Here is a 46,375-nt window from a genome sequence, read left to right as displayed (position 1 = left end):
AACCCGCACCTTTTCGGGTGGTGCCCCCCCGCGTTGTGTTGCCCCCCCGGGGGCCCCCCCCCCCCCGCCCCCGGGGGGGCCCCCCCCCGCGGGGGGGGGGCGGGCCCCCACTGCCATGTCGCCGCGCAATCGGACGCCACAGCATGCCTGCACCCACCGAACTCCAAAATCTGTCTTTGTCAGGGTAGACATTGCCCCTCATCGTGGTTAACCTTCTTCTCGTAGACATGGTCAGACAGAACCGAGGAAGGACGGAGGAGCAGACGCCATCAGGATCGCCCGGCCGGGAAGCTCTCGGTCCGGGTACCGCAAGACCCCGGATTGGATGGTGGTCCCCGGTCACGCAGCCGCGATCCCCGCACCCCTCCCGCAGTCGGGCCGGGTAGCGGAAACAGAAGGTCGGCACCGCATGAGGGCCGACAGATGGTGTTGAATTTCCTTCGGGGCCCTGGTGCCGTACGGCACCAGGGCCCCTCGACGCGTTGTACTACGAGGTGACATGCCAGCAGATACCCCGCTCAGCGATCGTCTGGACGACGACGACTACCCGGCCTACACCATGGGCCGGGCCGCAGAGATGCTCGGCACCACCCCCGGCTTCCTGCGGGCCATCGGTGAGGCCCGTCTGATCACGCCACTGCGGTCGGAGGGCGGGCACCGGCGGTACTCCCGCTATCAGCTCCGGATCGCCGCACGCGCCCGTGAACTCGTCGACCGGGGCACGCCGATCGAGGCCGCCTGCCGCATCGTCATCCTCGAGGACCAGCTCGAGGAGGCCCAGCGCATCAACGCCGAGTACCGCCGCGCGGCGCAGAAGGCGTCCGGCGCTTCCGAAGCCGGCCCGAGCTGATCACCCGTAGCCCCCGGCGGGACCCTCTCCCGTTCCTTGCACCCCAGGTCGACGACCTGGGGTTTGTCGTTGCGCCGCCCGGTGCGGGGCCCGGTCCGGCACGGGCTCCCGCCCCCGGCTGGAGCAGCCCTCCCCATCAGGTCAACCGTCCCGGACCCTTGACTCGTCACGCGGGAGTGGCGATTCTCGTCGCACGCTTTGCGAGGTCATGACAAGAGGGCCTCGCTGCTCCGCCGACCGAGGGACGTGGGCTGTGACCGGTTCCGGACGCCCGTACCACCGACGCACGAACGTCACCGTGGTGTCGCTCCTCCTGCTCGTGCTGTCGATCGCGCTCGGCCCCACCCCGAGCGCGGCGGCCGGCGACGACTGGTGGGAGCCCACCGCGCGACCCGCGCCGGACTCCCGGATCAACGTCACGGGTGAGCCCTTCACCGGCACGACCGCCGAGGGCGAGGTGCGCGGGTTCGTCGACGCGCACGACCACATCCTCGCCAACGAGGCCTTCGGCGGCCGCCTGATCTGCGGAAAGGCCTTCTCCGAGCAGGGCGTGGCCGACGCGCTCAAGGACTGCCCCGAGCACTACCCCGACGGCTCGCTCGCGATCTTCGACTTCATCACCAACGGCGGCGACGGCAAGCACGACCCGAACGGCTGGCCCACCTTCAAGGACTGGCCGCGGCACGACTCGCTGACCCACCAGCAGAACTACTACGCCTGGGTCGAGCGGGCCTGGCGCGGCGGCCAGCGGGTGCTGGTCAACGACCTGGTCACCAACGGCGTGATCTGCTCGGTGTACTTCTTCAAGGACCGCCCCTGCGACGAGATGACGTCCATCCGGCTGCAGGCCAGACTCACCTACGACATGCAGGCCTTCGTCGACCGGATGTACGGCGGGCCCGGCAAGGGCTGGTTCCGGGTCGTCACCGACAGCGCGCAGGCCCGCAAGGTCGTCGAGCAGGGCAAGCTGGCGGTGGTCATGGGGGTCGAGACCTCCGAACCCTTCGGCTGCAAGCAGGTCCTGGACATCGCGCAGTGCAGCAGGGCGGACATCGACAAGGGGCTCGACGAGCTTTACGCGCTCGGCGTGCGCAGCATGTTCCTGTGCCACAAGTTCGACAACGCCCTGTGCGGGGTGCGGTTCGACTCGGGCGCGCTCGGTACGGCCATCAACGTAGGACAGTTCCTGTCGACCGGCACGTACTGGAAGACGGAGAAGTGCACCGGCCCGCAAGCCGACAACCCCATCGGCAACGCGGCGGCGCCCGCGGCCGAGAAGAAGCTCCCGGCGGGCGAGGAGGTCCCCTCGTACAGCGCCGACGCGCAGTGCAACGTGCGCGGGCTCACCGACCTCGGCGAATACGCCGTGCGCGGCATGATGAAGCGCGGCATGATGCTGGAGATCGACCACATGAGCGTCAAGGCCACCGGCCGGGTGCTCGACATCCTCGAGTCGGAGTCCTACCCCGGCGTGCTCTCCTCGCACAGCTGGATGGACATGGACTGGACCGAGCGGGTCTACGGCCTGGGCGGCTTCATCGCCCAGTACATGCACGGCTCCGAGGACTTCGTCGCCGAGGCGAAGCGCACAAAGCCCCTGCGCGACAAGTACGGCGTGGGCTACGGCTACGGCACCGACATGAACGGCGTCGGCGGCTGGCCGGGACCGCGCGGGGCGGACGCGCCGAACAAGGTCGTCTACCCGTTCCGAAGCGTCGACGGCGGCTCGGTCATCGACCGGCAGACCACCGGTGAGCGCACCTGGGACCTGAACACCGACGGCGCCGCCCACTACGGCCTCGTCCCGGACTGGATCGAGGACATCCGGCGGGTCGGCGGCCAGGACACGGTCGACGACCTGTTCCGGGGCGCGGAGTCCTACCTCGGCACCTGGGGGGCCTCCGAGAACCACAAGGCCGCGGTCAACCTCGCGGCCGGGGCCGCCACTTCGGCAAGTTCCTCGGAGTGGAGCCTGTTCACGAGCCACCAGCCGCACCGGGCCGTCGACGGCGACCGCGGCACCCGCTGGGCCAGCGACTGGAGCGACGACCAGTGGTACCAGGTCGACCTCGGCTCGGCGCGGACCGTCGGGCGGGTCACCCTCGACTGGGAGCGCGCGTACGCGAAGTCGTACCGGATCGAGCTGTCCACCGACGGCGCGAACTGGCGGACCGCCTGGTCCACCACCGCCGGTGACGGAGGACTTGACACCGCGCGGTTCGACGGCACCCAGGCCCGCTACGTCCGCGTCCACGGCCTGGAGCGCGGCACCGGCTGGGGCTACTCCCTGCGCGAGGTCGGCGTCCACAGCGGCTGACGGCCACGAGAGGGGCTCCATGGCACGGTTGCCGTCCGCCGAGCGGCGGCGACAGCTCACCGAAGCGGCGATCAGGGCGATGGCCCGGGACGGCGTCCCCAGGACGACGACCCGGTCCATCGCCGCCGAGGCGGGCGTCTCGCTGAGCGTCTTCCACTACTGCTTCGACTCCAAGCAGCAGCTGATCGAGTCCGTCATCACCACCATCACCGGGCACTACGTGACGGTGGTGAAGGAGGCCATCCGGCCCAGGGCCACCCTCGAGGAGACGGTCCGGGCGGGTTTCCAGGCGTACTGGGACCACGTCCGCGCCCATCCCGACGAGCACATGCTCACCTACGAGCTCACGCAGTACGCCCTGCGCCAGCCCGGTTTCGAACACCTGGCACGCCGTCAGTACGAGCTGTACGCCGAGGCGTACACCGAACTCATCGACCAGGTGCGGGAGTCCATGGGGCTGCGCCTGCGGGTGCCCGGGCCGGTCCTGGCCCGCTACCTGGCCGCCATGACCGACGGCCTGACGCTCAACTACCTCGTCCTGGGCGACGACTCGGCCTGGACGGGCATCCTCGACACGGTCACCGCGCACGTCGCCGGGCTGGTGTACGAGAACTGACGCGAGCCTCTTCCGAATTGGTTGTCATGGGAACGCCACAGAGGGGCATTCGAACAAAACAAGTCGAAAAAGTGAGGAGAGTGCGGCCCGTTCGGTCCGTGCCATCGACAACTGGGCGTTTTCCATGGCGAGTTACGGCGGTTCCTCTGCCGCGTCCTCCGGTTCGCGCACCAACGGCCTGGCGATCGCGAGCCTGTGCTGCGGCATCATCGGCCTGTTCTTCCTGAACATCATCCTCGGCCCGCTGGCCATCGTCTTCGGTGCCGTCGCCCGGCGGCAGGCGTCGGTCAGGAACGGTGCCGGCATGGCGAAGGCCGGCATCATCCTCGGCATCGTCGACGTGGTCCTGTGGCTCATCCTCCTGGCCGTGGCCAGCAGCAACGGCGGCTTCAGCTGGTACGTGGGCGGCTGACGGCCGTCCGCACCGACGCGGGGCGTGCGGCGGGCCGGCCGGCCCCGGGCCGCCGGGTCAGTGGGCCGCGGTGGTCTTCTTGCGGGCGCGGTACGCCGCTGCCTTGATCTTGTTGCCGCAGGAGTCCATCCCGCACCACTGCCGTCGCATGCCCCGCGAGCGGTCGATGTACGTCCGCGTGCACTCCGGGTTCCCGCATTCCTTGAGCAGGGGCACGTCCGGTCCGCTCAGGAGCTCGACCGCGTGCCGCGCCACCAGGGAGAGCGCCTCGTCCGGCGTCGCCTGCGTCCAGCGCCCCGACGGGGTGAGCTGGGGCACGGCGGGCGGCGTGCGGGCAGCGTTGTTCAGGACGGTCAGCGCCGCCCCGTCGTACTCCTCCCCGAGCCGGCGGGCGGTGACGAGCCGGTAGACCGCCTCCCGTACGGCCCTCGCCCGCTCGACGTCGGCCTCCCGGCCGGGCGAGACCGCGTCGACCAGCCCGGACTCCACGTACCAGGCGGTCAGGCGGTCCGGCGTCACGAACATCTCGAAGCGCGCCGAACGGCGCGCCCGGAGCGTGGCGGCGAAGTCGAGTGCCGGGTTCCCGCAGACGAAGACATGGTCGAGATGCACGTCACCATTCTGACCAGTGACCCATCGGGCGGCAAGCCTCGGAGGCGGTCGGCGTCCGTGACGGCCCGCGCGAAGGGGGCGGGCGCCTCCTGCGGCACGTTGTGGCCGATTGCCGGCCGCCTCGGCGTTCGGGCTGAGAACCGCCGGGCAGTGCACCGTTCGAAACGGTGACGAACGGGAGAGCAGTCATGCCCCCGTCTCAGCGCGCGTCGGTCAGCGACCGGCCCCACTCCAGCTGCCGGATCAGGTCGTCGTCGCCGGGGCGGGGCGCCGGTGCGGCCGGGCGGGTGTGGGTGCCACGGGAGATGTGGCCGCTGACGCTGATGTTGTGTTCCACCCGGGGCCGGCGGAGGGTCTCGTAGGTGGTCAGGGCGGTGTCGCGGTCCGGCGCGTCGCGCAGGGACTTGGCGAGGACCACGGCGTCCTCCAGGGCCATCGAGGCCCCCTGGCCGGTGGCCGGGGAGGCCGCGTGGGCCGCGTCGCCGATGAGCAGGCAGCGGGCGGAACGCCAGCGCATACCCGCGGGCAGCTCCGTGGCGTTGGTGACCAGCAGGTCCCCTTCCGTGGCCGCGACGATGCCGGCGGCCGGGGTGGCGTCCTCGCGCAGCAACGTGAGGAGGAGGTCGCGGCGTCGGGCCGGTGTGCCGTCGGCGAACTCCTCCGGGGAGAGCGGGTCGCCGGCGACCCGGGCGAACCAGAACGTCTCGCCCGCGGGCGAGGCCGTGTGGCCGAAGGCGACGGTTCTGCCGCGGACGAAGGTGATGAGGCCGTCCGACGCCGGGCGGGGCGCGTCGGCGGTGCGGCCGTAGAAGACCTGCTCCCCCGCGTAGCCGGGGCGGGCGCCGGGGGCGATGGAGCGTCGCACGGTGGAGTTCAGGCCGTCGGCGCCGATGAGCAGGTCGCCGGTCGCGGCGGCGCCGTCGGCGAAGTGCGCGGTGACGGAGTCCGGGCCCTCGTGGACGGAGACGAGGCGGGCGCCGTGCCGGACCGGGATGCCTCTGCGGGCCGCCTCGGCCTGGAGCGCGACGTTGAGCTCGCCGCGCCGCAGGCACCGGTACCGCAGGAGCGGGTCCTGCGCGTCCCCGAGCGGCCTGGCCGCCCGCTCGGTGCCCGAGGCGTCGAGCATCCGCATCCCGGTCAGCGGGAAACCGAGCGCGGTGACCGCCGCCGCTGCGTCGATCTGCGCGAGGGCGCGCATGCCGTTGCTCGCCAGGGTGAGGAACGCCCCGATGTCCTCGGCCGCGTCGGGATGCGCCTCGAACACCGTGACCTCGAACCCGGCCTTGTGCAGGGCGAGCGCCGCCGCGGTACCGGCCGCTCCACCGCCGATGACGAGTAACCGTCCCACGTCCGAACCTCCTTCGGTTGGCGGCCCGGATCGAGGCCGTCAGGCGTCAGGAATCGTACGGTCCGTCGCCCGCCGCGGGGTCGGATCGGGCGCGTCCGGGGACCAGGCGGCGGTAGGCGGCGCGGGCGTGGACGAGACGGGCCAGGCCCGTGCCGATGAGGGCGGCGGTGAACAGGCAGGCCAGCCAGGTGGTGTCGCGGTGACCGGCCCAGGTGAGGACGCCCGCGGGCGGTATGGCGAAGCCGTTGAGGAACAGCCAGCACAGCAGCGCCGTGCCGGGCGCGGCGGTGAAGCGTGCGCACAGGCCCAGCAGGGCGGCCAGCACGGACAGGGCGGGCAGGGCCAGTTCGGGCCGGTCCGGCCCCACCGCGGTGTTGAGGAGCGCCACCAGCACCAGCGCGCCGGCCCCGGCCCCGGCCCAGACCAGGGGTGTGGCCACGGGCTGGGGTACGGGTCGGGCTCCGGTGCCCAGGGGCATCCACTCGATCATGCTGGCGCTTCCTTCCGGTCCTCCTGGACGGAATTCTCCCCTGGTTGCCGCTGCCGGCTCCCGGGGGTGCTCGTCAGAGTGCCAGCAAGCCCTGCCGGGGAGAACATCCGATCCGGACAGCCGCTCCCGGCTCAAGGGCGTGCGGCCGCGGGCGCCTTGGGCGTCTCGGTGACCGGGTCGGCGGTCGGTGCCCGGTGGGCGGGGCTGCGGGTGAAGCGGCGGGCGAGGGGCTCGGTCCAGCGGGCGGCGAGCGGGCCGAGGACGACCAGGATCAGCACGTAGGCGGTGGCCAGGGGGCCGATGCGCGGTTCGGTGCCGACGGCGAGTCCGGCGATGACGATGGAGAACTCGCCGCGGGCGACCAGCGTTCCGCCCGCGCGCCAGCGGCCCCGGGGCGAGATCCCGGCACGGCGGGCGGCCCACCAGCCGGTGGCGATCTTCGTCAGCGTGGTGACGAGGGCCAGGGCGAGCGCGGGCAGCAGCACCGGCGGGATGGCGGCGGGGTCGGTGTGCAGCCCGAAGAAGACGAAGAACACCGCGGCGAACAGGTCCCGCAGCGGGGTGAGGAGGCTGCTGGCGCCCTCGGCGACCTCGCCGGACAGGGCGATGCCGACCAGGAACGCGCCGACGGCGGCGGAGACGTGCAACTGCTGGGCGAGCCCGGCGACGAGGAGCGTCAGACCGAGGACGGCCAGCAGCAGCATCTCGGCGCTGTCCGAGGACACCGCGCGGCTGACCAGCCGGCCGTGCCGCAGCGCCACGTAGAGGACGGCGCCCACCGTGCCCAGCGAGATCAGCAGTGTGACCGCGCCGCCCGCGAGGCCCACCCCGGCCAGCAGCGCGGTGAGGATCGGCAGATAGACCGCCATGGCCAGGTCTTCGAGGACCAGCACGCCGAGGACGACCGGCGTCTCGCGGTTGCCGAGCCGGCGCAGGTCGCCCAGCACCTTGGCGATGACCCCGGACGAGGAGATCCAGGTGACACCGGCCAGGGCGACGGCGGCCACCGGCCCCCAGCCGAGCAGGAACGCCATCACGGCCCCGGGCACGGCGTTGAGGACGAAGTCGACGGCCCCGGACGGGTACTGGGTCTTCAGCGTGGTGACCAGTTCGGAGGCGCTGTACTCCAGCCCCAGCAGGAGCAGCAGGAGTATGACGCCTATCTCGGCGCCGGTGGCGACGAACTCCTCGCTGGCCCGCAGCGGCAGGATGCCGCCCTGGCCGAAGGCGAGCCCGGCCAGCAGGTACAGGGGTATCGGCGAGAAGCCCACGCGTCCGGCGAGGCGTCCCAGGAGCCCCAGGGCGAGGATGATCGCCCCGAGTTCGATGAGCATGGCGGTGGTGTCGTGCACGGGCGTCTGACCTCCGTTGATCGGGTCTGCGGCGTCTGTGCCAGGGGCGTGAGCGCCCGGGGGTACGGCTCGGTGGGCGGGGGGGTGGGAGGGGGAGGGGGTGTGACTTCGCGTGCCGGGCGACGGGGTCCGGGCCAGGCGGTGTGCGGCGTCGGCGGTCCGCTCCGCCCGGCCGTCATCGGCCGGGGGCAGGCGTGCCGTGCCACGTCACGCCGTGAAGACCGGGCGTCGGTGGCATGCAGCACGCGCGGACGTCACGCGTCACGCGAAGGGAGACCGCTATGCGGCGCGGCCGGTATCAGGAACGCCGTCACGGGCGGCGTTGTGGACGCGGACGGGCACCACTCGTCCCATGTCACGCCCCCTCACGCCGGCCCGGGGACCGGGCGGCCACTGTGTCGTCGTACCGAGCCGGCCGAACGACTGTGCGCGGCCACGCTCAACCGAGCGTAATGGCTCGGTAAAGAATCCTAGCGCACGCCAATACGCGTTGATCGCGCAGCAGTTCTGACGGTGACGACCGGCGTTTCCGGTGACGGGCCGCTGCGCCTCGCGCTCCCGCTGCCCCTCACGCCCCCGCCGCCCGCCGCACGGCCCGGGGTGACGCGCCGAGTTCCCTGCGGCAGGTCTTGTTGAAGGCCTGGAGGTCGGGGATGCCGACCGTCGCCGCGACGGCCGGGATCGCCAGCGTCGACGCGACGAGCAGGTGACGGGCGCGCTCCATGCGGCGGCGCCGCACGTAACCGACCACCGTGTGCCCGGTGTCCTCGCGGAACAGCCGGGTCAGGTGCGTGTGCGACACCCCCGCGGCCCGGGCGATCCCGGGAACGCTCAGCGGGTCGGCGAGGTGCTCCTCGATATGGGCCATGGCCGCCCGCAGGGCCGGGTGCCGGGCCTCGAAGGGCGCTGCGGCGGCCTCGGCCAGACCCGTCGCGCGCCACAGCACCGTCCACAGCTCGGCGGAGGCCCGGGCCGGGGACTGGGCGCTCGCCGCGATCGTCCGGCGCAGCAGGGCGCTCAGCACCGCCGCTTCCGCGCCGGCGTCCTGCATCGCCGGGAGCCTGCGCCGCTCCCCCTCGCCCGGCAGCCGGAAGTGGGCGTACAGGTGCTCGCAGCGCGGGGCGTCGTAGTGGAAGTGCACCTCCGTGCCGGGCGGTACGAGGCTGAGGTGGCCGGGACGGATCGGATGCCGGGCGTCGTGGAACTCCAGGGTGCCGGAGTAGCCGTAGAGGTGGAGCTGCCACAGGTGCGGGAGGCGGAAGACCTCGTGCGGGCCGGCCGAGCCGTGCACCCCCACGCCCGCGTGCGCGACGTCGGGCGGCAGGTCGAGGGGCAGTTCCACGAAGGCCGGCATGGTGGAAAATTACCAGTGGATGCCGATTACGCCCCACGACGGCGGGACCTCGCGCTTCTACGGTTGCGTCATGTCAACCACCACACAGCTGCTGAGCTCCGTCGAGGCGGCGCGGTTCACGGCCCACGGTTTCCTGCGCCTCGACGGTGTCGTGCCCCGGGAGATGAACGAGGAGGCGCTCGGGCTCTTCGCCTCCTGGACGCTGCCCGACGTGCCGTACGGCACTGCGGTGCCGGCGGCGTTTCCCGAGGGTTCCTTCACCCGCCGGCTCCTCTCACTGCCGGCGGTGGCAGGCGCGCTGGAGAGCCTGGTCGGGCCGGATCCGGAGATCGACCACCACTACGTCCACACCCGCATGCCCCGGGAGGGCAGTGCCCAGGCGTTGCACGCCGACGCCCTCATCGACGTGCGGCCCGACGCGTTCGACGTGCAACTCATGTACTACCCGCAGGAGGTGACCGCCGCCATGGGCGGCACGCTCGTCGTCCCGGGCAGCCACCTGCGCCGCATCAACGAGTCCGACACCGGCCGCTACCAGAACCTGCGCGGCCAGACCCGGCTGACCTGCCCGGCCGGAACCGTGCTGCTGCTGCACCACGGCATCTGGCACGGCGGACGGCGCAACGACAGCGACACCGTCCGCCACATGTACAAGATCCGCTTCAACCCGACGGTGCCGCAGGTGCGGCTGTGGGACACGCGGGACCTGGATTCCCCGGCCGTGCGCGAGGAGCTGGGGCGCTTCTTCCCCTGGTACGAGCAGGCCACCGGGCGGCTGGAGATCCACAACCGGGTCCTGCTGTGGCGCTCCCTGTCCGCCGACCCCGGCTTCGACATCGAGCACTGGGCCACCCGCATCGCCAACCGGCCCGGCGCGACCGCCGCGCCCACCGCAACCGCCGCGCCCACAACCGCCGCACTCGCGGCGCCCGCCGCGCCCGCCGCGCCCGCCGCACAGAGGAGCACCGCATGAGCACCACCCGGCAGCAGGTCCTCGTCCTCTACCTCGACAACTCAGCCCTCGACTCCCGGGTCGTCGGCTGGGCCCGCTACGACGGCACGGGCTCGACCCGCCCGACGACCGGCGACAGCGACGAACCCCCGTACGAGACGGGGGTCGGCGCGCTGGAGGACGGCTGGCGGCTCTTTCAGGCGTCCCCGCTCCTGCCGCCCTATCCGGGGGCGGAGCACGCGACGTCGTTCCTCAAGCACGAGTTCTTCTTCGAGAAGCTCGTGTCCCGGTAAGGCCGGCGCCGACCGTACGCAACTCCGCGTGCTCGGGCCACGCGATATCCGAGCCGGTCATGACGAAACCCCGGGTGGAGACCCGGGGTTGGTTCGTCCTCGTGTACGGGGTGCTCAGACGAAGGCGCTCTGGCCCGTGATCGACTTGCCGACGATCAGGGTGTTCATCTCGCGGGTGCCCTCGAAGGAGTAGATCGCCTCCGCGTCGGCGAAGAAGCGGGCGATGTCGTGCTCCAGCAGGATGCCGTTGCCGCCGAAGATCTCCCGGCTCCAGGCCACGACCTCGCGCATCCGGGAGGTGACGAACGCCTTGGCCAGCGAGGAGTGTTCGTCGCGGAAGATGCCCGCGTCCTGCAGCCGGGCGAGCTGCACCATCATGCCCCAGGAGGCGGTGATGTTGCCGAGGCTCTTGACCAGCAGGTCCTGCACCAGCTGGAAACCGCCGATCGGGCGGCCGAACTGCGTGCGTTCCCGGGCGTAGTCCAGGGCCAGTTCGTAGGCGCCGATCATGACACCGAGCGCCTGCCAGGCCACGCCCGCGCGGGTCGCGCGCAGGATCTCGGCGACGTCGCGGAAGGAGCCGATGTTCTGCAGGCGGTTGGCCTCCGGCACCCGGACGTCGGTCAGGGTGATCTCGGCGTTCTCGACGATGCGGAAGGCGATCTTGCCTTCGATCTTCACGGGGTCGAAGCCGGGCGTTCCCTTCTCGACGACGAAGCCCTTGACGTGGTTGTCGTCGAGGTCGCGCGCCCACACCACGACGTAGTCGGCGAAGGTGGCGTTGCCGATCCACTTCTTGGCGCCGTTCAGGACCCAGGAGTCGCCCTCGCGCCTGGCGGTGGTGCGCATGCCGCCCGCGACGTCGGAGCCGCCGAGCGGCTCGGTCATGGCGAACGCGCCGATCTTGTCCATCGCGGCCATCGCCGGGAGCCAGCGGTCGCGCTGCTCCTGGTCGCCGCCGGAGTGGATGGAGTACATGGCCAGGCCGTTGTGGACGCCGAAGAAGGTGGACACCGAGGCGTCGGTGCGGGCCATCTCCATGGCCATCGTGCCGCTGAGGAGGTTGCTGACGCCGGGACGGTGCTCGCCGTAGCCCTCGTAGGGGAGACCGGCGAGGCCGCTGTCGCGGAACAGGCCGATGAGCTCGGTCGGGAACCGGTCCCTGCCCCAGTTCTCGTTCACCAGCGGCTTGACCTCGTCGCGCATCAGGGCGCGGGCCTTGAGGAGCAGCTTGCGCTCGTCGTCCGGCAGCAGGGACTCGTAGTCGTAGAAGTCCGCGACCAGCTGGTCCTGGAGAGGTTCGTGCGTGGTGGTCATCTCAGTTCTCCTCCTTGTCCGCGCTGTCCAGGGCTGCCAGGACAGCGAGTTGCCTGCGGTCGCGCGTCTCGGAGAGCTCCGAGTACGTGGAGGAGCCGTAGGCCTTCTCGACGGCTTGGATGAGCCGTTCTTGTTCGTCTTCCTTCTGCGCGGGGCTGCCGAGCCCCGCCCCCGTCCGCTGCATCGACTTGCCGATGTGCTCGACCAGGTGCCGGTAGCCGCCGGGTCCGCCGCCCAGGTGCGCGCCGAGGAACGGCCCGACCGTGGCCCAGCGCAGGCCCAGCGAGTTGATCACGACCGTGTCGAGGTCCTCGGGCGTCACCACGCCCTCCTGCACGAGGTAGGCGGCCTCGCGGCTGAGGGCGTTCTGCAGGCGGTTGCCGACGAAGCCGGGGATCTCCTTGCGCTCGACGACCGGGGTGCGGCCGACCGAGGTGTAGAAGTCCACCGCGTCCAGCACGGCGTCCTCACCGGTGCGTGTCCCGGGGACGACCTCGACGAGCGGGACCAGGTGCGGCGGGTTGAAGGGGTGGCCGATCAGGACCCGGGCGGCGGCCTCGTCGGACAGCTCCCCGGTGAACGCGGTCGACGGGATCGCCGAGGAGGAGCTGAGCAGCAGCGCGTGGGCGGGCGCCTCCCGGGCGAGTGTGGCGAACAGGTCCTTCTTGAACTCGGCCCGCTCGGGGCCGTTCTCCTGGACGACGTCCGCGTCCCGGACGGCCTCGGTGACGTCGGCGGCGAGGTGCACGCGGTCGGCGAGGCCGGTGACGTCCAGGCCGCGGGCGGCCAGATGCGGGGTGTACGTCGCCAGGGCCTCGTCCACGGCCTCGGCGAGGTCGGGGCGCGGGTCGGTCACCCGGACGGTCAGGCCGTGCGCGGCGAACAGCGTCGCCCAGGACAGTCCGATGGTCCCGGCGCCGATGACCGCGGCGGTGCGGAAGGCGCGGGTCATGACGCGGCTCCCTTCAGGTAGTCGTGGACCGGCTCGACGCCTGCCAGCGTCAGGTCGGTGAGGATGTGGCTGGCGGAGACGACCTCCAGCACCGGCAGGTCGGCCAGCGGGGCGAGCACGTGCTGGAACAGCTGGAGCCGGGCGGGTCCGGTCCAGGCGCCCTTGACCGTGACGTCGGTGATGCGGGTGCGGACGAGTTCCTGCACGCGCGGCAGCCCGTCGTAGCCGGGGATCGTCTTGAGCATGAAGGTCGGCACGGTGATCTGTGCCTCGGCCTCGGCCCGGTCCAGCTCGTGGTGCTTGTAGCCCATGGTCGCGGTGGCGACCCGCAGGCTGCCGTGGTCGAGGGTGCCGACGAGCGCGCCGGAGTCGACGTGGAGCGCCGGGGAGCCGATGACCTTCGGGTAGGCGGAGACCTCGCGGCCGGAGGCGGTCGCCGGGAAGTTGTCGAGGTACATCGCGTGCAGGTACTCGCCCCGCTCGCCCTCGAAGCTGACGGGGATCGCCTGGCCGGCCTCGGTGTAGGGGCCGTAGCCGCTGACGTCGCCCATCTTCATGACCTCGAACCGGACCAGCGGCTCGTCGATCCGCAGGGGTTCGGGGACGACGGCCCGCAGGGCGTCGGGGTCGGTGCGGTAGACGACGTTGAGGTACTCGCGGTCGGTGAAGCGCGGCACCATCGGCGCGTACGCCGGGCTGGTGAGGGGGGTGGTGACGTGCTGCCGTACGTCTGCGGCCTTCATGTCCGGCTCACCGCCCGGTCCACCGCGCGGGGCGGCGCTCGGCGAAGGCGGTCATGCCCTCACGCACGTCGTCCGAGGCCATCAGGGTCTTCATCTGCGTGCGCTGGAAGGCGAAGGCCTCCTCGTCGGACGCCCCGTCGGCGGCGCGCACGACCTGCTTGACGGCCCTGAGGGCGAGCGGGGCGTTCTCCGCGACCCGTTCGGCGAGGCGGAGCGCCTCGGCGACGGCCTGCCCCTTCGCGGTGACCCGGTTGGCCAGGCCCAGTTCGCCGGCCCGGCGGCCGTCGACGGGTTCGCCGGTCAGCAGGAACTCCATCGCGAGGTGGTGCGGGATGCGCTGAGGCAGCCGGATCACGCCGCCGCCCGCGGCGATCAGGCCGCGCTTGACCTCGGGCAGGCCGAACCGGGCGTCCTCGGCGGTGACGATCAGGTCGCAGGCCAGGGCCAGTTCGAAGCCGCCGCCCATGGCGAAGCCCTCCACGGCGGCGATGAGGGGCTTGTCCGGCCGGGCCTCGGTCAGGCCGCCGAATCCGCGGCCCTCGACCTCGGGCGACTCGCCCCGCAGGGCGGCCTTGAGGTCCATGCCGGCGCTGAACGTGCCACCCTCGCCGGTCAGGACGCCGACCCGCAGGGCGGGGTCGGCCTCCAGCTCGTCGAGTGCGGCGGCCAGCGCGGTGGCGGTCGCCGCGTTCACGGCGTTGCGGGCCTCGGGGCGGTCGAGGGTGATCAGCAGGGTGGAGCCGATGCGTTCGGTGCGCACGACGGGAGGTGTGGGGGTGCTCATGACTGTCCTCCTGTGGCAATCAGCGGGTGATGGCGTCAGCGGGTGATGGCGTCGAGTTCGGCGAAGACGTCCTCGGTGTCCTGGCCCGCGACCGGTGCGAGACGGCGGATCGAGCCGGGGGTGGCGGAGAAGCGCAGCGGGATGCCGATGGTGCGGACCGTGCCCTCGGTCGGGTGCTCGGCGGTGTCGAGCAGGTGGCCGTCACGGACGTAGGGGTCGTCGTGGGCGCGGTCGAGTTCCAGCACCGGGGCCATCGGGATGCTGTGCTTGGCGCACACCTCGGCCCACTCCTCGGTGGTCAGCGCCGTGGCGCAGGTCGCCAGCAGCGCGGCCAGGTCCTCGTGGTCGGCGCTGTCGATGGCGTCGCCGTTCACGCGCGGGTCCTCGGCGAGGTCCGGGCGTCCGGCGGCGGTGAAGAAGTCCCGGTAGTTGTGCGGGTTGTACGGCATGACGCAGGCCAGGCCGTCCTTGGTGCGCACGGCCTTGTGACCCTTCAGCATCGACAGTGCGAAGCCGGTGGGGCCGGTCTCGGGCACGTGGGTGTGTCCGGCGAGGTGCTCGACCAGGTTGAACGCGATCAGGGTGTCGGTCATCGGGATCTCGACGAGCTGGCCCTGGCCGGTGTTGTTCCGGTGCAGCAGGGCGGCCAGCACGCTGTAGGCGATGGTCAGCGAGGAGACCTTGTCGCCGATGATGGTCGGCAGGTAGACGGGCTCGCCGAGCGCCCGGTCGGCGATGTCGACCAGGCCGGAGGCGGCCTGCACGGTCTCGTCGTAGGCGGCGTTGCCGGCCTGGTCCGAGTCGCTGCGGAAGCCCTGGGCGTGCGCGTAGACGAGGCCGGGGTTGCGGGCGGCGATGTCCTCGTAGGACAGGCCCAGCCGGTGCAGGGCGCCGGGGCGCATGTTGGTGATCAGTACGTCCGCGGTGTCGATCAGCCGCAGTGCGCGCTCGCGGTCGGTGTCGTCCTTGAGGTTGAGGGCGACGCTGCGCTTGTTGCGGTTGACGTTGAGGTTCAGCGGGGTCATGCCCGGGGTGGTCTTGTAGTGGCCCACGCGGACGGTGTCGGCCGGCGACTCGATCTTGATCACGTCGGCGCCCAGGTCACCGAGGATCTGAGCGGCGTAGGGGCCCATCACCACGGTCGAGAGGTCGATCACGCGGACGCCCTGCAGCGGGCCGGCGACGGTGTCGGTGATGTCCGTCATCGGTTTCTTCACTCCTTCGCTCGCCATGTGTGTGTATCTGGAAACTAAGTTAGCGCGGCGAGTCGGCGAATGGAAACGAATGGTGTGACCGAATAACGAAGAGCGGTATGACCGCAGTGGTCATACCGCTTTTCGTGGAGATTTTGGGGTGTTTATGGATGTGGCCGCGAGTGCCGTTATGAATGGAGCGGCTCGGCGAAGATCTCCCGGGCCGCCGCTACGACTTCTTGCAGGTCACCGCCGTTCGCCCGGTCCTTGCGCCAGATCAGCCCGGTCTCCAGACGAGGATGGAAATCGGAGAAGGGAAGGACGGTGACGTTGTCGAGACGGTAATTCTGGACCGGACTCCTGGAATCCAGCATGGAAATGGAGAACGCCAGACCGCTGGAGACTATTTCGGAGATTCCCTCGAATGTGGCGCTGCCCAGTTCGATGCGCTTCTTGATGCCGAGTTCGGCGAGCTGCTGGTCGAGACCGCGGAAGTAGGCGTTGGTCACCGCCGTCGGGGAGCCCACGTAGGCCAGTTCCGCCAGTTCCGCGAGGGCGACGGACTCGCGCCCCTCGAACCGGTCCCGGGGCACGACCGCGCCGAGCCGCTCCGACATCACCGGCATCTGCTCCAGTGCCGGGTCACCACCGGCCGGGAGCCGGGCCAGGGTCAGCGCCAGCCTGCCGTCGCACACGGCGTCGACGAGCCGGTCGGTGCCGCCGGGCCAGCGTTTGATCTCGAACCGGTCGCCGACCCGCTCGGCCAGGGCGTCCATCCGTTCCCGCAGGTCGGGATGGACGCCGGTGGGTACGCCGAGCAGCAGGGTGGTGCGCTGCGGGCGGGCCGTCTCGTCCAGCCGCCACTTGATGGAGTCGACCTGCTCCAGCACCCCGCGGGCGATCGGCAGCAGCGCGTTGCCGGCCGCGGTGAGCCGTACGTGATGGGTGTCCCGGTCGAACAGCCGGTGCCCGACCTCGTTCTCCAGGTCCTTGATCCGCCGGCTCAACGGAGAGGCGGCCATGTGCAGTTTGCGGGCCGCGGTGGAGAAGTTCAGCTCTTGGGCGACGGCGAGGAAATAGCGCAGGTGCAGGAGCTCCACGGGATCAAGCCTAGCCGCTGCGGCCGTTCCCCCTCACCGAAGCCCGGTCCCGGGACCGGAGGCGTCAGGCCTCTTCGATCGTGATGAAGGGGTCCCACTGGAAGTAGCCCTTCAACTGCCGGTGACGATCGAGAATCTGAAAGAAGAAGTGGTACGTGACCTTGCCGGTCCTTTTGACGGTCGTGCGCCAGTAGTGGTCCGCATAGCGCTGGGTCTCGAATTCCGGCCGGCCTTCCGTGCCCTCCTTCGGCAGGGGGAAGACGCCGTCGACGACCTCGATCTCCGGGGTGCGGATGAGCTGGTGCTGGGGGTCGCTGCTCACATACCGGTAGAGCAGGGCCTTGTAGTCGCTGCCGAGGGAGAGGGTCGTCTCACGCCAGCGGATGCTGTCGCCCGGCTCGGCACGCAGGTTCAGCTCGGCACCGGACGTGCCGACGATGTGGTCGTGGCGGGTCGTCATGTAGATCAGGCTCTGGTCGACCTGGGTCGGTGCGTCGGGGTTGCGGGACGCGCCCGGGTTGCGCTCTACGATCGTCGCCGCGTCGAACGCGATCAGGACGTTGAGATCAGCCATGTGACTGCTCCTTCTCGTGGGGGACCTTGTAGGCCATGGCCCTCGGATAGTCGTGCCGGTGCAGACGGACCCGGACCAGCAGCGGTCCGGCGTTGAGCGGGTCGGCCGGGTCGGCGAGGCGGTCCAGGAGGTCGTCCAGGTCCGCGGCGTGCGCGACGACCACCCCGTTCGCAGGGGTGTCCCGGCCGGTGAAGACGTCCGCCAGGCGGTCGTAGTGCCAGGGGTGCAGGACGTTGTAGTGGTCCGGTTCGTGGTCCCGGTCCGCGTAGTACGACGGGTGCACCAGCATCTGCTCGATGCCGTAGAAGTGGCCGTTGTCCATGACGAACACCACCGAGCGGAGCCCGAGCCGGGTGTGGGTGGACAGCTCCTGGCAGGTCTCCTGGAAGGCGCCGTCCCCGACGAACACCATGGGGCGGGCGTCCGCGCGCTCGGGGGCCAGGGCCGCGCCGGTGGCCGCGCCGACCGACCAGCCGGTGGACAGCCAGCTGACCTGGGAGAGGAACCCGCCCGCGGGCAGGGACAGGTTCATCGAGCCGATGAGGGAGAACGCCGCGTCGGAGACGACCGTCCAGTCGTCCGCGCTCTCGTGGTTCAGGAAGTGGTTGATCCGGTCGAAGACGCCGTCGTAGGTGAGGTGTCCGGAGCGCCGGTGGGGTGAGCGGGCGGTGCGCAGCGAGGCGCGGTGGTGCTCCAGGGCCGCCGGGCGGTGGCCGCGTGGGCCTTGGTGGGCATGGGACTCGGCGTAGTAGTCGGCGGCCAGGCCCCCGGAGCCGTACGCCTTGACCAGCGCGTCCTGGAGGGCGGGCAGCAGTTGTTCGAGCCGCACGTCGGGGAAGTACGTGGTGCCGACGCTGACACCGCCGTGCGCGGCCATCACCCAGTCGCCGCCGACGCACTGCTCTCCGCCCAGGTTCTTCGACGTCGACCAGGCGCCGAGGCCGATCCGGCAGGTGGCCCAGTCCTTGAAGACGCCTCGCACGTCCGGGTGGCTGGCGTGGCCGTTGTAGACGCCGTGGAACTGCGGCAGGTCCTCGTCGACGACGGCCTTGGCGCCGACGGTGGTGCAGAACGGCACCCCGGTGGCCTCCACCAGCTCGGTGAGCTGTCCGGCGAGCCGGAACCGGTCGATCTCCTCGCCGGCCCAGATGATCGGGCGGGGCCTGCCGTCCGGGCCCGGACGGTCCTCGACGAGGGTGAGGACCGCCTGCACGGCGCTGTCCAGCATCGGCTGGTTGCGTGCGCTGAACGGCCGGTCGCGGCGGACCAGCGGCGCCTCGGGTTCGGGGCAGGGCTCGTCCCAGAGGTCCTCCATGACCTCCAGGTAGACCGGCCCGCGCTCGGAGAGGCACGCGGTGAGCGCCGCGTCGATCTGCCCAGGGGCGAGCCCCGGGTTGGAGATGGCCCGCGCGTCGACGGTGACCTGACGGTACGCCTGCAGGTTGCTCTCGGCACGGGGGCTCATGTGCGAGGTGAGCAGGCCGAGGGCGCGGTGGTTCTGCCACTGCTCGTAGGGCGGTGAGGCGTTGACGGCGACGAGCGGGACCTGTTCGACGTAGGCGCCTCCGCAGGCGTTGAGGAGGTTGAAGGCCCCGACGCTGTAGGTGACGGCCGCCGCCCCCACGCCGTGGATACGGGCATAGGCGTCGGCGGCCTGTCCGGCGCCGCCCTCCGTCGGGGTGCCGACCCACTCGATGTCGCCCTCGGCGCGCAGGGTCGTCAGGAACGGGCCGAGGTGGTTGCCGGGGACGCCGAACAGATGGGTGATGCCCAACTCGGCCAGCCTGAGCGCCAGATAGCGGGCGACCGTGCACGGAGTGCTGATCGCGATCACGACCCCTCCCTTTCCGGGCCCGGGGTGGTGACGCCCGGGGCCCGGTGGACGGCGAGGGCGGCGCGTACGGCGCTCTCCAGGGCGCCCTCGATCCAGGCGTGCTTGAGGGAGGTGTGTTCGCCGGCGAAGTGCACCGGGCCCTCGGGGCGGGAGACGTCCAGGTGGAAGCTGGTCATCTGGTGCGCGGTGTAGATGGCCGCCTCGCCGAAGGCGTACGGGTCACGGGCCCAGCTCTTGGTGGCGCCGCGCCCGGTGAAGAACACCTCGATGCGGCGGCCGTGCAGGGCCTGGAGGTTGCGCAGGGCGAAGACGTAGCGCTCGGAGGCGCGCATGGAGTCCCAGCGCGCTGCGTCGTCGGACCAGCTGTAGGAGGCGAGGACGACACCGCCGGTGCTGCCCTCCACCCGGTGCGAGGGGTAGTACATGAAGCGGTTGGGGTTGTCGGCGGCCGAGCCGCCGCCGAAGCAGTGGGTGGCGGGGCGGACGGCCGGGCCGCGCAGCGGCAGGCTCCTGTCGATCTGCCGCATCTCCTCCGTGACACTGCTGTCCTTCATGGCGACACCGAGCAGACCGGAGGGCGAGACCGTCAGGCCGGGACCGCTGTCGGAATCGGCGCGCACGATCGTCAGGCCGGTGCCGGCGTCCGCGCCCTGCCGGTAGTACTCGTACAGCCCCGGCGAGATCCGGTCCAGCTCCTCCCGCCACTCCTCCTCGGTGAACTCCCACCACCGGTGGCTGAACTCCATCAGCACCTTGGTGGCCTGGTCGTAGTGGGTCTCGATGATCGCGCGGCGCTTCTTGTACGACATCGACGGGACGATCTCCACGAAGCGCAGGGCGGAGAAGGGGACGGTGACGATCGCCAGGTCCGCCGTCCACAGCCGGGGCGGGGCCTGTGGATCGTCCTCGGCGACGGTCTGCACGGCCACGCCCCAGCCGTCGGGGCCGACGGCGCCGGTGCCCTCGGGGTCGGTGTCGCGGCTGGGGTCGTGGTACTCCAGCCGGATCATGCGGTGCCCGAGCCGCACCTCCTCGCGCAGCCCTTCGTGCAGGGCGTGCGGCAGGCGCCAGCTGCCGCCGGGAATCTCCCAGTAGCGCACTCCGGGGTTGATGTCGCTGCGGCTCAGGAAGCTGTGGAAGAAGGACAGGTGCAGCCGCGAGGACATGTTCTCCAGGGTTCCGACGGCCTCGATCGCCTCGTCGCTGAGCCCGGCGTGGTCGCGCAGGAAGCCGCCCATGGAGTAGCCGTCGAAGTCGCGGATCACCCGGGCCCAGCCTTCGACCCACTCGTCGTACGGCTTGTTGACGCGCTTGCCGTCGACGACGTCGGAGTAGTGGTCGCGCACGGTCTCCAGCGCCTCGTCGACCATCCTCACGACGGGGGCGCGCACTTCGTCGCCGGTGAGGTGGAAGCCCTCGTTGATCCGCTCGGGCGTGCTCGCGTAGTCGGAGCGCCGGACCTGGACGCGGTTGGTGCGGATCCAGGAGTTGCCGCGCTTGTCGGGCTCGCGGAATCCGGGGCTGTCGTCGCCGTAGGTCCACGTCCGGCCGGTGGGGGACGTGTACGTCACCGGGGGCGGCGCGACATCGGGGCCGCTGCCGGTTTCCGGATCGATGTCCACGTTGTAGAACTGGCGGCGGCCGAGGCCGAGTTTGTCGACCAGGGCGAGGACGAGCGGGTGGAAGTCCGGCAGCCGCATGGCACCGGCTTCGGCGTACTGGGCGGGGTCGTCGAAAGGCTGGTGGTGTTTGGTGGCGCGAAATGTTTTTATTCGCCCGCCGACGCGGCCGGCGTTGGCCTCCAGAATCGTGACGTCGTGGCCGGCGTCCTTGAGCAGCCGCCCGGCGACCAGTCCGGTGATTCCGGCACCGACGACGAGGATCTTCTTGCGCGGGTGGCGCGTAGGGCCGAGGTGGCCCGTGTCGATCAGAGTGTGCAGGTAGTCGAGCTTGAGATCCTCGCCGTCAGGTCCGACGAGGAGGAGTTCACGAGCCAGCTGGAGGCAGGTCCGCCAGCGGGCACGAGTGGCGGAGTCGTCCCGAGGTGAGTCGGTCATAGCCAGCGATCGTAGATATGCCGGAACGATTTCCCGGATGCCCCGGAGAACAACGACCTGAAACAAACGATCGCGCGGCCGGGCGGAATTTCGACAGGCCCTTCCACCCCTTGCGAGAACGGATGTTCCGCCAGGGACGGAAGGGAAGGAAAAGCGAAGTCGGTTCGAATACGCATTCGCGGAATATGGACGTCCTGAAAACCCCGACGGTCGAGGTCACGCCAGCGGATTCGACACGGGGTGTTCCCCAACGGCCGGTTCCCGCCGGGCGGTGGGCAGGGAAACCCCGGCACGACGGGTCAGGTCCGCCCCCGGCCGGACCTGGTGATCACCGACGTCCGCATGGCACCCGGCCAGACCGACGAAGGCCTGCGGGCGGCCCGGCTGCTGCAGACCGAGCAGCCCGGGCTGGCGGTCCTGGTCCTCAGCCCAGGACTGAAGACCTCCCGGCGGCTGCACGCGGGTGAATCCGGGCCCCGCACGCAAGGTGACCGCCGAGACACCGGGAAGGCATGCCGCACACCCGACGAGCGAGGGAAGCAGCCATGCCGAAGTTCCTCATCCAGGCCGGTTACACCACCGAAGGCACCAAGGGTCTGCTCGGAGAGGGGGGCAGTGGGCGCCGGACCGCCGTGGAGCAGGTCGTCAGCGGGCTCGGGGGGCGGGTCGAGGCGATGTACTTCGCCTTCGGGGACGACGACGTCGTGATGATCGTCGACTTCCCCGACAGCGTCTCCATGGCCGCCGTCAGCCTCACCGTCAAGGCCAGCGGAACCGTCCGCACCCGGGCGACGCCGCTGCTCACCGTCGAGGAGATCGACGAGGCCGTCCGCCGGGAGGTCACCTTCCGGGCGGCGGGAGCGTGATGCGGGAGCGGTGATCCGGGTGGTGGGAACGGCCGCGGGAGCGGTGATCCGGGCCCCTCGGCCCGGCCCGCCCGTTACCGTGAGGTCGCGTGGGGGGAACACGCGGGGACATACGGGTGTGGTGGGAGCGCGGCCGGGCGCTGGCGGCGGCCAGGCCCCTGGTCGTCGACATCGGCCTCGCGCTCCTGGTGCAGGCCGCGATGACCATGCCGTTCCTCGTGCCGCGCGCGCCCGGGCTGCCGCCGGCGACCTGGGCCGCGTACGGGCTGAGCACCCTCACCGTTCTGCCCCTGGTCTGGCGCAGGCGCGCACCCGTCGCCGTGCTGTTCGCGGTGCTGGCCACGAGCGCCCTGTACCGGTTCACCCTGGACGGGCCCGGGCAGCCGCTGCCGTACACCGGGCTCGTCGTCGTCTACACGATCGCCGCGCTGTCCTCGGCGCGCGGACGACTCGTCGCCGGTGCCGTGCTGCTGGTCGCCGTGCCCGTGGGGGTGTGGCTCAACACCCGGTCGGCCCGTGAACTGACCTTCTCGCTCTTCGTGTTCGCCGCCGCCTATGTGTTCGGTCGGCTGACCGACGCCCGGCAGCGGGCCCACCGCGTCGAGGCCGAACAGGCCGCCGCACGCGAACGGGCCCGGATCGCACGGGAGATGCACGACATCCTCTCCCACGCCGTGAGCCTGATGATCGTGCAGGCCGAGGCCGGACCGGTGGCGGTGCGTGCCGCCCCCGAGCGGGCCGTCGCCGCCTTCGACGCCATCTCCGCGACCGGGCGGGACGCCATGACCCAGCTGCGGAACATGCTGGGTGTGCTGCGGGAGGGCGCCGACGAGCCCGGTTCCGCCGCCCCGCGCGAGCCGCAGCCCGGACTCCCCGCCCTGCCCGGTCTCCTCGACCGGGTGCGCGGGAGCGGGCTCGACGTGACGTACCGGGCCGTCGGGGACGTCCGGCCCGTCCCGGAGGGCGTCGGGGCCACCGTCTTCCGGGTGGTGCAGGAGGCCCTGACCAACGCCCTCAAGCATGCGGACGCACGCACGGTGCACGTTGAACTGTCCTACGAGAAAGACCAGTTGGGGGTTCTTGTGATCGACGACGGGAAGGGGCCGCGCGGGGTGCCCCGGCGGGGCGGCCACGGACTCGCCGGGATGCGGGAGCGGGCGGCGGCGCACGGGGGCAGCGCGGTGGCGGGGCCCGGCGCGGACGGGCGGGGGTTCGAGGTGCGGGTGCGGATTCCCGTGCCCCGTGCGACGGAGGCCGGGCGATGACGCTCCGTGTCGTCGTCGCCGACGACCAGGAACTCGTGCGCAGCGGCTTCGCGATGATCCTGGACGCACAGCCGGACATCGAGGTGGTCGCCGAGGCGGGCGACGGGGCCGAAGCGGTCGAGGCGGTGCGGCGGCACGCTCCCGATGTGGTGCTGCTCGACATCAGGATGCCGCGCGTGGACGGGATCGAGGCCTGCCGCGCGATCAGCGCCCTGGGCGACTGCCGGACAGTGATGCTGACGACCTTCGACTCCGACGAGTACGTGTACGACGCGCTGCACGCGGGCGCGAGCGGCTTCCTGCTCAAGGACGTCCGCCGGGACGACCTCGTGCACGCCGTGCGGGTCGTCGCCGGGGGCGACTCGCTGCTCGCCCCCTCCGTCGCCCGGCGCCTGGTGGAGCAGTACACCCGGCCCGCCGCCGCCCGGAACCGCCGGCCCGATCCGCGGCTGGACGTCCTGACCGCCCGGGAGCGCGAGACACTGCTGCTGCTCGCACGCGGGCTGTCGAACGCCGAGATCGCCGCCGAGCTGGTGGTCAGCGACCACACCGTCAAGACGCATGTCGGCAACGTGCTGGCCAAGCTGGGGCTCAGGGACCGGATCCAGGCCGTGATCTGCGCCTACGAGACCGGCCTCGTCGCCGCCGGGGATCCCCCGCCGGGGGGAGTCGACCGGGCCGGGTTCTCCCCCGCGTCGGCGAGGAAGTGATGCCGCAGGACCACCGGTGGGAGCGATCCGCGGGACGGCTCCGCTCCGGAGGATGAGGACATCGCACAACGTCCGCCTCTCACAACGGAGTTCGTCATGAGGACCCGTACCAGTCTGCTGACCGCCGTCGTGCTCGTCGCCGGTATCGCCGCCGGGCCGTCCGTGCTTCCGGCCGCCGCCTCCTCCCCGGCCGCGCGAGCAGCCGCGGGGCAGTCCTCGAACACCGCCCTCGAAAGGGCCGTCGCCGGCCTGCCCACCGCCGATGCCACCGCCGCCCTGGTGCGCGTCGGCGGCAAGGAGGGTGTGTGGCGGGGCAGTTCGGGCGTTCACGATCTGCGGACCGGACGGCCCGCCGATCCCGCCGCCCGCTTCCGCGCCGGGTCCGTGACCAAGGTGTTCACCGCCGCCGTCGCCCTGCGACTGGCCGAGGAGGGCCGCCTGGACCTGGACCGCAGCGTCCGCTCCTACCTGCCGGACCTGATCCCGGCGTCGTACGCGGGCGTCACCGTCCGGCAGCTCCTGAACCACACGCACGGCATCCCGGCGCCGGACTTCCCCGGCACCACCGTCGAGGAGTGGTACGCGAACCGCTTCCAGGTCCACGACCCCGAGGACATGGTCCGTTCGGCGACGTCGAAGCAGCGCGAGTTCGCGCCGGGCGAGCGGCAGCACTACCTCAACATCGGGTACACCGTCGCCGGTCTGCTCATCGAACGCGTCACCCACGACTCCTACGAGCGTCAGGTCGCCAGGCGGGTGCTCGGGCCGCTGGGGCTGCGGGACACGTACTTCCCGGGGGCGAACCCGCGCATCACCGGGCCGCACAACCACGGCTACCAGACCATGCGGCTCGACGACGGCACCACCGGGCTCCGGGACGTCTCGGTGTGGGGGTCGACGGACGGCTGGGCGGCCGGGGACATCGTCTCGACCACCGCCGACCTGGAACGGTTCACGCGAGCCCTGTTCCGCGGGCGGATCGTGCGCGGGCCGCTGCTGGAGGAGATGTTCACGCTGCCGGACGTGAACGACTTCCGGACCGGCGAGCCGGCCGCCTACTCCGCCGGCCTGTCCATGAAGGTGCTCGGCGGGCGCGAGGTCTGGGGCAAGACGGGCGGCCGCTGGGGATACAACACCGCCATCGCTTCCACCCGCAACGGCTCCCGCACCCTCGTCTACAACGTCAACTCCACCGACGCCAAGGGCCAGGACACGAACCCGACCGCCATGAAGATCATGGTCGCGGCCTACGGCAAGCCGTAGGCACGGCCGGCGCGGGGCTCAGGCCGGTGGCGTCGCCCGTACGAGCCCCGTCTGGTAGGCGATGACGACCAGTTGCGCGCGGTCCCTGGCGTGCAGCTTGGTCATGGCCCGGTGGATGTGCGTGCGGACGGTCAGCGGGCTGAGGGTGAGATCCTCGGCGATCTCCGGGTTGGACCTGCCCTCCGCGGCCAGGGCCATCACCTCGCGCTCGCGGACCGTGAGGTCGGCCAGGCGCTCCGGGGGTGCCAGGTGGGTGCCGGGGGCGGGGGCCATGAGGAAGCGGGTGATGAGGGAGCGGGTCGCCACGGGCGACAGCAGGGCCTCGCCGGAGGCCACCGTGCGCACGCCGTCCAGCAGGGTGTCGGCGGTGACGTCCTTGCCGAGGAAGCCGCTGGCGCCGGCGCGCAGGGCCTGGGCGACGTAGTCCTCGGTCTCGAACGTGGTGAGGATCAGGACACGGGTGGCGGACAGCTCCGGGTCGGCGCACAGCTCGGACGTGGCGGTGAGGCCGTCGGTGCCGGGCATGCGGATGTCCATGAGGACGATGTCGGGACGGAGCCTGCGGGCCAGGCCGACCGCCTCGGCACCGTCGGACGCCTCGCCGACCACCTCCATGTCCGCGCAGGAGTCGATGAGGATGCGGAAGGTGGCCCGCAGCAGGGCCTGGTCGTCGGCGAGCAGCACCCTGATGCTCATGCGGTGGGTCCTTCGGCGAGGTGGAGGGAGGGTTGCAGGGGCAGCGCGGTCGTGACCTCGAAGCCGCCCTGCGGGCGGGGGCCCGCGCACAGCTCGCCGCCGATGGACAGGGCACGCTCGCGCATGCCCATGACGCCGAAGCCGCGGCCCCGCACGACCGCCGGCTCGCTGGGGCCGTCGTTGGTGACCGTGATCAGCAGACGGGAGCCGGTGTAGGCGAGGAGCACGTGGGCGGCCTCGGCCGTGGCGTGCTTGCTGACGTTGGTGAGGGCTTCCTGCACGATCCGGTACGCGGTCAGGTCGACGCCGGGCGACAGCGGCTGCGGCTCCCCTTCGGTGGTGACGGTGACCTCCAGTCCCGCCGACTCGCACGCCGAGACCAGTTCGGGCAGGCGGGACAGGCCCGGGGACGGTTCCAGTCCCTGGGATCCGGGAGTGTCGTCGTTGTCGCGCAGCAGACCGAGCGTGGCCTTCAGTTCCCGCAGCGCGGAGGACGTCGTGCCGGTCAGGTCGGTGAGGATCTTCCGGCTCTGTTCGGGGCTGGTGAGGGCGAGGTGTGCGGCCGTGCCGGCCTGGGCGTTGGCCAGGGCCATGTGGTGGGCCACCACGTCGTGCAGCTCCCGGGCGATGCGCACCCGCTCCTCGGTGACGCGCAGCCGGGCCTCCTCCTCCCTGGTGCGCTCGGCGTGTTCGGCCCGGGCCTGCACGGACCGGAGGTAGGCGCGCCGCAGCTGCGTCATCTTGCCGGCGGCGAGCGGCAGCATCAGCCAGAAGATCGGGCCGATCGTCCGGAGCAGCAGGGGGACGTGGTTCATGGAGGCGGAGAACACCGCCGCGAGCGTCACCGCGAGCAGGACGGGAAGGCTGTGCAGGCGGGTGGACCTGCGGTCGGTGAGCGCGGCCAGCCAGTAGAGGGCCGCCATGACGGGTGCCAGCAGCAGGGGCGTGACCAGGTAGCCCAGCCCGACCGCGGCCACCGTGCAGGTCCCGGCCACGGCGAGGGCGGTGCGCGGGTGGGTGCGGTGCTTGAGCAGGACGAGGCAGGCCACGCCCATGACCGCGGCGGTGGTCTCGTCATGGTCCGGCGGCTCGGCACCGGGCATGGTGAGCGTGGCGCCGAGGGCGGTGCAGCCCATCAGTGCCAGGACCATCGCCAGATCGACGACGAACGTGTGGCGTGCCGAGAAGTCCTCGAAGCGATCCTGGTAGCGCCGCTCCAGACTGATGTTCATCGGGCTCTCCGGTCGGTGGGGCTGGTGACCATCGTGGTCGACGGCGGGCGGGAACACGCCAGGGGCCGCCCGTGTCCTTCGCCACGGGCGGCCCGGCGTCCGGCTGCCTCAGGTGCGGGCCGGCTCCAGGTCGCGGGCGGGGTCCGCGGCCGGTTCCGGCTCCGGCCGGCCGAGGGCCTCGCCCTCCACGTCGACCCGGGGCAGCGCCCGGTCCAGCCACCTGGGCAGCCACCAGGCCTTGTCGCCGAGCAGGGCGAGGACGGCCGGCACGATCGCCATCCGTACGACGAAGGCGTCGAGGAGGACGGCGGAGGCCAGTCCGAAACCGATCATCTTGATCATGGAGTCGCTCTCGCCGATGAACCCGGCGAACACCGCGATCATGATCAGGGCGGCGGCCACGACCACCCGGGCGCTGTGCCGGAAGCCGGACGTGACCGCCTGGGCGGGCGACTCGCCGTGCACGTGGGCCTCCCGCATCCGGGAGACGAGGAACACCTCGTAGTCCATCGCGAGGCCGAAGACGATGCCCACCAGGAAGATCGGCATCAGGCTCATGATCGGGCCGGTCTGCTCGACGCCCAGGAGCTCCGCGCCGTGGCCCTGCTGGAAGACCACCACGACCGCGCCGAGGGAGGCCAGCACCGACAGCAGGAAGCCGAGGGCCGCCTTGAGCGGGACGAGCAGGGACCGGAAGACCACCAGCAGCAGCACGATCGCCAGGCCGACCACGACGACCAGGTACGGGACCAGCGCGGCCTGGACCTTCTCGGCGATGTCGATGTTCATCGCGGTGGTGCCGGTGACCTCGTAGGTGGCGCCGGTGCCGGACTCGATGCCGGGGCGCTCGCCGCGGATGGTGGTGACCAGGTCCTTGGTCTTCTCGTCGGTCGGCGCGGTGGCGGGCACGGCCGAGAAGACAGCGGTGTCGCCGGCGGCGTTGAAGCGGGCCGGGGAGACGGACACGACGCCCTCGGTGCCGCCGATGTCCTTGGCGATCGTGCCGGCGGCGGCCTTCGGGTCGGCGGTGCCCTTGGCGTCCACGACGATGGTCAGCGGCCCGTTGAAGCCCGGCCCGAAGCCCTCGGCGAGCGCGTCGTAGGCCCGGCGCTCGGTGGTGGAGGTGGGCTTGGCCTCGTCCCCGGGCATGCCGAGCTGGAGGTCGGCGGCGGGCAGGGCGAGGGCGCCGAGGCCGACGACGCCGAGGAGCAGGACGGGTATCGGACGGCGCAGCACGAACCGCGCCCAGCGGGTGCCGGCGCCCGCTTCGGTGCTCTCCTCGATCCGGCCGCTCCTGCGGGCCCGCCGGCTGAGCACGGCGTTCGGCCAGAAGCCGAGGAGCGCGGGGACGAGGGTGAGGGCGATCAGGACGGCGACGACGACCGCGCCCGCGGCGGCCAGCCCCATCTTGGTGAGCATCGGGATGCCGACCACGGCGAGCCCGGCCAGCGCGATCACGACGGTGAGCCCGGCGAACACGACCGCGGAACCGGCCGTGCCGACGGCCAGCGCCGTCGCCTCCTGCGGCGTGCGGCCCCCGGCGCGCTCCTCCCGGTAGCGGGAGACGACGAACAGGGCGTAGTCGATGCCGACGGCGAGGCCCAGCATCATCGCCAGGGTGCCGGTGGTCGTGGACAGGCCCAGGGCACTGGACAGGGCGAGGATCGTGGCCATGCTGACGCCGACGCCGACGACGGCCGTCAGCAGCGGCAGCCCGGCTGCGGCCAGCGAGCCGAAGGTGACCAGGAGCACCACGGCGGCGATCGCGACACCGATCACCTCGGCCGCGCCGCCCGGCCCGCCTTCGGCGGCCAGCGCGGTGCCGCCCGCCTCGACCGTCAGGCCGGAGTCCCGGGCCCGGTCGAGGGTTCGCTGAAGGTGATCGCGGCCGGCGTCGGTGAGGTCGTTGGCCTTGACCTTGTAGGTGACCGTGGCGAAGGCCGTCCTGCCGTCCTCGCTGACCGTCCTCGCCCGGAACGGGTCGACGGCGCTCGCGACCTGCGGGCCGTCACCGAGCTCGGCCACGGTCTTCTCGACGGCCTTCCGGTTCCCGGCGGCCGTGACCTTCTCGCCGCTCGGCGCGATGAAGACGACCCTGGCGGTCGCGCTGTCGGCCGTGGCCCCGGGGAAGCGCTGCTCCATCAGGTCGAACGCCTTCTGGGACTCGATGCCGGGCATCGAGAACTCCTCGTCGACGGCCCCCGGCGCCTTGAGGGAGCCCAGCCCGACGGCGGCCAGGACGGCCGCCCAGACGAGGGCGACGTACCAGCGCCGCCGGAAGGCCAGACGGCCCACTCGATACAGGAAAGTTGCCACGGCAGGAGGTCTCCACATCTGGTGTCGGACGTCCACCGAGCCTCTCCGTGAGGGGGCCGTCCCGTCGTCGTGCCGCTGCCGACAATCTCCGGTACTCGGAACGCAGTACGCCGGGGCGGCGGGTCCACCCCGGGAACGAGATTCCCGAGCCTTCCGACCCGGCCTGTGCTACCTTGGCTGGCGTTGCAGTTTTGGTTCCCAGAGACTTCGAGTGCTCTTTCGACCTTTGTCGACGCGAGCACTCTTTTTTGTTTCCGAGGATTCTCGGATCTCCTTAGGGTGATCATTTCGGCGACTACGGGTCCGCAAGGTGCGGGCCCTGAGTACTGCCCTCAAGGGAGATTCATATGGCTACCGGCACCGTGAAGTGGTTCAACTCGGAAAAGGGCTTCGGCTTCATCGAGCAGGAGGGTGGCGGCCCGGACGTCTTCGCCCACTACTCGAACATCGCCACCTCTGGCTTCCGTGAGCTCCAGGAAGGCCAGAAGGTCACCTTCGACGTCACGCAGGGCCAGAAGGGCCCGCAGGCCGAGAACATCGTTCCCGCCTGACGCGTACGCGCATGCCCTGACCGGGGCCCGCACCCTCGCGGTGCGGGCCTCGGCTCGTTTTGTTCCAATCCGGCTCAACTCTTGCGAAGCCCGCGGCATTCTCGTGCCGTCGCGCATTCCTCGACGCGTGCCGCTTCGAGGAAGGTTCCTTCATGGACCGCACGGCTCGCAGGAGCAACGGCTCCCCCCACTCCCGCGGCAACGGGTCCCGGACCCGTAAGGCGGGCGGCCAAGGCGCCGCCTCCCGTCCGTCCGGCGGCGGCCGCGGCGGGCGCCGCCCCGCCCCCAGCCGGGAGTTCTCACCGCCCGCCACCATCACCCCGGCGCTGCCCGCCGTCGAGGCCTTCGACGACCTCGACCTGCCCGAGCGGCTGCTCGGCGCGCTGCGCGCCGAGGGGCTGACCGCGCCGTTCCCGATCCAGGCGGCGACCCTGCCGAACTCGCTGGCCGGCCGGGACGTGCTCGGCCGCGGCCGCACCGGCTCCGGCAAGACCCTCGCCTTCGGACTCGCCCTGCTGGCCCGCGTCGACGGGCGGCGGGCCGAGGCCCGGCAGCCGCTCGCCCTGGTCCTCGTGCCGACCCGCGAGCTGGCCCAGCAGGTCACCGACGCCCTCACCCCGTTCGCCCGCGCGCTGCGGCTGCGGCTCGCCACGGTGGTCGGCGGCCTGCCGATCGGCCGGCAGGCCAACGCGCTGCGCAGCGGCGCCGAGGTCGTCGTCGCCACGCCCGGACGCCTCAAGGACCTCATAGACCGAGGCGACTGCCGGCTGGACCAGGTCGACATCACCGTCCTCGACGAGGCCGACCAGATGACCGACATGGGCTTCATGCCGCAGGTCACCGCCCTGCTCGACCAGGTGCGCCCCGGCGGGCAGCGGATGCTGTTCTCGGCCACCCTGGACCGCAACGTCGACCGGCTGGTCCGCACCTACCTGCACGACCCGGTCGTCCACTCCGTCGACCCCTCCGCGGGCGCCGTCACCACCATGGAGCACCACCTGCTCCACGTGGAGGACGAGGACAAGCACGCCACCACCACCCGGATCGCCGCCCGCGACGGCCGGGTGATCATGTTCCTGGACACCAAGCACGCCGCCGACCGGCTGGCGAAGAAGCTGCTGGCCGTGGGCGTGCGCGCGATGGCGCTGCACGGCGGGAAGTCCCAGTCCCAGCGGACCAGGACCCTGGCCCGTTTCAAGGACGGCCAGGTCTCGGTCCTGGTGGCGACGAACGTCGCCGCCCGCGGCATCCACGTCGACAACCTCGACCTCGTCGTCAACGTGGACCCGCCGGGCGACCACAAGGACTACCTGCACCGGGGCGGCCGCACGGCGCGGGCCGGCGAGTCCGGCACCGTCGTCACGCTGGTCCTGCCGCACCAGCGGCGCGAGATGACCCGGCTGATGGCCGACGCCGGGATCACCCCGCAGATCACCCGGGTCCGCTCGGACGAGGCCGAACTGAGCCGTATCACCGGGGCGCAGGAGCCCTCGGGCGTGCCCGTGGTGCTCGCCCCGCCGGCCACCGAGAAGCCCGCCGCGCGCTCGGGTTCCGCACCGAACGGACGGCGGAGCAGGCCGTCCCGGGGCCGCCGCCGCTGAACCGGTCCCGGGCGGCGGTGCCCAGGCGTCACCGCCCGCCCGGCCCCCCGGCCAGCGGTTCGTAGATGTCACCGCCCGCCCGGCCCCTGGCAGTGATGTCCGGGCGTCACCGCCCGCCCGGCCCCGGCCAGCGGTTCGTAGATGTCACCGCCCGCCCGGCCTTGGGCGGCGGTTCACAGGTGTCATCGCCCGCCGGTGACAGCCGTACCACCGTCCCCTCCCCGTTCGACGACAGCAGCAGGGAGCCGTCCGGCGCCGCGGTGAGGCCCGCGAACCGGGGGGCCAGGCCGGGGAGGCCGTGCGCGAAGAGGGACGGTGCCGGTCGGGGTGCGGTGCCCGGCGGGACACCCACCGCCAGCCCTTCGGCCTCGACGCGGGTGACGCCCGTGCCGAGGGAGATCGACCAGAGGCGGCGGTGTGCGGTGTCGACGGTGTACAGGGCGTCGCCGTGGGCGGTGAGGCCCTGGGGAGCGCCGAGATCCTCGGCGACCGGTACCGCCTCGCCGTCGTCGAGACGCAGGACCGCCCCTCGCCGGTCGTCACTGACGTAGCAACGCCCGTCCGCGTCGAACGTCACGTCCACGGGGTGGCCGAGGCCCTCGGCGAGGACGGTGATCGCGTCGGTCGCGTCGACGGCCAGGACACGGCCGGCGCCCGTCTCGGCCACCACCAGGGTGCCGTCGGGACTGACCGCGATCCCCAGGGGCTGGTCCAGGCCGGCCGCCCGGACGCGGCTGGTGCCGGTGGCGGGGTCGTAGGTCTGGACGGTGCCGTACTGCGACGTGGTGTGCAGCAGGTCGCCGTCGGCGGTGATGCCGTGGAAGAAGGGCTGCAGGATCTCCGTGGTCACGTCGCCCGATCCGACGGGGTCGGGCTCCTCGGGGCGGGCGAGCCGGTAGTGGTCCGCCGCGTACACCGTGCCGCCCGTGCCGACCGTCACGCCGTAGGGGCCGTCCAGGCCGCGCGGGACGACGGAGCGGGTGCGGCCGTCGGGGTGCAGTTCCGTGATGCCGCCGCCGGCGAAGCTGGACACGAACATGCGGTTCTCCGCGTCGAACGCGGCGTTGTCCAGGCCCGTCACCCCGCTTGTGACGAGGGAGCGGGAGCCCGTGCCGTGCAGGTCGAGGCGGGTGACGATGCCCTCGGGGCCGCGCGACAGGACGTGCAGCACGCCGCCCCGGTCGAAGCGGACCGCGACGGGGTCGTGCACGTCCTGGGCGACCGCCTCCGGCACCCCGCCGTCGGGGGGTATGCGCCAGACCTCCCCGCTGATCATGTGCGGGTAGTAGAGGCAGCCGTCCGGGCCCAGTTGCATCGCGTTGCCGAGGGCCAGCCCGTCGGTGAGGACGACCGGGTCGCCGCCCTCGGGGAAGAGCTCCAGCAGCCGGCCGTTCATCCTCATCTCGTTGACGAACAGCCGGTCCCCGACACAGGTGATGCCGTTGGGCACCTTCACCTCCTCGGAGACCAGCGTGTACGTGCCCTCGGGGCTTCGCCGCCACACCCTGCCGGGGACCAGGTCGGCGATGTACATCGAGCCGTCCGCCCCGAAGGCCAGGTCGTCGGGGGACTGCACCGGGCCGTCGACCGGGACGACGACCTCCAGATCCCCGGTGGCCGGGTCCACGGCGCTGATCTGCCCGGCGAGGAACTGCGCGACGTACAGCCGCCCGTCGGGGCCGAACGCGACGCCGTTGGAACCCCACAGCGGATTGGGCGGGTTGAGGCGCTGGACCCGCCGGCCGGTACGGGGCTCGCCGTAGCCGCTCGCACGCTCCGTCACGATCCCAGCACCTCGTCCATGCCGCCCTCCGCCCGCCAGCGCCGGATCAGCTCGTGGAACGCGACCGGGCCGTCGCCGTACGACTCGCCACGGGGCCTCGGCTTGCCCTCGGCGTTGTAGTAGCCGGGGGTGCACTCGGACTGGAACGCGTACAGGTCGGCCGACTTCTCGCGGATCGTGGCCACCCAGGCGTCCTCGGCCGCGGCCGACGGCTCCACGGTCCGGGTCCCGCGCCGGTGCGCCTCCGCGATCACCTCGGCGACATGGCCGGCCTGTTCGTCCAGCACGTGGACGTAGTTCACGGAGGCGGCGCTCTGCACCGAGCCGAGCATGAACAGGTTGGGGAAGCCCCGGCTGTAGAAGCCGTGCAGGGTCCTCGGGCCGGTCGCCCGCCAGGCGTCGAGCAGGGCCACGCCGTCCCTGCCGTACGCGGGGAGCCGCCCGGACAGCAGCCCGGAGACGCCGACCTCGAAACCGGTGCCGAAGACGACGCAGTCGACCTCGTACTCCACCCCGCCCACCACGACGGCATGTTCGGTGATGCGCTCCACTCCGCCGTGGTCGGCCGTGTCGACGAGGGTGACGTTCGGCCGGTTGAAGGTCTGGAGGTACTGGTCGCTGAAGGTGGGCCGTTTGCACATGTAGCGGTACCAGGGCTTGAGCTTCTCCGCCGTCTCCGGGTTCTCGACGACCGCGTCGACCCGGGCGCGCAGCTCGTTCATCTTCTGGAAGTCTGCGATCTCCTCCAGGCGTTCGCGCTCCTCGGGGGTGAGGCCGGAGAAGTGGCGGGTCGGGACGAGCTTCTGCTGGAGGCGGGCGCTGCTGGTCCAGCCGTCGGCCACCAGGTCCTCCTCGCTCCCGGCGCCGGTGACGACGGCGAGGAAGTTGTCCCTGCGGTGCCGCGCCCAGCCGGGGGTGAGCGAGCCGGCCCACTCCGGGTCCGTGGGCTGCTGGCCGCGCACGTCCACGGAGGAGGGAGTGCGCTGGAAGACGTACAGGTGCTGTGCGTCCCGGCCGAGATGGGGGACGACCTGGATGGCCGTGGCGCCGGTGCCGATGAGGGCCACGCGCCGGCCGGCGAGCTTCGTCAGGCCGCCGTTCGCGTCGCCGCCGGTGTAGTCGTAGTCCCAGCGGCTGGTGTGGAACATGTGCCCCTCGAAGGTCTCGATGCCTTCGATCCCGGGCAGTTTGGGCTGGCTGAGCAGTCCGGTGGCGACGACGACGTGCCGTGCGGTCATCCGGTCGCCCCGGTCGGTCGTGACGGTCCAGGCCGACTCGTCCTCGTCCCAGCGCAGTTCGGTCACCTGCGTGCGCAGGCAGGCGTCGCGGTAGAGGTCGAAGTGCCGCGCGACGGCCCGGGCGTGCTGCCGGATCTCCTCGCCCGGGGCGTACTTCCACTTCGGGACGTAGCCGAGCTCCTCGAGCAGCGGCAGGTAGACGTACGACTCGATGTCGCAGTGGATCCCCGGGTACCGGTTCCAGTACCAGGTGCCGCCGAAGTCGGCGCCCTTCTCGATGATCCGGACGTTCTCCAGGCCCGCCTGGCGCAGCCGGGCACCGGTGAGCAGGCCGCCGAACCCGCCGCCGACGACCACCACCTCGACGTGGTCGTGGAGGGGCTCCCGGGTGAAGCCGGGTTCGGCGTGCGGGTCCTCGTCGAAGTGGCCGAACTCGCCGGTCGTACGCCGGTACTGACGGTTGCCGTCCGGGCGGATCCGCCGGTCGCGCTCGGCGCGGTACCGCTCGCGCAGGGCGTCCGGGTCGAAGTCGGGCATGACGTGGGGGGTGGACATGCGTGTCCTCTCGTACGGCTCGGGAAGGTCACGGGGACAGGGCCGGGGACCCGGGGGGGGCCGGGAGGGCCGGAGGCAGGGGGGGGCCGGTCAGACCGCTGCCCAGGCGTCGTCCACCGGCAGGACGACACCGTTGACGCCGCTCGCCGCGTCGGAGGCGAGGTAGACGATGGCGGCGGCCTGTTCCTCCGGCTCGCAGATCCGGCCCATGCTGACGACGTGGCGGCCGAGGACGGCGGGGCCGTGCGCCTCCCCGTCGATGCGGACGCCGGCGATGATGTCGGTGGCCGTGCCGCCGGGGGCTATCGCGTTGGCGCGGATGCCCTGGTCCCGGTACATCACCGCGAGGGAGCGGGTCAGCCCGAGGACTCCGTGCTTGGAGACCGTGTACGCCGTCCCGGCCGCGCTGCCGCGCAGCGACGCCTCGGACGCGGTGGTGACGACGGCACCGCCACCCGCCGCGATCATGTGCGGCAGGGCGGCCCGCGTCAGCAGGAACGGTGCCGTGAGGTTGATCCGCAGGACCCGCTCCCACTCGGCGTCGGTGACGTCGGCCGCTGCGGACATGCTGTCCATCACGCCCGCGTTGTTGACCAGGACGTCGATGCCGCCGAAGGTGCCGACCGCGGTGGCCACGACCTCGTCGGCCACCGCCCTGTCGCTCAGGTCGCCCGTGACGGCGACGGCCTCGCCGCCCGCGGACCCGATGGCGGCGACGACGCTCTCGGCCCCCTCGGCGTTCAGATCGGCGACCACGACCCTCGCTCCCTCGGCGGCGAAGCGCAGGGCCGCGGCCCTGCCGATGCCGGAGGCGGCTCCGGTGACGATGACGCTCTTGCCTGACAGACCCGTGGCACCCATGGGCTTTCCTCCTGCTCGTCGCGCGGCCGGCTCAGGCAGAGTACTGGTTTCTGTCTCGGTGTGACAGAAAGTCTTCTGATGCCAAGAAGTCAGGATGGGCCGTCAAGACATGCCGTGACATAAAATGGAGGGGGCGCAGTGAGTCGAGGAGGGCGCATGGCCGGACGGGCCGGAGGTTCCACGGGGCGGCCACCGCTGACGGAGCGGCGGCGCGCCGAGACCCGGATGGAGATCGCCGAGGAGGCGGTCCGGCTCTTCGTCGCCGCGGGCGTGACGGCGACCACCGCGGAGGACATCGCCGCCGCGGCGGGCGTGTCCACCCGCACGCTGTGGCGGTACTTCCGGTCGAAGGAGGAGTGCGTCCGGCCGCTGCTCACCACAGGCCTGGAGATGCTCACGGAGCATCTGCGGGACTGGCGGGGCCAGTGCCCGCTCGCCGAGGCGATCGCGAGCCTCCCGCGCGACGACGGCACCGGGCCGCGCGCGGAGTCACTGCGCGACCTCGTCCGGCTCTGCCGGGACGAGCCGGGGCTGCGTGCCGTCTGGCTGGAGGCGCACTACGACGCCGAGGCGACGTTCGCCGCCCTGATCGCCGACCGCACGGGCCGGCCCGCCGGCGACCTCGCCGTACGGATGGAGGCGGGCATGCTCAACACCGCGCTGCGCGTCGCCGTGGAGGACTGGGCCCTGCGCTCAGGCCCGGGGGACGGCTCCTCCTTGGCCGAGACCGTCACCGGCGTACTGCGCATGGCCGCCCACGTCATCGAGCCGGATCCCCCGGCAGCGGCCGTGACCGGCCACCACGCCGGACACTGAAGGCCCGACGCGCAACGCCCCCGCCCGCCGTCGCACGGGGCGACGGCGCACGGGGGCGTCTCGGCGGGACGCGCGGAGAGGTCAGCCGCTCGTCACGTCCGTCACCTTCCAGCGCTGGTTGGAACCGGAGTTGGGCTGCCACACGCCGACGGAGGCACCGTCACTGGTGGACTGGCCCGAGACGTCCGGGAGTTGACCGGTCGCGGCGTTGACGAGGGTCCAGGTGCCGTCGCCGGTCGTGGACATGATCCACTCGGCGGCCCTGTCGCGGCGGCCCTCGTCCGGCTCGGCGACCAGGGCGCCGTCACGGACGGCCAGGCGCTTGCCGGAAGCCGTCTCCGTCAGGACGTACCGCTTGCGGTTGTCCGAGCCGCGGACCTGCTCGACCCGCCACTGCTGACCACTGGGGTCGGTCGCGTTCGCGCCCTGGATGACCAGGCCCGTGCCGTTGCCGGCGATCGTGAGGTCCTTGCCGCTCTGGACGCCGGTGAGGCGGTATGTGTGGCCCTTGCGCAGCTCGGCGGCGCCCTTCGCGACACCGGAGACGCCCTTGACGAGGAAGGACGTCACCGACTGCGCGGGCACGGTGAGCGTGGCCTGCTTGCCGGAGACCCGGACGGCCTTCTGCTTGTCCAGCTTGCCGTCGGCGCTGGTCACCACCGGGGTGACCGTGGCGCGGGAGGAGACCCGGCCGAACTTCGACAGGTCGAGCGTGACCTCGCGCGCCTCGGTGGCGCTGTTGACGTGGACGACGGTCGCCGCGTCGCCCTTGCGGGAGATCGCCGCCGTGCTCGACGTGTCGTTCGTCTTGATCAGCCGGTCGCCGGGCTTGATGAAGTGCGTGAAGTTGCGGGCCGTGTCGAACTTCGTGTTCGTGTAGACCGGGCAGGACTTCAGGGTGTCCTTCGAGGTGCAGCTGAACGGGAGCTGGATCTCGCCCCAGTTGCCGCCCTTGGCGGACTCGCCGCCCGGCTTCATGTTGTCGTAGTCCTCGACGGGCTGCCAGAACACCCAGGCCTTGGGCTCCAGTTCACGCAGGTCGTCCACCATGCGCTGGGCCAGGCCCAGGCCGGGCCGCATGTCCGTGAAGCTCTGCCCGTCGCCCCAGTCGCCCTCGACCTCGCTCATCCACAGCGGCTTGTCGGCGGCCTTGGCCAGGTCGCGGACGGTGGTGCGCTGGCCGGTGCCGTAGGTGTGGACGTTCATCTGGCCGACGAGGTCGCGCACCTCCTGCGGGTAGGAGGTCCAGTTCGTCGCGAACGTGCCCGGGTTCGTCTCGTCCATCGCGGATATCTCCGCGTGCGAACGGGACTTCTCCAGGACCGGGGCCAGGGCGCGGATCACCTTCTGCTGGAGCTCGGGGCCGATGTGCGCGCCCTCCTGGCGGCCGCCGGTCGGCTCGCCGTCGGGGCCGAGCTTGGTGCCCCAGTAGTTCGTGTTCGGCTCGTTGAAGGGGTCGAGCGTGTCGACCTTGATGCCGTGCGCCTTCTCCAGGCGTTCGGTCGCCCCGACCAGGTACTTGGCGAAGTCGTCGACCGATTCGGGCTTCAGCTGGTCCTTGCCGGCGTCGAAGTTGCCGGAGACGTAGCCGCTCTCGGTCATGAACCAGGGCGGGGAGTTGCTGAAGGTCTCCCAGTGGGTGATGTCCTTCTTGATGCGGTCGACCCACCAGCGCTGGGTCTTGTCGGCGTTCTTGTTCCAGTCCCCGGAGTCGTCGGCGTCCCACCAGTCGACGTCCTCGCGGGTGGTGCCCGCCGGGGCCTTCCACCAGCCCTCGACCGCGCCGCCGGCCCGCAGGTAGTCCTTGACGTCCGGGGCGTTGCCGCCGCCGATGTTGTAGCGGGCGATGTTCAGGTTGAGGCCGTCGTCGCCGAAGAGGAGCTTGTAGAGCTTCTCGCGGACCGCGGGGGGGTAGTCGCCGGTGGCGTTGGCGAACCAGACCAGGCTGGTGCCCCAGCCCTCGAAGCTGTCCCCCGCGTAGGAGGGGTCGGGCCGGACGGTGACGCCGGCGGCCGCGGCCTGGGCGGGCTCGGCGTGCGCGGCGGGCAGGGTCGTCGTGGCCAGGAGGGTTCCGGTCGCCACGGCGGTGACGCCGATGGCCCCGAGGAGCCTTCTCTTACGGGTGCGGTGTGCCATCTCGAGTACTCCAGCTCTTCTGCGTGCCGCGTCCCGGCGGGCGCAGAGATCGGGGCCTGCGTAGTACGACTGATGCGGATTCGGTGCCTTTTCGTACGATGTGGACTAGGCAATGTTTACGTAAACATCCACTGGCGGGATGTCTACACTGTCCGAATCTCAGGGGTCAAGGACTCGTTCCGGACCGAAATCCGCGCCCGGTGCGCCGCGAGGGAAGCGAGGGGCACGTGGGCACGGTGAACGGCGAGAGCGAGCCGGGCGGCACGAGCCGTACGAGAAGGCGTGCGGCCCGCCCCCGCCAGGGCGCCTCCATGGCCGACGTCGCCCAGCTCGCCGGGGTCTCCTCCCAGACGGTCTCGCGCGTCTCGAACGGCTTCCCGGGCGTCACCGAGGACACCCGCGCGCAGGTCCTGGCCGCCATGCGGGAGCTCGGCTACCGGCCCAACAGCGCGGCGAGGGCGCTGCGCCGGGGCGAGTTCCGCACGCTCGGCGTGATCACCTTCTCGCTCTCCACCATGGGCAACATCCGCACCCTGGAGGCCATCGCCACCTCCGCCGCCGAGCACGGTTACGCCGTGACCCTGCTGCCGGTGGCCGTCCCCACCCAGGACGAGGTGAACGGCGCCTTCTCCCGGCTGGGCGAACTCGCCGTGGACGCCGTCATCGTCATCATGGAGATCCACCTGCTCGACGCGGCGACGGTGTCCCTGCCGCCGGGTGTGCAGGTCGTGGTGGCCGATTCCGACGCCGGCGACCGCTACACCGTCGTCGACACCGACCAGGCGGGCGGTGCCCGGGACGCCGTACGGCACCTGCTGGACCTCGGCCACGACACGGTGTGGCACCTGGCCGGCCCGGAGGGCTCCTTCGCGGCCCAGCGCCGCGCCAACGCCTGGCGCGACACGCTGACGGCCGCGGGCCGGGTGACGCCACCCCTGGTCCGCGGCGACTGGTCGGCCGAGTCCGGCTACCGGGCCGGTCTGCGACTGGCCGACGAGCCGGACTGCACGGCGGTGTTTGCCGCCAACGACCAGATGGCCCTGGGCCTGCTCCGCGCCCTGCACGAACGCGGCCGCCGCGTCCCCGAGGACGTCAGCGTCATCGGCTTCGACGACATCCCCGAGTCGGCGTCCTTCCTCCCGCCCCTGACCACGATCCACCAGGACTTCGCGGAGGTGGGGCGGCTGTGTGTGGAGGGGGTGCTCAGCAAGATGCGGGAGGGCGCGGCGGAACACGGCACGACGTTGGTGCCCACGCGGTTGGTGCGGCGGGAGAGTACGGGGACCCGGCGGGGGTGAGGCGTCGGCACCGCCGGGCGTCAGCCGGTGGGCGGGGTGAACTCGGGCTGGTCGAGGATCCGCAGCCAGCTTCCGTCGGGCTGGCGCCGGACCACCTGCGCGCGGGCGCCCGTCCCGTCCTTCGGCGGGGTCGACGTCAGGGCGAGGTCGCCGCTGACCAGCGTCGGCAGCGGCTCTTCCGGCTCGAAGACAGGACGGCTGGCCAGCACCTTCTCCCACAGTGCGCGGATCGCTTCCCGCCCTACCGTCCGTCGGCCGGGCGGGTAGGCCAGCACCGCGTCCACCTCGTAGAGCGCGGCCACTCCGGCCGCGTCACCGGCGTTGGACCGCTCGACGAACAGGCGGGTGATGTCCTCGGGGCGCATGGCCTTCTCGTACTCCGGCACGGGTCCTCCTGGTGTCGGGGTGCCTCGGTCCCTCCAGCGTCTTCGGGCAGCGATCAGAAGTCCAACAGATGGATCCGATGGCAACTAGAATTGCCAGTCATGGAACTGAGGCAGCTGGAGTACTTCGTCGCGGTCGCCGAGGAACGGAACTTCACGCGGGCCGCCGAGCGGGTGCACATCAGCCAGTCCGGAGTCAGCGCCCAGATCCGCCAGTTGGAGCGTGAGTTCGGGGTCGAGCTCTTCGACCGGTCGGCCCGCACCGCGACGCTGACCGCCGCGGGGCAGGCAGCACTCGACCACGCCCGTGCCGCGCTCGCCGCGGCCGCGGCGGTCAGGCAGGCGGTGGACGAGGTGACCGGCCTGATCCGGGGCCGGCTCGCGGTCGGCATGGTCATCGGCTGCACCATCACGCCCCTGTTCGAGGCGCTCTCCGCGTTCCACCGCGCGCATCCGGGGGTGGAGATCTCCCTGCTGGAGGACAACTCCGACCGGCTCGTCGAAGCGGTGCGCCTCGGCACGCTCGATGTTGCCCTGGTCGGGACGGCTGCCGCCCCGGAGGGTCTCGAGTCGCTGACGGTCATCAGTGAGCGGCTCGTCGTGGTGGTGCCGGAGAGCCATGCCCTGGCGGCGCGGCGGCGGCTCACGCTGCGGGACGTCGTCGACCATCCGATCGTGTGCATGCCCCCGGGCACCGGCCTGCGGGCGGTCTTCGACGGAGCCTGCGCCGCGCGGGATCTTCGACCCCGGATCGCCCTGCAGGCCGGCGCCGCGGACGCCGTCGCGGACCTCGCTGCGCGGGGGCTGGGCGTCGGCGTCCTCAGCGAGTCGATGGCCGCGGGGCACCGGGACCGGCTCGTCGTCCGCACCGTGGACGACCTGGAGACACCCGCCCTGCTCGCTCTGGTCTGGCGGAACGGGCGCGGTCCCGCGGTCCGCGAGATGCTCGAGCGGTGCGTGCGGGCGTTCGGTCTGCCCGCACGCCCCGCGTAGCGGTCAGGAGTGCCGGTCCAGGAGGCCGACCGGAATCTCCTGCTTGTGGTGCGCGGCCGATGCCCGTGTGCGTCCGATGACCTCCGCGACGCGGAGGAAACCGTCCTGCCCGTGCCCGAGCCCGACGGCACGGCGGGCCATGCCCTCGGCTGCGCGCATGACACCGGCGTCGATGCCGTGCGACTCGGAGACGTGGACGATGTGGGACATGGACGACACGGCCGAGGTGAGCGGGTTGCCCTCGCCGGAGTAGGAGCCGTCGTCGGCGTCCGTGGCGGTCTGGGCGAATAACGGCGGGAGGATCGCGCCGATGCCCTGGGCGAAGGGCGCCAGTTCCCTCGCGGTGATGCCCTCGGCCCTGGCCACCGCCACGGCGTGCGCAAAGCCGGCCATGGCCGTCCAGAAGATGTCGAGCAGGGCGATGTCATAGGCCGCGGCCCGGCCCGGCTCCTCGCCGAGATGGGTATGGGTGCCTCCCAGCGCTTCCCGGACCGGGACGAGTTCGCGGTAGAGGTCCTCGGGTCCGCTGTGCAGGACAACCGCCTCGGGCGTGCCGATGGTGGTCACCGGGGTCATGATCGCGCCGTCCAGGTAACGGACGCCGTGCGCGGCGGCCCAGGCGGCGGTGTCGCGGGCCCGGGCGGGGGTGTCGGCGGTCAGATTCACGACCGTACGCCCCTTGAGGGCGGCTTCGACCTCGTCCCGGCGCAACACGGCGTCGGCGGCGTCGTAGTTCACCACGCAGACGACGATCACCTCGCTCGCCGCCACCGCTTCGGCCGCCGACGCCGCGCCCACCGCACCGCGCTCGAGGAGCTCTCGGTCGCGGCCCGGCGTACGGTTCCAGACGGTGGTGCGCAGGCCCGCGTCGGCGAACGCACCGGCCAGGGCCCGGCCCATCGGGCCGAGGCCGAGGACGGTCACCGCCATGGCCGGGCGATCAGCCGGCGGCCGGGCGGAATGTGCCGGGGTCGGTGCAGCGCTGGGGTAAGGCATGCTGAACTCTCCTGAGGTAGAACGCACTTGATGACAAAGGGGGGCGACGGTGACGCGTCGGCGCCAGGATCCGAACGTCTGCGGAGTGACCGCCGCGATCGCCGTGATCGACGGCAAATGGAAGACGGCTCTGCTCTGGCTGCTGGAATCGGGCCCGCACCGCCCGGCGGAACTGCGCCGGCGACTGCCGGGCCTCTCCGAGAAGGTGCTGACGGAGGCCTTGCGGGAGATGGCGGCGGACGGACTGGTGCACCGTGAGGTGTACGACGTGCTGCCGCCGAAGACGGTCTACTCCCTCACCGCGTCCGGTCGCGAACTCTCCGAGACACTGGCACCGTTGTCCGACTGGGGCCACCGTCGCCTGGAGAAGCTGGCCGAGGCCGCCCGGCCGGCCTCCTGACGCGGGTGCCACCTCCGTCCCTTCCGCGTCCTGGCCTCACCGGCACCACCAGGTTCGCCCGGCGTCCGCTCGCTGCCAAGTCCCCACAAAAAGGTGGGTACTCCGCAGGCCCGGGGATCCGGCTCGGTTAGCGTGATGGGGTGATCAGGATGCTTGAGTGGGACGGCCTCACCGACCGCGCGCGGTTCAACCAGTGGTACCTGGACCGGCGGGACGGGTTCTCGGACATGGCACGGGACGCCGACTGGGAGCGGCTCTTCGAGACGCTGGGAGAGTGGCCGGAGTGGGTCAACCTGCCCCGGCCCGGCAACCGCAGCGGCTTCTCCCCGCTGCATCAGGCCGCCTGGCACGGCGCCGACTTCGCCGTGGTGTCCCGACTGATCGCACACGGCGCGTGGCGCACCCAGCGCACTCGGGACGGCCGCCGCCCCGTCGACATCGCCCGGGAGCGGGGGCACACGCACCTGCTGGAGCTCCTCGAACCGGTCACGGTGCGGCCCCTGCCCTCTCCGGCGGACGCCCTGGAGCAGCAGGTCCACACGCTGATGCGGCGGACGACCGGCCGGTGCTTCGAGGAGGTCGAGCACTTGCTGCCGCCGCTCGCTCCCCTCACGGAGGGGCCCACGGTGAAGGTCGTGTTCACGGTGGTCGGCATGATGGGCGGCTTCCGGTACCACCTCGAGCGTGACTACGTGCACGTGCACGCCAGTTCACGGATGGACGCCGACGACGGGAACCACTACAAGGTGACGCCCGAGGGCTGGGACAAGATCGAGTAGTCGAGGGCATCGCACCGCGCGAGAGCGGGCTTTCCGTCACGCGACGCCACCCGAAGGTGAGAGGGGACATCCGGCATGACCGAGCTCTATCCCGCCGGTATCGAGCCGTACGCGCACGGCATGCTCGACGTCGGGGACGGCAACCGCGTGTACTGGGAGGTCTGCGGGAACCCCGCGGGCAAGCCCGCCGTCGTACTGCACGGCGGGCCGGGGTCCGGGGCAGGGCCGTTCTGGCGCCGGCTGTTCGACCCGGCCGCGTACCGGATCGTGCTCCTCGACCAGCGCGGGTGCGGGCGGAGCACGCCCGACGCGGCTGATCCGCTGACCTCGCTCGCCGCCAACACCACCCAGCATCTGATCGCCGACGTCGAGCGGTTGCGGCGGCACCTCGGCATCGAGGAGTGGCTGGTACTCGGCGGCTCCTGGGGCGTGACCCTCGCACTGGCCTATGCGGAGCGGCATCCCGGGGCCGTGTCCGAGCTGGTCCTCTTCAGCGTCACCAGCACCACGCACCGCGAGGTGGAGTGGGTCACCCGGGACATGGGCCGGATCTTCCCCGAGGAGTGGGCCCGCTTCCGGGACGCCGTACCGGAAGCGGAGCGCGAGGGGAATCTGGCCGACGCCTATGCCCGGATGCTCGCCGACCCCGACCCTGCCGTGCGGGAGCGGGCCGCGCGGGAGTGGTGCCGGTGGGAGGACGTGCACGTCTCCACCGCGCCCGGGCACCGGCCCGACCCCCGCTACGACGACCCGCTCTTCCGCATGCGCTTCGCCCGCCTCGTCACGCACTACTGGCGGCACGCCGCCTTCCTGGAGGACGGCGAACTGCTGCGCGACGCCGGGAAACTGGCCGGCATCCCGGGCGTGATGATCCACGGCCGGATGGACATCAGCAGTCCCGTCGACGTGGCGTGGCGGCTGGCCCAGGTGTGGCCGGACGCCGAGCTCGTCCTGATCGGCGACGAGGGGCACGGCCTGTCGGGGACCTCCACCACGGCGGCCGTCGTGGCGGCCACGGACCGTTTCCGGTCGGCCTGAGCCGGCTGCCGGCGGCGTGACGGATCCCTCACGGATCCCTCGCGCACGGCACTGGCCCACCGCCCCGCCCCGCCGGAGGCTGGGCACCATGAACGATCACGCTGCCGAGTCCGACGACGTCCGCCGCTTCTGGGGACGGCTCGGGCTCCCCGGCCTCGTCGACGTGCACACGCACTTCATGCCCGAGCGGGTCCTGCGCAAGGTCTGGGAGTACTTCGACGCGCTCGGGCCGCTCACCGGCGGGCTGGAGTGGCCGATCACCTACCGGGAAGCGGAGGCCGAACGGGCGGCCATACTCAGGGCGTTCGGCGTACGGGCCTTCACTTCGATGCTCTACCCGCACAAGCCCGGCATGGCGCGCTGGCTGAACGACTGGGCGTCCGACTTCGCACACCGCACGCCCGACTGCCTGCACACCGCCACCCTCTTCCCCGAGCCGGGCGTCGAGGCGTACGTCCGGGAAGCCGTCGAAGCGGGCGCGCGGGTCTTCAAGTCCCATGTGCAGGTGGGGGCGTACGACCCGGCCGACGACCTGCTCCGGCCGGCCTGGGGAGTGCTGGCCGAGGCCGGTGTCCCCGTGGTGATCCACTGCGGTTCCGGCCCCGCGCCCGGCAAGCACACCGGCCCCGGGCCCATCGCGCGGGTGCTGGCGGAACATCCGCGGCTGAGGCTGATCGTCGCGCACATGGGGATGCCCGAGTACGAGGACTTCCTCGATCTCGCGGAGCGGTACGGGGAGGTGCGGCTGGACACGACGATGGCGTTCACCGACTTCGCCGAGGCGCTCGCGCCGCTCCCACGCCGTGTCCTGCCCCGGCTGGCCGACGCCGGCGACCGCGTTCTGCTCGGCTCCGACTTCCCCAACATCCCCTATCTTGGGCTTTAACGTGCGCCGTCGAACGGTGCGTCGTACTTGATCACTCGGTTCGGTGTCCGCCGTACACGGAAGCGGCCTTCGTCTGAACATGTGCTCCGACCAAGGAACACACACGTCCAGCGCGAAGGCCGTGAGGATGAGTCTGCTGCATCGCGATGTCCGGCGAGAGCCGCCAGCCGAACTGTCACGCTTCCGGGGCGAGTTCTACTCCTGTCTCACCGCTCGTTCGGATGCGCTGTTCGAGCTGGCGGATGCGGTTCTGTGCGGTGATGGGCCGGTGAGATCCCTGGCCGAGCTGTCGCTGGTGGGCGAACACCGCCGTGGGCACGGAGGACTCTACGCCGCTGTCTCAAAGGGCCGGGTCGACGCGGACCGGATGCGGCAGGCTCTGGCCTCGGTGTCTCTGCCGCGGGCGGCCGACGGCCGGCTGGTCCTGGCCGTCGACATCACTTGCTGGCTGCGGCCGGACGCCCACACCTCACCGGAGCGGATCCTGTGTCACACCTACGGCCGGGGCAAGGACCAGCACATCCCCGTCCCCGGCTGGCCGTACTCGATCATCTGCGCGCTCG

43 protein-coding genes are annotated in these 46,375 nt (G+C 71.8%); 20 read left to right on the top strand and 23 right to left on the bottom strand.

Annotation, left to right across the window (positions count from 1 at the left end; genetic code table 11):
* Nucleotides 1-499 precede the first annotated feature (499 nt).
* From ACFCXS_RS23685 to ACFCXS_RS23670, 4 genes are all read left to right on the top strand, one after another.
* Nucleotides 500-850, top strand: a complete 351-nt coding sequence (locus ACFCXS_RS23685) for a helix-turn-helix domain-containing protein (protein ID WP_376645331.1) — start codon at nt 500-502, stop codon at nt 848-850.
* Nucleotides 851-1,103: 253 nt separating this feature from the next.
* Nucleotides 1,104-3,167, top strand: a complete 2,064-nt coding sequence (locus ACFCXS_RS23680) for a discoidin domain-containing protein (protein ID WP_376645330.1) — start codon at nt 1,104-1,106, stop codon at nt 3,165-3,167.
* Nucleotides 3,168-3,186: 19 nt separating this feature from the next.
* Nucleotides 3,187-3,783, top strand: a complete 597-nt coding sequence (locus tag ACFCXS_RS23675; RefSeq protein WP_376645329.1) for a TetR/AcrR family transcriptional regulator — start codon at nt 3,187-3,189, stop codon at nt 3,781-3,783.
* Between the two features lie 124 nt (nt 3,784-3,907).
* Nucleotides 3,908-4,195 (top strand): DUF4190 domain-containing protein, encoded by a 288-nt coding sequence (locus ACFCXS_RS23670; RefSeq protein WP_104782852.1) that lies wholly within the window; start codon nt 3,908-3,910, stop codon nt 4,193-4,195.
* A 57-nt stretch (nt 4,196-4,252) separates the two neighbouring features.
* Here the strand turns inward: ACFCXS_RS23670 and ACFCXS_RS23665 are convergent, their stop codons facing one another.
* The 5 genes from ACFCXS_RS23665 to ACFCXS_RS23645 all read right to left on the bottom strand — a co-directional run bounded on the left by ACFCXS_RS23665 (nt 4,253) and on the right by ACFCXS_RS23645 (nt 9,351).
* Complete coding sequence (locus tag ACFCXS_RS23665) at nt 4,253-4,807, bottom strand: CGNR zinc finger domain-containing protein (RefSeq protein ID WP_376645328.1); 555 nt, start codon at nt 4,805-4,807, stop codon at nt 4,253-4,255.
* Nucleotides 4,808-5,006: 199 nt separating this feature from the next.
* Complete coding sequence (locus tag ACFCXS_RS23660; RefSeq protein WP_376645327.1) at nt 5,007-6,155, bottom strand: FAD-dependent oxidoreductase; 1,149 nt, start codon at nt 6,153-6,155, stop codon at nt 5,007-5,009.
* A gap of 46 nt (nt 6,156-6,201) precedes the next feature.
* Nucleotides 6,202-6,645 carry a hypothetical protein gene (locus ACFCXS_RS23655; RefSeq protein WP_376645326.1) on the bottom strand — a complete coding sequence of 148 codons (444 nt, stop codon included), beginning with the start codon at nt 6,643-6,645 and terminating at the stop codon, nt 6,202-6,204.
* Between the two features lie 131 nt (nt 6,646-6,776).
* A complete protein-coding gene (locus tag ACFCXS_RS23650) occupies nt 6,777-7,997 on the bottom strand; it encodes a cation:proton antiporter (protein ID WP_376645325.1) in 1,221 nt (406 codons plus the stop codon).
* A 568-nt stretch (nt 7,998-8,565) separates the two neighbouring features.
* Nucleotides 8,566-9,351: a helix-turn-helix domain-containing protein gene (locus tag ACFCXS_RS23645; RefSeq protein WP_376645324.1), complete on the bottom strand. Its 786-nt coding sequence runs from the start codon at nt 9,349-9,351 to the stop codon at nt 8,566-8,568.
* Nucleotides 9,352-9,421: 70 nt separating this feature from the next.
* Here ACFCXS_RS23645 and ACFCXS_RS23640 point away from each other — a divergent pair, with 70 nt between their 5' ends.
* Both ACFCXS_RS23640 and ACFCXS_RS23635 read left to right on the top strand, forming a co-directional pair.
* Nucleotides 9,422-10,324, top strand: coding sequence for a phytanoyl-CoA dioxygenase family protein (locus ACFCXS_RS23640; RefSeq protein WP_376645323.1), 903 nt, complete (start codon nt 9,422-9,424; stop codon nt 10,322-10,324).
* Entirely contained in the window at nt 10,321-10,596 is a 276-nt protein-coding gene (locus ACFCXS_RS23635) for a hypothetical protein (RefSeq protein WP_376645322.1), read from the top strand. Before ACFCXS_RS23640 ends, ACFCXS_RS23635 begins: the two co-directional genes overlap by 4 nt.
* 114 nt (nt 10,597-10,710) lie before the next feature.
* Here ACFCXS_RS23635 and ACFCXS_RS23630 read toward each other — a convergent pair whose 3' ends face one another.
* From ACFCXS_RS23630 to ACFCXS_RS23590, 9 genes are all read right to left on the bottom strand, one after another.
* Nucleotides 10,711-11,913, bottom strand: coding sequence for an acyl-CoA dehydrogenase family protein (locus ACFCXS_RS23630; RefSeq protein ID WP_376645321.1), 1,203 nt, complete (start codon nt 11,911-11,913; stop codon nt 10,711-10,713).
* 1 nt (nt 11,914) lies between these two features.
* Complete coding sequence (locus tag ACFCXS_RS23625; protein WP_376645320.1) at nt 11,915-12,865, bottom strand: 3-hydroxyacyl-CoA dehydrogenase NAD-binding domain-containing protein; 951 nt, start codon at nt 12,863-12,865, stop codon at nt 11,915-11,917.
* Entirely contained in the window at nt 12,862-13,608 is a 747-nt protein-coding gene (locus ACFCXS_RS23620; RefSeq protein ID WP_376645319.1) for an acetoacetate decarboxylase, read from the bottom strand. Before ACFCXS_RS23620 ends, ACFCXS_RS23625 begins: the two co-directional genes overlap by 4 nt.
* A 7-nt stretch (nt 13,609-13,615) precedes the next feature.
* A complete protein-coding gene (locus tag ACFCXS_RS23615) occupies nt 13,616-14,392 on the bottom strand; it encodes a crotonase/enoyl-CoA hydratase family protein (RefSeq protein WP_376645318.1) in 777 nt (258 codons plus the stop codon).
* A gap of 35 nt (nt 14,393-14,427) precedes the next feature.
* Nucleotides 14,428-15,597 (bottom strand): CaiB/BaiF CoA transferase family protein, encoded by a 1,170-nt coding sequence (locus ACFCXS_RS23610; protein ID WP_376645317.1) that lies wholly within the window; start codon nt 15,595-15,597, stop codon nt 14,428-14,430.
* Nucleotides 15,598-15,773: 176 nt separating this feature from the next.
* A complete protein-coding gene (locus tag ACFCXS_RS23605) occupies nt 15,774-16,685 on the bottom strand; it encodes a LysR family transcriptional regulator (protein WP_376645316.1) in 912 nt (303 codons plus the stop codon).
* Nucleotides 16,686-16,749: 64 nt separating this feature from the next.
* Nucleotides 16,750-17,259 carry an inclusion body family protein gene (locus ACFCXS_RS23600; RefSeq protein WP_376645315.1) on the bottom strand — a complete coding sequence of 170 codons (510 nt, stop codon included), beginning with the start codon at nt 17,257-17,259 and terminating at the stop codon, nt 16,750-16,752.
* Nucleotides 17,252-19,090 (bottom strand): thiamine pyrophosphate-binding protein, encoded by a 1,839-nt coding sequence (locus ACFCXS_RS23595; RefSeq protein WP_376645578.1) that lies wholly within the window; start codon nt 19,088-19,090, stop codon nt 17,252-17,254. Before ACFCXS_RS23595 ends, ACFCXS_RS23600 begins: the two co-directional genes overlap by 8 nt.
* Complete coding sequence (locus ACFCXS_RS23590) at nt 19,090-21,150, bottom strand: FAD-dependent oxidoreductase (protein ID WP_376645314.1); 2,061 nt, start codon at nt 21,148-21,150, stop codon at nt 19,090-19,092. Before ACFCXS_RS23590 ends, ACFCXS_RS23595 begins: the two co-directional genes overlap by 1 nt.
* A gap of 545 nt (nt 21,151-21,695) precedes the next feature.
* Between ACFCXS_RS23590 and ACFCXS_RS23585 the strand changes: the two genes are divergently transcribed.
* The 4 genes from ACFCXS_RS23585 to ACFCXS_RS23570 all read left to right on the top strand — a co-directional run bounded on the left by ACFCXS_RS23585 (nt 21,696) and on the right by ACFCXS_RS23570 (nt 25,254).
* A complete protein-coding gene (locus tag ACFCXS_RS23585; RefSeq protein ID WP_376645313.1) occupies nt 21,696-22,016 on the top strand; it encodes a GYD domain-containing protein in 321 nt (106 codons plus the stop codon).
* Between the two features lie 89 nt (nt 22,017-22,105).
* Nucleotides 22,106-23,281 (top strand): sensor histidine kinase, encoded by a 1,176-nt coding sequence (locus tag ACFCXS_RS23580; protein WP_376645312.1) that lies wholly within the window; start codon nt 22,106-22,108, stop codon nt 23,279-23,281.
* Entirely contained in the window at nt 23,278-23,991 is a 714-nt protein-coding gene (locus tag ACFCXS_RS23575) for a response regulator (protein ID WP_376645311.1), read from the top strand. The genes ACFCXS_RS23580 and ACFCXS_RS23575 overlap by 4 nt, the downstream gene beginning before the upstream one ends.
* Nucleotides 23,992-24,087: 96 nt before the next feature.
* Nucleotides 24,088-25,254: a serine hydrolase domain-containing protein gene (locus ACFCXS_RS23570; protein ID WP_376645310.1), complete on the top strand. Its 1,167-nt coding sequence runs from the start codon at nt 24,088-24,090 to the stop codon at nt 25,252-25,254.
* Between the two features lie 18 nt (nt 25,255-25,272).
* Here ACFCXS_RS23570 and ACFCXS_RS23565 read toward each other — a convergent pair whose 3' ends face one another.
* The 3 genes from ACFCXS_RS23565 to ACFCXS_RS23555 form a co-directional block, all read right to left on the bottom strand.
* Nucleotides 25,273-25,950: a response regulator gene (locus ACFCXS_RS23565; RefSeq protein ID WP_376645309.1), complete on the bottom strand. Its 678-nt coding sequence runs from the start codon at nt 25,948-25,950 to the stop codon at nt 25,273-25,275.
* Nucleotides 25,947-27,182 (bottom strand): sensor histidine kinase, encoded by a 1,236-nt coding sequence (locus ACFCXS_RS23560; RefSeq protein WP_376645308.1) that lies wholly within the window; start codon nt 27,180-27,182, stop codon nt 25,947-25,949. The genes ACFCXS_RS23565 and ACFCXS_RS23560 overlap by 4 nt, the downstream gene beginning before the upstream one ends.
* Before the next feature lie 108 nt (nt 27,183-27,290).
* On the bottom strand, nt 27,291-29,498 hold the full coding sequence (locus tag ACFCXS_RS23555; protein WP_376645307.1) for an MMPL family transporter: 2,208 nt from the start codon (nt 29,496-29,498) through the stop codon (nt 27,291-27,293).
* 347 nt (nt 29,499-29,845) lie between these two features.
* Between ACFCXS_RS23555 and ACFCXS_RS23550 the strand changes: the two genes are divergently transcribed.
* Nucleotides 29,846-30,049, top strand: a complete 204-nt coding sequence (locus tag ACFCXS_RS23550) for a cold-shock protein (protein ID WP_003991681.1) — start codon at nt 29,846-29,848, stop codon at nt 30,047-30,049.
* Nucleotides 30,050-30,201: 152 nt separating this feature from the next.
* Nucleotides 30,202-31,650, top strand: a complete 1,449-nt coding sequence (locus ACFCXS_RS23545; protein WP_376645306.1) for a DEAD/DEAH box helicase — start codon at nt 30,202-30,204, stop codon at nt 31,648-31,650.
* A 106-nt stretch (nt 31,651-31,756) separates the two neighbouring features.
* Here ACFCXS_RS23545 and ACFCXS_RS23540 read toward each other — a convergent pair whose 3' ends face one another.
* The 3 genes from ACFCXS_RS23540 to ACFCXS_RS23530 form a co-directional block, all read right to left on the bottom strand.
* The gene (locus tag ACFCXS_RS23540) at nt 31,757-33,433 is read right to left on the bottom strand and encodes an SMP-30/gluconolactonase/LRE family protein (protein WP_376645305.1); all 1,677 of its coding nucleotides are present in this window, start codon (nt 33,431-33,433) and stop codon (nt 31,757-31,759) included.
* Nucleotides 33,430-35,226 carry a flavin-containing monooxygenase gene (locus ACFCXS_RS23535; RefSeq protein WP_376645304.1) on the bottom strand — a complete coding sequence of 599 codons (1,797 nt, stop codon included), beginning with the start codon at nt 35,224-35,226 and terminating at the stop codon, nt 33,430-33,432. Before ACFCXS_RS23535 ends, ACFCXS_RS23540 begins: the two co-directional genes overlap by 4 nt.
* A 90-nt stretch (nt 35,227-35,316) precedes the next feature.
* Nucleotides 35,317-36,087 carry an SDR family NAD(P)-dependent oxidoreductase gene (locus ACFCXS_RS23530; RefSeq protein WP_376645303.1) on the bottom strand — a complete coding sequence of 257 codons (771 nt, stop codon included), beginning with the start codon at nt 36,085-36,087 and terminating at the stop codon, nt 35,317-35,319.
* A gap of 156 nt (nt 36,088-36,243) precedes the next feature.
* On the opposite strand from ACFCXS_RS23530, the gene ACFCXS_RS23525 reads away from it, so the two are divergent.
* A complete protein-coding gene (locus ACFCXS_RS23525) occupies nt 36,244-36,903 on the top strand; it encodes a TetR/AcrR family transcriptional regulator (protein WP_376645302.1) in 660 nt (219 codons plus the stop codon).
* Between the two features lie 81 nt (nt 36,904-36,984).
* Here ACFCXS_RS23525 and ACFCXS_RS23520 read toward each other — a convergent pair whose 3' ends face one another.
* Nucleotides 36,985-39,039: an RICIN domain-containing protein gene (locus tag ACFCXS_RS23520; RefSeq protein ID WP_376645301.1), complete on the bottom strand. Its 2,055-nt coding sequence runs from the start codon at nt 39,037-39,039 to the stop codon at nt 36,985-36,987.
* Nucleotides 39,040-39,350: 311 nt separating this feature from the next.
* Between ACFCXS_RS23520 and ACFCXS_RS23515 the strand changes: the two genes are divergently transcribed.
* A complete protein-coding gene (locus ACFCXS_RS23515; protein ID WP_376645577.1) occupies nt 39,351-40,337 on the top strand; it encodes a LacI family DNA-binding transcriptional regulator in 987 nt (328 codons plus the stop codon).
* Between the two features lie 20 nt (nt 40,338-40,357).
* Here the strand turns inward: ACFCXS_RS23515 and ACFCXS_RS23510 are convergent, their stop codons facing one another.
* Nucleotides 40,358-40,723 (bottom strand): YybH family protein, encoded by a 366-nt coding sequence (locus tag ACFCXS_RS23510; RefSeq protein ID WP_376645300.1) that lies wholly within the window; start codon nt 40,721-40,723, stop codon nt 40,358-40,360.
* Between the two features lie 99 nt (nt 40,724-40,822).
* Between ACFCXS_RS23510 and ACFCXS_RS23505 the strand changes: the two genes are divergently transcribed.
* Nucleotides 40,823-41,713, top strand: a complete 891-nt coding sequence (locus ACFCXS_RS23505) for a LysR family transcriptional regulator (RefSeq protein ID WP_376645299.1) — start codon at nt 40,823-40,825, stop codon at nt 41,711-41,713.
* Nucleotides 41,714-41,716: 3 nt separating this feature from the next.
* On the opposite strand, the gene ACFCXS_RS23500 is transcribed toward ACFCXS_RS23505, so the two are convergent.
* The gene (locus ACFCXS_RS23500; RefSeq protein WP_376645298.1) at nt 41,717-42,643 is read right to left on the bottom strand and encodes an NAD(P)-dependent oxidoreductase; all 927 of its coding nucleotides are present in this window, start codon (nt 42,641-42,643) and stop codon (nt 41,717-41,719) included.
* 115 nt (nt 42,644-42,758) lie between these two features.
* Between ACFCXS_RS23500 and ACFCXS_RS23495 the strand changes: the two genes are divergently transcribed.
* From ACFCXS_RS23495 to ACFCXS_RS23475, 5 genes are all read left to right on the top strand, one after another.
* Entirely contained in the window at nt 42,759-43,109 is a 351-nt protein-coding gene (locus tag ACFCXS_RS23495) for a winged helix-turn-helix transcriptional regulator (RefSeq protein WP_376645297.1), read from the top strand.
* Nucleotides 43,110-43,258: 149 nt separating this feature from the next.
* Complete coding sequence (locus ACFCXS_RS23490; protein WP_376645576.1) at nt 43,259-43,888, top strand: ankyrin repeat domain-containing protein; 630 nt, start codon at nt 43,259-43,261, stop codon at nt 43,886-43,888.
* A 75-nt stretch (nt 43,889-43,963) separates the two neighbouring features.
* Entirely contained in the window at nt 43,964-44,926 is a 963-nt protein-coding gene (gene pip, locus ACFCXS_RS23485; RefSeq protein ID WP_376645296.1) for a prolyl aminopeptidase, read from the top strand.
* An 88-nt stretch (nt 44,927-45,014) separates the two neighbouring features.
* Nucleotides 45,015-45,812 carry an amidohydrolase family protein gene (locus ACFCXS_RS23480; protein ID WP_376645295.1) on the top strand — a complete coding sequence of 266 codons (798 nt, stop codon included), beginning with the start codon at nt 45,015-45,017 and terminating at the stop codon, nt 45,810-45,812.
* Between the two features lie 127 nt (nt 45,813-45,939).
* A partial coding sequence (locus tag ACFCXS_RS23475) for a transposase (protein ID WP_376645294.1) occupies nt 45,940-46,375 on the top strand: 436 nt, incomplete at its 3' end.

The organism is Streptomyces sp. NPDC056373 (assembly GCF_042262425.1).
Taxonomy (GTDB): Bacteria; Actinomycetota; Actinomycetes; order Streptomycetales; family Streptomycetaceae; genus Streptomyces.
The sequence above is the reverse complement of the archived record's forward strand: the minus strand, read 5'-3'. Positions and strand labels throughout refer to the sequence as shown.

What these genes read in the sequence shown, in the direction of transcription:
- ACFCXS_RS23685 (WP_376645331.1), top strand. Translation starts at nt 500, where the DNA reads ATGCCAGCAGATACCCCGCTCAGCGATCGTCTGGACGACGACGACTAC.
- ACFCXS_RS23675 (WP_376645329.1), top strand. Translation starts at nt 3,187, where the DNA reads ATGGCACGGTTGCCGTCCGCCGAGCGGCGGCGACAGCTCACCGAAGCG.
- ACFCXS_RS23670 (WP_104782852.1), top strand. Translation starts at nt 3,908, where the DNA reads ATGGCGAGTTACGGCGGTTCCTCTGCCGCGTCCTCCGGTTCGCGCACC.
- ACFCXS_RS23655 (WP_376645326.1), bottom strand. Translation starts at nt 6,645, where the DNA reads ATGATCGAGTGGATGCCCCTGGGCACCGGAGCCCGACCCGTACCCCAG.
- ACFCXS_RS23645 (WP_376645324.1), bottom strand. Translation starts at nt 9,351, where the DNA reads ATGCCGGCCTTCGTGGAACTGCCCCTCGACCTGCCGCCCGACGTCGCG.
- ACFCXS_RS23640 (WP_376645323.1), top strand. Translation starts at nt 9,422, where the DNA reads ATGTCAACCACCACACAGCTGCTGAGCTCCGTCGAGGCGGCGCGGTTC.
- ACFCXS_RS23635 (WP_376645322.1), top strand. Translation starts at nt 10,321, where the DNA reads ATGAGCACCACCCGGCAGCAGGTCCTCGTCCTCTACCTCGACAACTCA.
- ACFCXS_RS23630 (WP_376645321.1), bottom strand. Translation starts at nt 11,913, where the DNA reads ATGACCACCACGCACGAACCTCTCCAGGACCAGCTGGTCGCGGACTTC.
- ACFCXS_RS23625 (WP_376645320.1), bottom strand. Translation starts at nt 12,865, where the DNA reads ATGACCCGCGCCTTCCGCACCGCCGCGGTCATCGGCGCCGGGACCATC.
- ACFCXS_RS23620 (WP_376645319.1), bottom strand. Translation starts at nt 13,608, where the DNA reads ATGAAGGCCGCAGACGTACGGCAGCACGTCACCACCCCCCTCACCAGC.
- ACFCXS_RS23615 (WP_376645318.1), bottom strand. Translation starts at nt 14,392, where the DNA reads ATGAGCACCCCCACACCTCCCGTCGTGCGCACCGAACGCATCGGCTCC.
- ACFCXS_RS23610 (WP_376645317.1), bottom strand. Translation starts at nt 15,597, where the DNA reads ATGACGGACATCACCGACACCGTCGCCGGCCCGCTGCAGGGCGTCCGC.
- ACFCXS_RS23600 (WP_376645315.1), bottom strand. Translation starts at nt 17,259, where the DNA reads ATGGCTGATCTCAACGTCCTGATCGCGTTCGACGCGGCGACGATCGTA.
- ACFCXS_RS23590 (WP_376645314.1), bottom strand. Translation starts at nt 21,150, where the DNA reads ATGACCGACTCACCTCGGGACGACTCCGCCACTCGTGCCCGCTGGCGG.
- ACFCXS_RS23585 (WP_376645313.1), top strand. Translation starts at nt 21,696, where the DNA reads ATGCCGAAGTTCCTCATCCAGGCCGGTTACACCACCGAAGGCACCAAG.
- ACFCXS_RS23575 (WP_376645311.1), top strand. Translation starts at nt 23,278, where the DNA reads ATGACGCTCCGTGTCGTCGTCGCCGACGACCAGGAACTCGTGCGCAGC.
- ACFCXS_RS23570 (WP_376645310.1), top strand. Translation starts at nt 24,088, where the DNA reads ATGAGGACCCGTACCAGTCTGCTGACCGCCGTCGTGCTCGTCGCCGGT.
- ACFCXS_RS23565 (WP_376645309.1), bottom strand. Translation starts at nt 25,950, where the DNA reads ATGAGCATCAGGGTGCTGCTCGCCGACGACCAGGCCCTGCTGCGGGCC.
- ACFCXS_RS23560 (WP_376645308.1), bottom strand. Translation starts at nt 27,182, where the DNA reads ATGAACATCAGTCTGGAGCGGCGCTACCAGGATCGCTTCGAGGACTTC.
- ACFCXS_RS23550 (WP_003991681.1), top strand. Translation starts at nt 29,846, where the DNA reads ATGGCTACCGGCACCGTGAAGTGGTTCAACTCGGAAAAGGGCTTCGGC.
- ACFCXS_RS23545 (WP_376645306.1), top strand. Translation starts at nt 30,202, where the DNA reads ATGGACCGCACGGCTCGCAGGAGCAACGGCTCCCCCCACTCCCGCGGC.
- ACFCXS_RS23535 (WP_376645304.1), bottom strand. Translation starts at nt 35,226, where the DNA reads ATGTCCACCCCCCACGTCATGCCCGACTTCGACCCGGACGCCCTGCGC.
- ACFCXS_RS23530 (WP_376645303.1), bottom strand. Translation starts at nt 36,087, where the DNA reads ATGGGTGCCACGGGTCTGTCAGGCAAGAGCGTCATCGTCACCGGAGCC.
- ACFCXS_RS23525 (WP_376645302.1), top strand. Translation starts at nt 36,244, where the DNA reads ATGGCCGGACGGGCCGGAGGTTCCACGGGGCGGCCACCGCTGACGGAG.
- ACFCXS_RS23520 (WP_376645301.1), bottom strand. Translation starts at nt 39,039, where the DNA reads ATGGCACACCGCACCCGTAAGAGAAGGCTCCTCGGGGCCATCGGCGTC.
- ACFCXS_RS23515 (WP_376645577.1), top strand. Translation starts at nt 39,351, where the DNA reads ATGGCCGACGTCGCCCAGCTCGCCGGGGTCTCCTCCCAGACGGTCTCG.
- ACFCXS_RS23505 (WP_376645299.1), top strand. Translation starts at nt 40,823, where the DNA reads ATGGAACTGAGGCAGCTGGAGTACTTCGTCGCGGTCGCCGAGGAACGG.
- ACFCXS_RS23500 (WP_376645298.1), bottom strand. Translation starts at nt 42,643, where the DNA reads ATGGCGGTGACCGTCCTCGGCCTCGGCCCGATGGGCCGGGCCCTGGCC.
- ACFCXS_RS23490 (WP_376645576.1), top strand. Translation starts at nt 43,259, where the DNA reads ATGCTTGAGTGGGACGGCCTCACCGACCGCGCGCGGTTCAACCAGTGG.
- pip (WP_376645296.1), top strand. Translation starts at nt 43,964, where the DNA reads ATGACCGAGCTCTATCCCGCCGGTATCGAGCCGTACGCGCACGGCATG.
- ACFCXS_RS23480 (WP_376645295.1), top strand. Translation starts at nt 45,015, where the DNA reads ATGAACGATCACGCTGCCGAGTCCGACGACGTCCGCCGCTTCTGGGGA.